Origin of the sequence: Streptococcus mitis NCTC 12261 (assembly GCF_000148585.2) — a bacterium.
GTDB lineage: Bacteria > Bacillota > Bacilli > Lactobacillales > Streptococcaceae > Streptococcus > Streptococcus mitis.
The window spans coordinates 1,098,744-1,155,193 of sequence record NZ_CP028414.1 but is presented as its reverse complement, the minus strand read 5'-3'; the positions used below and the strand labels follow the sequence as shown (position 1 = coordinate 1,155,193).

Sequence of the window (56,450 nt, the reverse complement as noted above, 5' to 3'; positions counted from 1 at the left end):
TGACGAAGATGTTCAGGTCGATTTTTCAGCCAAGGAAGCCCTTGAATACAAACTTCCAAGCTTACAACTCTTTGCCCCAGATAAACCAAAAGACCAGTCGAAAGAGAAGAAAATCGTTCGTGAAAACATCAAAATCCTAGAAGAAACTTTTGCTAGTTTTGGTATTAAGGTAACGGTTGAACGGGCTGAAATTGGGCCGTCAGTGACCAAGTATGAAGTCAAGCCAGCAGTCGGTGTACGGGTTAACCGCATTTCCAATCTAGCAGATGACCTCGCTCTAGCCTTGGCAGCCAAGGATGTCCGGATTGAGGCTCCAATACCTGGTAAATCCTTAGTCGGGATTGAGGTTCCTAACTCTGAGATTGCGACGGTATCCTTCCGCGAACTATGGGAACAATCTCAAACGAAAGCAGAAAATCTCTTAGAAATTCCTCTAGGAAAGGCAGTTAATGGCACCGCAAGAGCTTTTGACCTTTCCAAGATGCCCCACTTGCTAGTTGCAGGTTCAACGGGTTCAGGGAAGTCAGTAGCTGTTAACGGCATTATCGCTAGCATCCTCATGAAGGCGAGACCTGACCAAGTTAAATTTATGATGGTCGATCCCAAGATGGTTGAGTTGTCTGTTTACAATGATATTCCCCACCTCTTGATTCCAGTCGTGACCAATCCACGTAAGGCCAGCAAGGCTTTGCAAAAGGTCGTGGATGAAATGGAAAATCGTTATGAACTCTTTGCCAAGGTGGGAGTTCGGAATATTGCAGGTTTTAATGCCAAGGTAGAAGAGTTTAATGCTCAGTCTGAGTACAAGCAGGTTCCGCTACCACTCATTGTTGTAATTGTGGATGAGTTGGCTGACCTTATGATGGTAGCCAGCAAGGAAGTGGAAGATGCTATCATTCGTCTCGGACAGAAGGCGCGTGCTGCAGGTATCCACATGATTCTTGCAACCCAGCGTCCATCCGTTGACGTCATTTCTGGTCTGATCAAGGCCAATGTCCCATCTCGTGTCGCTTTCGCAGTTTCATCAGGAACAGACTCCCGTACTATTTTAGATGAAAATGGAGCTGAGAAACTGCTTGGACGTGGAGATATGCTCTTTAAACCAATTGATGAAAATCATCCAGTTCGTCTCCAAGGCTCCTTTATCTCGGATGATGATGTCGAACGTATCGTAAACTTCATTAAGGCTCAGGCTGATGCGGACTACGATGAGAGTTTTGATCCAGGTGAGGTTTCTGAAAATGACGGAGAATTTTCAGATGGTGAATCTGGTGGTGATCCGCTCTTTGAAGAAGCCAAGGCTTTGGTAATCGAAACCCAGAAAGCCAGCGCATCTATGATTCAGCGTCGTTTGTCAGTTGGATTTAACCGTGCGACCCGTCTCATGGAAGAGCTTGAGATGGCAGGTGTCATTGGTCCAGCTGAAGGTACCAAACCAAGAAAAGTTTTACAACAATAAAAAAATAGCTTCTTTCCAAGTTTGGAAGGAGGCTATTTTAGTGATTATTGATTAGTTTTATTTTCCGAAGTTGGGGTATTGGACTGTTTTTCATTTTCAGTAGCAGGTTTACTTGGAGTAGGAGTAGAAGAATCCTGAGTTGCTGCTTTCTGCTCTTCTTTTTTCTCTTCCTTGACGCTAGATTTTGGTGTTTCCTCTTGCTGTGTTTTTTCTTGAGAAGTGTTATTTTCCTTATTGGGACTAGTGTTTTCCTGAGGGGATTCCTTTTGAATTTCTTTGACAATTGTTGTCGTCTGGCTTGTCGTAGGTTCTTTTTTAGTATTTTTATTATTATCCAAGGCGTTCATGATAGTGATACTTGCAGTAATTAAGCCAAGGATACTACCGATAGTGGCAACAGTTTTTTGAAAGACCGTAAAGCCTTTTTTGATGTGTTCTGTTTTTGGTTTTGAAGTTCTACGATAATTAGACATATATTCTCTCCTTTAATTAAAATTTATTATACCGCATTTCTTTAAAAAAATCTTAAAAAAAGAGGAATTGCCCTTTCTTGTCGCAGACTCCGTTTCATGATACAATAGAAGGAGTGATTTTAGAAAGCGTGAGAAAACATGATTTACTTTGATAATTCGGCGACGACCAAGCCCTATCCTGAAGCCCTTGAAACTTATATGCAGGTCGCTTCAAAAATTTTAGGAAATCCATCTAGTCTCCATCGTTTGGGAGACCAGGCAACACGAATCTTAGATGCTTCTCGCCAACAGATTGCAGATTTAATCGGTAAGAAAAGCGATGAAATCTTCTTTACTTCTGGTGGGACAGAAGGAGATAACTGGGTCATCAAGGGTGTGACCTTTGAAAAGGCTCAGTTTGGAAAACACATCATTGTATCAGCCATTGAACATCCGGCAGTCAAAGAGTCAGCCCTCTGGTTGAAAAGTCAAGGATTTGAAGTAGATTTTGCTCCAGTTGATAACAAAGGATTTGTAAATGTTGAAGCGTTATCAGATTTGATAAGACCTGATACGACCCTCGTTTCCGTCATGGCTGTGAACAATGAAATCGGCTCGATTCAACCTATTCAAGCTATTTCAGAACTATTGGCAGACAAGCCAACTATTTCCTTCCACGTTGATGCGGTTCAGGCACTTGCCAAGATTCCGACTGAAAAGTATCTGACAGAACGAGTGGATTTTGCGACTTTCTCTGGTCACAAGTTCCACGGAGTTCGTGGTGTTGGTTTTGTCTATATCAAGTCTGGCAAGAAGATTACGCCTCTTTTGACTGGTGGTGGTCAGGAGCATGATTATCGTTCGACAACTGAAAATGTGGCAGGGATAGCAGCGACAGCCAAGGCTCTGCGTTTGTCCATGGAAAAGCTAGATGTCTTTACTAGCAAGACTGGGCAGATGAAGGCAGTGATTCGCCAAGCTCTTTTAGATTATCCAGATATATTTGTCTTTTCAGATGAGGAAGACTTTGCCCCTCATATCCTGACTTTTGGAATCAAGGGTGTTCGTGGTGAAGTCATCGTTCACGCCTTTGAAGACTATGATATTTTCATCTCAACGACCTCTGCTTGTTCGTCCAAGGCTGGGAAACCTGCTGGCACCTTGATTGCCATGGGAGTGGACAAGGATAAGGCCCAGTCAGCTGTGCGTCTTAGTCTAGACCTTGAAAATGATATGAGTCAGGTCGAGCAGTTTTTGACCAAGCTAAAATTAATTTACAATCAAACTAGAAAAGTAAGATAGGAGCATTTATGCAGTATTCAGAAATTATGATTCGCTACGGAGAGTTGTCAACCAAGGGTAAAAATCGTATGCGTTTCATCAATAAACTTCGCAATAATATATCAGACGTTTTGTCTATCTATCCCCAAGTTAAGGTAACGGCAGATCGTGACCGTGCCCACGCTTACCTAAATGGAGCAGATTACACAGCAGTAGCAGAATCACTCAAACAAGTTTTTGGGATTCAAAACTTTTCTCCTGTTTATAAGGTCGAAAAATCTGTAGAAGTTCTGAAGTCTGCTGTCCAAGAGATTATGCAGGACATCTACAAGGATGGCATGACCTTTAAAATTTCTGGCAAGCGTAGCGACCACAACTTTGAGTTGGATAGTCGTGAACTCAATCAAACACTTGGAGGAGCTGTTTTCGAAGCCATTCCAAATGTGCAAGCTCAAATGAAAAGTCCTGACATCAATCTTCAGGTGGAAATCCGTGAAGAAGCAGCCTATCTTTCTTATGAAACCATTCGTGGGGCTGGTGGTTTGCCAGTTGGAACTTCAGGTAAAGGGATGCTCATGTTGTCAGGAGGGATCGACTCACCTGTAGCAGGTTATCTTGCACTTAAGCGTGGGGTGGATATTGAGGCTGTTCATTTTGCCAGCCCACCTTACACGAGTCCTGGTGCTCTTAAAAAAGCCCAAGATTTGACCCGTAAATTAACCAAGTTTGGGGGAAATATCCAGTTTATTGAAGTACCTTTCACAGAGATTCAAGAGGAAATCAAGGCCAAAGCGCCAGAAGCTTACTTGATGACTCTAACGCGTCGTTTTATGATGCGGATTACAGATCGTATTCGTGAGGTACGAAATGGTTTAGTTATCATCAATGGGGAAAGCCTAGGTCAAGTAGCCAGCCAAACCTTGGAGAGCATGCAGGCTATCAATGCAGTTACCAACACTCCCATCATCCGTCCAGTTGTGACAATGGATAAGTTGGAAATCATTGACATTGCTCAGGAAATTGACACCTTTGAAATTTCTATCCAGCCTTTTGAAGACTGTTGTACCATTTTTGCGCCAGATCGTCCGAAAACAAATCCTAAGATTAAGAATGCGGAGCAGTATGAAGCTCGTATGGATGTTGAAGGTTTAGTTGAGCGAGCAGTGGCTGGAATCATGATTACTGAGATTACACCGCAGGCTGAAAAAGATGAAGTGGATGACTTGATTGACAATATGCTCTAATCAGAAAATCCAAAAGAATTTAGAAAATTAAATGAAAAAGTTAGTTTTTAATTCCAAAAACGGAAGCAAAACTAACTTTTTTTCTATTTTTATGGTATAATGAGATAAAATTTTGAATATAGAGAGTTTTCTGACAATGAATCAATCCTACTTTTATTTAAAAATGAAAGAACACAAACTCAAGGTTCCATATACAGGTAAGGAACGCCGTGTACGTGTTCTTCTGCCTAAAGATTATGAGAAAGACACGGATCGTTCCTATCCTGTTGTTTACTTTCATGACGGGCAAAATGTTTTTTATAGCAAGGAGTCTTTCATTGGACATTCATGGAAGATTATCCCAGCTATTAAGCGTAATCCTGATATCAGTCGCATGATTGTCGTCGCCATTGACAATGATGGTATGGGGCGGATGAATGAGTATGCGGCTTGGAAGTTCCAAGAATCTCCTATCCCAGGACAGCAATTTGGCGGTAAGGGCGTGGAGTATGCCGAGTTTGTTATGGAGGTGGTCAAGCCATTTATCGATGAGACCTACCGTACTAAAGCTGACTGCCAGCATACGGCTATGATTGGGTCTTCACTAGGAGGCAATATTACCCAGTTTATCGGTTTGGAATACCAAGACCAAATTGGTTGCTTGGGCGTCTTTTCATCTGCCAACTGGCTCCATCAAGAAGCCTTTAATCGCTACATCGAGCGCCAGAAACTATCGCCTGACCAGCGTATCTTTATCTATGTTGGAACTGAAGAAGCAGATGATACGGACAAGACCCTGATGGCTGGTAATATCAAACAAGCCTATATCGATTCGTCTCTTCGGTATTACCATGATTTGATAGCAGGTGGGGTACACTTAGATAATCTTGTCTTGAAAGTTCAATCTGGTGCCATCCATAGTGAAATCCCTTGGTCGGAGAATTTACCAGACTGTCTGAGATTTTTTGCAGAGAAATGGTAAGTTAGAAAAGGAGAAAGCCAATGCATATTGAAAACCTTAGCCACTGGAGTGGCAATCTTAACCGTGAAATGTACCTTAATCGTTATGGACATGCAGGGATTCCAGTTGTGGTCTTTGCTTCATCAGGTGGTAGTCACAATGAATACTATGATTTTGGCATGATTGATGCTTGTGCTTCTTTTATCGAGGAAGGCCGTGTTCAGTTCTTTACCCTATCCAGTGTAGATAGTGAGAGCTGGTTGGCCACTTGGAAAAATGGTCACGACCAAGCGGAAATGCACCGTGCCTATGAACGCTATGTGATTGAGGAGGCTATTCCTTTTATCAAGCATAAGACAGGTTGGTTTGATGGTATGATGACGACAGGTTGCTCGATGGGCGCCTACCATGCAGTCAACTTTTTTCTCCAACATCCAGATGTTTTTACAAAGGTGATTGCTCTTAGTGGTGTTTACGACGCACGTTTCTTTGTTGGCGATTACTACAATGACGATGCTATTTATCAAAACTCGCCAGTAGATTATATCTGGAATCAGAATGACGGCTGGTTTATTGACCGTTACCGTCAGGCAGAGATTGTGCTGTGTACGGGTCTTGGAGCCTGGGAACAAGACGGTCTACCATCTTTCTACAAGCTTAAAGAAGCCTTTGACCAGAAACAAATTCCAGCCTGGTTTGCTGAATGGGGACACGATGTCGCCCACGACTGGGAATGGTGGCGCAAACAAATGCCTTATTTCCTTGGAAATCTCTATTTATAAAAGGAGTTACCTATGAATTACCTTGTTATTTCTCCCTACTATCCGCAAAACTTTCAACAGTTTACCATTGAACTAGCTAATAAAGGCATCACAGTATTGGGAATTGGTCAAGAACCATACGAGCAATTGGATGAACCTTTACGCAATAGCCTGACTGAGTATTTCCGCGTAGATAATCTTGAAAATATAGATGAAGTCAAACGTGCAGTTGCTTTTCTCTTTTATAAACATGGGCCAATTGACCGTATCGAGTCTCATAATGAATACTGGCTTGAGCTGGATGCAACACTCAGAGAACAATTCAATGTCTTTGGTGCCAAACCAGAGGATCTCAAAAAGACGAAATTTAAGTCTGAAATGAAGAAACTCTTCAAAAAAGCAGGTGTCCCTGTGGTACCTGGAGCTGTTATCCAGACGGAAGCAGATGTTGATCAAGCAGTGAAAGAAATTGGTCTTCCAATGATTGCCAAACCTGATAATGGAGTGGGAGCAGCCGCAACCTTTAAGCTCGAGACAGAAGATGATATCAATCACTTTAAGCAAGAATGGGACCATTCGACCGTTTATTTCTTTGAAAAATTTGTTACTTCTAGTGAAATCTGTACCTTTGACGGGCTCGTAGACAAGGATGGTAAGATTGTCTTCTCAACGACTTTTGACTACGCCTATACACCGCTTGATCTCATGATTTACAAGATGGACAATTCCTACTATGTTCTTAAGGATATGGATCCCAAATTACGTAAATATGGTGAGGCCATTGTCAAGGAATTTGGTATGAAAGAACGGTTCTTCCATATTGAGTTCTTCCGTGAAGGGGACGACTACATTGCCATTGAGTACAATAACCGTCCTGCAGGTGGTTTTACCATTGATGTTTATAACTTTGCTCATTCCTTGGATCTCTACCGAGGCTATGCGGCGATTGTCGCAGGAGAAGAGTTCCCAGCGTCAGACTTTGAAGCTCAATATTGTTTAGCTACATCCCGTCGTGCAAATGCTCACTATGTTTATTCTGAGGAGGACTTGCTTGCCAAATACAGCCAGTATTTCAAGGTTAAAAAAATCATGCCAGCGGCCTTTGCGGAACTTCAAGGAGATTACCTTTATATGCTGACAACTCCGAGTCGACAAGAAATGGAGCAGATGATTGCAGATTTCGGACAACGTCAAGAATAAGAACTCTCGGATTAAGGAAATCCACCTCTTTAATCCTTTTGTTTCAATAAGAGAAATAAAACCGCTTTCCCATATATTCTTTTAGAAAACCTGTTGCTAAAAGATATAAAAATTGATAGAATAAGGATTGTCTAAAAAATTTTAAGGAGAATCTATCAAATGGATTTCACATGGGCAATTAAATATGCCACTGAATTTTTGGCCACTGCTATTTTGATCATTCTTGGAAATGGTGCAGTTGCCAACGTTGAACTTAAAGGTACGAAAGGTCACCAAAGTGGCTGGATCGTTATCGCTGTTGGTTATGGTATGGGGGTTATGATCCCAGCCTTGATGTTTGGTAACGTATCAGGTAACCACATTAACCCAGCCTTCACTCTTGGACTTGCGATCAGCGGTCTCTTCCCTTGGGCACAAGTTGCACCTTATATCATCGCACAAGTTTTGGGTGCTATCTTTGGTCAAGCCTTGGTTGTGGCAACACACCGCCCATACTACTTGAAAACTGAAAATCCAAACAACATCTTGGGTACTTTCTCAACCATTTCAAGTTTGGATAATGGTACAAAAGAATCACATTTTGCAGCAACTGTTAATGGTTTTGTAAATGAGTTTGTTGGTTCATTTGTTCTTTTCTTTGCAGCTCTTGGAATGACTAAAAACTTCTTTGGTGCTGAACTAGTATCAAAAGCACAAGCGGCTATTAATGCTCAAGTTGCACAAGCAACTACTCAAGGTCAAACCATTCCTCAAGAACAAGTAACAGCAGCACTTGACCAAGCTAAAGAACAAGTAGCACCATTTATGACATCTGGTCTTGGAATTGCTCACTTGGCACTAGGTTTCCTAGTTATGGCCTTGGTAACATCACTTGGTGGACCTACAGGACCTGCCTTGAACCCAGCCCGTGACTTGGGACCACGTCTCCTTCATGCTTTCCTTCCAAAATCAGTTCTTGGTGAGCACAAAGGTGATTCAAAATGGTGGTACTCTTGGGTACCAGTAGTAGCACCGATCGCAGCAGCAATTGCCGCAGTAGCTATCTTCAAATTCCTTTACCTATAAGAAATTGAAACCGAGGAAATCCTCGGTTTTTTAGATGAAATTTTACGAAAAAAAGGTAAATCTGAGCATAATTTCTTGTAAAAAATTCTAAAATCCTTTAAAATAAAAGAGTTGGAGGAGTTTATGAATGTAAATCAGATTGTACGGATTATTCCTACTTTAAAAGTTAATAATAGAAAATTAAATGAAACATTTTATATAGGAACCCTTGGCATGAAGGCCTTATTAGAAGAGTCAGCCTTTCTGTCACTAGGTGATCAAACAGGTTTAGAAAAGCTGGTTTTAGAAGAAGCTCCAAGTATGCGCACTCGTAAGGTAGAGGGAAGAAAAAAACTAGCTAGATTGATTGTCAAGGTAGAAAATCCCTTAGAAATCGAGGCCTTATTAGCTAAAACAGATTCGATTCATCAATTATATAAAGGTCAAAATGGCTACGCTTTTGAGATTTTTTCACCCGAAGATGATTTGGTTTTGATTCATGCGGAAGATGATAGAGAAAGTCTAGTAGAAGTAGAAGAAAAGCCTAGATTTCAAACAGATCTCGAATCAATTTCTTTAAGTAAATTTGAGATTTCTATGGAATTACATCTCCCAACTGATGTTGATAGTTTCTTGGAGCCATCTGAAGTTGGAGAATCCCTTGATTTTATTCCAGCTCAGGGGCAGGATCTGACTGTGGACAGTACGGTTACCTGGGACTTGTCTATGCTCAAGTTCTTGGTCAATGAATTAGATTTAGCCAGTCTGTGCCAGAGGTTTGAGTCTACAGAATATTTTATTCCTAAGTCTGAAAAATTCTTCCTTGGTAAAGATAGAAATAATGTTGAATTGTGGTTTGAAGAAGTATGAAGTGGACCAAGATTATTAAAAAAATAGAAGAACAAATCGAGGCAGGGATCTATCCCGGAGCCTCTTTTGCGTATTTTAAGGACAATCAATGGACGGAGGTCTATTTAGGCCAGAGTGACCCAGAGCATGGCTTGCAGACTGAGGCAGGACTAGTTTATGACCTAGCTAGTGTCAGCAAGGTTGTTGGCGTTGGCACCGTTTTTACTTTTTTGTGGGAAAACGGTCAATTAGATATTGACAGACCAGTAACCGATTTTTTACCTGAAAGTGATTATCCAGATATCACTATTCGCCAGCTCTTGACTCACGCAACAGCTCTTGATCCTTTTATTCCCAATAGAGATCTTTTAACAGCCTTAGAATTAAAGGAAGCTATGTTTCATCTCAGGAGACGAAATCAGCCAGCCTTTCTTTATTCGGATGTCCATTTTTTGCTGTTGGGTTTTATTTTGGAAAGAATCTTTAATCAAGACCTGGATGAGATTTTACAGGAGCAAGTCTGGAAACCTTGGGGAATGATGGAAACCCAGTTTGGTCCTGTTGAGCGTGCTGTTCCAACAGTCAGAGGTGTGGAGGCAGGAAAAGTTCATGATCCCAAGGCTCGTCTCTTGGGTAGACATGCTGGTAGTGCTGGTTTGTTTTCGACTGTAAAGGATTTACAAATCTTTTTAGAACACTATTTAGCAGATGATTTTGCAAGAAATTTGAGTCAAAACTTTTCACCTTTGGATGATAAGGAACGTTCTTTGGCATGGAATTTGGAAGGAGATTGGCTAGACCATACGGGCTATACAGGTACCTTTATCATGTGGAATCGCCAGAAGCAAGAAGCGGTCATTTTCCTATCGAATCGTACCTATGAAAAGGATGAACGAGCCCAGTGGATATTAGACCGCAATCAAGTGATGGACTTGATTCGTAAAGAAGAGTAAGGAGAGACATGTCAAATAGTTTAAAAGGGACTTTACTAACAGTTGTGGCTGGTATTGCTTGGGGCTTGTCAGGAACGAGTGGCCAATACCTGATGGCGCACGGAATTTCGGCTCTGGTTTTGACCAACTTGCGTCTTTTAATCGCTGGTGGGATTCTCATGTTCTTGGCTTATGTTACTGCAAAGGATAAAATGCTGGCCTTTTTAACGGATAAGAAGAGTTTGCTGTCTCTTCTTATTTTTGCTCTAATTGGTCTCTTCCTCAACCAATTTGCCTATCTAACTGCTATTCAGGAGACCAATGCAGGGACCGCGACGGTGCTTCAGTATGTTTGCCCTGTCGGGATTTTGATTTATAGCTGTATCAAGGATAAGGTAGCACCGACACTGGGAGAGATTGTTTCTATCATATTAGCCATCGGAGGGACCTTTCTGATCGCCACTCATGGGCAGTTGGACCAGTTATCCATGACACCTGCCGGTCTGTTCTGGGGTCTCTTTTCTTCTCTGACTTACGCACTTTATATCATTTTGCCCATAGCCTTGATTAAGAAGTGGGGGAGTAGTTTGGTCATTGGTGTGGGAATGGTCATAGCAGGTTTAGTCGCCCTTCCTTTTACAGGAGTTCTACAGACTGCTATCCCAACTAGTCTTGATTTTCTTCTTGCTTTTGCAGGCATTATCCTTATCGGGACTGTCTTTGCCTATACAGCGTTCTTAAAAGGAGCCAGTCTGATTGGACCGGTCAAGTCAAGTTTGTTGGCTTCAATTGAGCCAATCTCGGCGGTTTTCTTTGCCTTCCTAATTATGAATGAACAATTTTATCCTATTGATTTTCTTGGCATGGCAATGATATTGTTTGCTGTAACTCTGATTTCTTTGAAAGATTTACTCTTAGAGAAATAAAAAAGACTCTTTGTCCGTGACAGAGAGTTTTTGCATAGTAATCTAATTATTTTCAAGATAAAATTCAAAGCGTTCGCCTACATACTGACTTTTTACGTATTCAAAAGCAGTACCATCTTCTAGGTAGGAAACCTGAGTCAAACCAAGAATAGCATGTCCTTTTTCAACTTCCAAATAGTGGGCAATCTTTTCTTTAGCAAGGCGAGCATAAATAGTTTGTTGAGATTTGCCTATACGGTAGCCGTGTTTTTGCAAGGTTTGGAAGAAATGACTGGTGATTTCTTCTTTTTTAAAGTCCTTAATGAATTTTTCAGGAATAGAAGCAACTTCATAAACCAGAGGAACTTGGTCGGCATAGCGAACACGTTCCATTCGGATAATATTTTCGGTAGGAGAAATTCCTAGCTTGGCAACTTCCTGTTCATTGGGAATGGTTTTTCTGTAGGAAATGAGTTGGCTAGAGGGTACTTTACCTTGGGACTTAACAATTTCAGTAAAACTGGTTGTCCCTCTCATCTTTTCTTGTACACGTGTACTGGATACAAAGGTGCCACTTCCTACACGGCGCTCTAAAACTCCTTCTTCGACCAAGAGGGAAATAGCTTGTCGGAGGGTCATGCGACTGACCTCAAACTGCTCTGCTAAATCTCTTTCACTGGGAAGTCTCTCACCAATAGCCCAACGATGTTCGTCAATATCCTTTTTAATCTGATCATGGATTTTCATATAAGCGGGTAGCATATTTTTCACTTCATTTCTATCTTTTCTCTATTGTACCCCAATAAACTAGAAAAAGTCAAACTTCGCCTTGTTTAGTTGGTAATTCGCCCTTATTTGTGATAGAATATTGAAAAAAGATATTTCTTTTGAGAAAGGAAAAAGATGAGCAACATTTCAACTGATTTGCAAGATGTAGAAAAAATCATCGTATTGGACTATGGTAGCCAATACAACCAGCTGATTTCACGCCGTATCCGTGAGATTGGTGTTTTTTCAGAACTAAAAAGCCATAAAATTTCAGCTGCTGAAGTTCGTGAAATCAACCCTGTAGGAATCATCCTTTCAGGTGGTCCAAACTCTGTATACGAAGATGGTTCATTTGATATTGACCCAGAAATCTTCGAACTTGGAATTCCTATTTTGGGAATTTGTTATGGTATGCAGTTATTGACCCATAAACTTGGAGGAAAAGTTGTTCCTGCAGGTGATGCTGGAAATCGTGAATACGGTCAATCAACTCTTACTCACACATCATCAGCTCTTTTTGAATCAACACCAGACGAGCAGACTGTTTTGATGAGCCATGGTGATGCGGTTACTGAAATTCCTGCTGACTTTGTTCGTACAGGTACATCAGCTGACTGCCCATACGCAGCCATCGAAAACCCAGATAAACACATTTACGGTATCCAATTCCACCCTGAAGTTCGCCATTCTGTATACGGGAATGACATCCTTCGTAACTTTGCCCTTAACATCTGTAAGGCTAAAGGCGACTGGTCAATGGATAACTTCATTGATATGCAGATCCAAAAAATTCGTGAAACCGTCGGTGATAAACGTGTCCTTCTTGGTCTATCAGGTGGGGTTGACTCTTCAGTTGTTGGGGTTCTTCTCCAAAAGGCTATTGGCAATCAATTAATCTGTATCTTTGTAGACCACGGTCTTCTTCGTAAAGGAGAAGCGGACCAAGTTATGGACATGCTTGGTGGTAAGTTTGGTTTGAATATCGTCAAAGCAGACGCTGCTAAACGTTTCCTTGATAAACTTGCTGGCGTTTCTGACCCAGAACAAAAACGTAAAATCATCGGTAACGAATTTGTGTATGTCTTTGATGACGAAGCAAGTAAGCTCAAAGATGTGAAATTCCTTGCTCAAGGTACCTTATACACAGACGTTATCGAGTCTGGTACAGATACAGCTCAAACTATCAAGTCACACCACAACGTGGGTGGTCTTCCAGAAGACATGCAGTTTGAATTGATTGAACCACTCAACACTCTCTATAAAGATGAAGTTCGTGCCCTTGGTACAGAGCTTGGTATGCCAGACCATATCGTATGGCGCCAACCATTTCCAGGACCAGGACTTGCTATCCGTGTCATGGGTGAAATCACTGAAGAGAAACTAGAAACCGTTCGTGAATCAGACGCTATCCTTCGTGAGGAAATTGCTAAAGCAGGTCTTGACCGCGATATCTGGCAATACTTCACAGTGAACACAGGCGTTCGTTCAGTCGGTGTTATGGGTGACGGTCGTACATATGACTACACGATTGCAATCCGTGCTATCACCTCTATCGATGGTATGACAGCTGACTTTGCAAAGATTCCTTGGGATGTCCTTCAAAAGATTTCTGTACGTATCGTAAACGAAGTGGACCACGTTAACCGCATCGTCTATGATATTACAAGTAAACCACCTGCAACAGTTGAGTGGGAGTAAAGCTATAAATACTTTACTCTTATAGTAAATGAAAAATAAGGATTTCGAGAGAACAAAATCGTTCTCTCTTTTTTTATCTGAATATTTTAAGTAAAAGGTTAAGCTATTCTTTCATAAAACAAGACAGAATGGTTGCCTCCAAAGTCTCATCATAAGAGAACAGTTATATTCTCTGGATCTACTTTTGAGATGGTAAAAATAGATATACTGATATCCATTCCTTTTATCATATCCTTGATTTCTTAAGTTTTAAAGACAGTTTAATCAGGATTCCTTTTATATATCGATTAAGAAATAAATAATCTGTCTTGAATCCTACTATAGATGTATAAAGAGTCATTTTGTTTTTTGTTTCGTATCAGTATCAATCCGTTCTGATATTGTTTTTTGAATTGTAGAAAATTCTAGTATAGTAGTTAGGAAGTTTTTATAAATTTATTGTATTTAATTCTTGAGTTGAGACCTTTACTTTTTTAGCTAATTATGTAATAATATTAACAATACAAATAAATGAAAGTTGGTGTTTCTATTGCATAAAGCAGTAAAACAAGAAAAAGGTCATGGATATCTCCGTAAAACTAAGTTAGGTTTGTTAAGTGGTATTATCCTAACGACTGCTTTAGGGAGTTTATTTTTAAATGGGATTGTAAGCGCTGATGAACAGCCAAATTCAAGTACACCTCCTAATGCAGCACAGACTCCACCTAGCGAAACTGTGGTTCAAAGTGAGTATGAAACGAGTACAACACATACGGTAAAAGAAACCGAGTTAAAAGCTAAAGTTGAAGAAGTAAAAGCTTTAGGGGTTAAGGTTACAGAAACACCCACTGAAAATGTAGGTGTTGCAAATAGTTCTTCTGAGGTTACACATTTACGCACAACTGCCGAAGAGAAAGTAGATGCTCAAATTCGTGATTTAGAGTCTGCAAAAGCTGAACAAGAGCAAGTGAAAGCGGATAGAACGAAGATTGATGAGTTTAAAAATACTCTTATCAATGCTAATTATATTAAAGTAAAAGCTAGATTAGTTTCTCAGGTAAATAGTCGAGATATCGATGAAGATGTCTCGAAAGAAGCGTCAGTTAGCCCGATTACATCAAGTAGCGGTGAAATTCGGTATTTGAAAGCGAATGAATTGGAGTTAACTGATTCTCAAGGTTTGTATAATGCAGTATCGAAACCAACTACTGAGGAAGTTACAGAAACATTTATTAAGGTACCTGCTCGAATTGGAATTACAGATAAATATGCAACAAATCGTGTGAATATCGGGTATCCTGCTCGTATAGTGGAACTAACTCCAAACACTGTGTATAGTTACACCATCACACCTCGTTCAGATAGTGTTTTATCTAGTATTTACGGTATCGGTAGTATTGAGACAACTGCTAAATTTGAGTATACGCTACCTGAAGAAACCAAACTTTACGCTACATTTAGCAGTAAACCTGTTGAGACTCATGTAATTATTAAAAACTTAACTCGACGTGCTGAAAATCATACTGATTTCATTGGTTATACTCGAACTTATACTTATAAGGATAAGCAAGGAAATATTATTCCAATTAAAGATTTATATGCAAAATTCTTAGATGTCCAAGGTTTTAAGGGTAAAGGGGTTATAACGTCTTCTGATATTCCAAAATCTAAATTATCCGAGTTTGAAGTACGTTCAGCTGGTGCTGATTACACTTATAGACAAGAAACATCTTTACTTGGAGAAAATACAATTTCTCAAAAAGAGTACATTGCTAGTAAAGTAGTTCCTAATAAACGTAATCAGTTTACACCTCGCATTGTTTATGCATCAAATCTCCAAAGAGTTGAATTGACAGATACAGAAAAAGCAATCAACGGTGTGTCTCGCACTTTCCATACTGTTACTTATACAGAAGTTCAAAACAAAGGTTTAGTGACTCAGAAGTTTGTAAACGAACAAGGTGTTGAAATTGCACCTAGTGTTAAATCTGAACTTAAAGAAGTAGGTTCTGATGTATCTTTAACTCATCCGACCGATTTGGACTTTGAGAACAAGCGTTATACCTTTAAAGAACAAGACAAACAAGATATTACAGAGATTGTGAAAGGTGAAACTGTCATTACCTATGTGTATAAACAGAAGTATGAGAATAACTTACCACCTGTAGAAACAGAAACAAAAATTCCAATTACAACAACTTATGTAGAAGACAAAACAATCGACTATGGTACGGAAATTGTTGAATCGAACGGTAGCGAAGGTAAAATTGTAACTACAACACCTAAAATTGTGAATGAACTTGATGGTATTGTAACTGACGGTAAGCCGACTGAAAAAGAAACTCCTATGGTACCAAAAGTGGTTAAAGTAGGTACGAAACCAACAGTTGTAGAAACAACTACTCCATATACAACACGTTATGTAGAAGATAATACAAAAGATAAAGACTATCGAGAAGTAACAAGAACTGGTAAAGCTGGTAAAACAACTACTACAACAACTTATACCTTAAATCCTAATACAGGTGCAGTAACATCGAACGAACCAACCACGATTACTGAAGAAGCAGTAGAAGAAGTTATTATAGTAGGTACGAAACCAACAGTTGTAGAAACAACTACTCCATATACAATACGTTATGTAGAAGATAATACAAAAGATAAAGATTATCGTGAAGTAACAAGACCTGGTAAAGCTGGTAAAACAACTACTACGACAACTTATACCTTGGATCCTAATACAGGAGCAGTAACACCGAATGAACCAACCACGATTACTGAAGAAGCAGTAGAAGAAGTTATCACAGTAGGTACGAAACCAACAGTTGTAGAAACAACTACTCCATATACAACACGTTATGTAGAAGATAGTACAAAAGATAAAGATTATCGTGAAGTAACAAGACCTGGTAAATCTGGTAAGACAACTACTACGACAACTTATACCTTGGATCCTAATACAGGAGCAGTAACACCGAATGAACCAACCACGATTACTGAAGAAGCAGTAGAAGAAGTTATCACAGTAGGTACGAAACCAAAGGTTGAGGCACCAAAGGTTGAAACGCCAAAAGTTGAAACACCAAAGGTTGAAACGCCAAAGGTTGAAACACCAAAGGTTGAAATGCCAAAAGTTGAAACACCAAAAGTTGAAACACCAAAGGTTGAGTCACCAAAGGTTGAGTCACCAAAGGTTGAAACGCCAAAAGTTGAAACACCAAAAGTTGAAACACCAAAGGTTGAAACGCCAAAGGTTGAGACACCAAAGGTAGAAGTACCAAAATCAAAGACACCAACTGAACAATCGACAAAAGAAACTTCACAAATTCCGACTTCTGTAGCAAGTAAGAGAGAGGAATTGCCTAATACAGGTACAGAAGATCATGCTAATCTTGTAGTCTTAGGACTTCTAGGAGTTTTGAGTGGATTTGGATTTCTTGCACACAAGAAAAAAGAAGTGGAGAAATAGTTTTTCCTAACCTATATTAGAAAAGGGCTCACATCTGTGGGCTTTTTCTCTTTGACAATCTTTTTGCTTTAATAATCTAAAAGATTAGAATTGTCAAAACAATCTGTCTAGGCTTGATTTTATGGCTTATTTACTATAAAATGAGAAGGAAAAACGTCAAACTTTTATATTGCAAATAGGAGAAAACATGACAAAAACATTAAAACGTCCTGAGGTTTTATCACCTGCAGGGACTTTAGAGAAGCTAAAGGTAGCTGTTCAATATGGAGCAGATGCTGTCTTTATCGGTGGTCAGGCCTATGGTCTTCGTAGCCGTGCCGGAAACTTTACTTTCGAACAGATGGAAGAAGGTGTCCAGTTTGCTGCCAAGTACGGTGCCAAAGTCTATGTAGCTGCCAATATGGTTATGCACGAAGGAAATGAAGCTGGTGCTGGTGAGTGGTTCCGTAAACTGCGTGATATCGGGATTGCAGCAGTTATCGTATCTGACCCAGCCTTGATCATGATTGCAGCGACTGAAGCACCAGGTCTTGAAATCCACCTCTCTACTCAAGCAAGTGCAACTAACTATGAAACCCTTGAGTTCTGGAAAGAACTGGGCTTGACTCGTGTCGTTTTGGCGCGTGAGGTTTCGATGGAAGAATTAGCTGAAATCCGCAAACGTACAGATGTTGAGATTGAAGCCTTTGTCCACGGAGCCATGTGTATTTCTTACTCTGGTCGTTGTACTCTTTCAAACCACATGAGTATGCGTGATGCTAACCGTGGTGGTTGCTCTCAGTCTTGCCGTTGGAAGTATGATCTTTATGATATGCCATTTGGGAAAGAACGTAAGAGCTTGAAAGGGGAAATCCCAGAAGCATTTTCAATGTCAGCTGTTGACATGTCCATGATTGACCATATCCCAGATATGATTGAAAATGGTGTGGACAGTCTGAAGATTGAAGGTCGAATGAAGTCTATTCACTATGTTTCAACAGTAACCAACTGCTACAAGGCGGCTGTGGATGCATATCTTGAAAGTCCTGAAAAGTTTGAAGCTATCAAACAAGACTTGGTGGATGAGATGTGGAAGGTTGCCCAACGTGAATTAGCAACAGGTTTCTATTACGGTACACCATCTGAAAATGAGCAGTTGTTTGGTGCTCGTCGTAAAATTCCTGAGTACAAGTTTGTTGCTGAAGTGGTTTCTTATGATGATGCGACACAAACAGCAACTATTCGTCAACGGAACGTTATTAACGAAGGCGACCAAGTTGAGTTTTATGGCCCAGGTTTCCGTCATTTTGAAACGTATATCGAAGATTTACATGATGCCAAAGGCAATAAAATTGACCGCGCTCCAAATCCAATGGAACTCTTGACTATCAAGGTTCCACAACCTGTTCAAGCTGGAGATATGGTTCGAGCTCTCAAAGAAGGACTTATCAATCTTTATAAGGAAGATGGCACCAGCGTCACAGTTCGTGCTTAATAAGCATGCAGGAGACGAAAGCTTTCTAGTTGCTTTCCCTTTAATCCTACTTACTAAAGAGCATTAGGTTAAAGAAAATATATTAATTTCCATCCGAGATGTCATCTCGGATTTTTCATTATTTTTCAGAAAGACCTAGATAATGGAGGGATTTGTTACAAGTTTTTTCCAAAGTTTTCTATATAATAGACTTAAAAATAGTAAAATTGTAAATAATTTTCATTAAACGCTTTCAACGTAAGTAAAAAGTTGACAAATCCAATTTTTAGGACTAAACTAAGTAAGTAAATTTTAATTAAAAGGAGAATTCGTCATGAATTTAACATTTTTCGGTCTATGTCTTGCCTGTATGGGTGTATCTCTTGGTGAAGGTTTGTTGATGAACGGTTTGTTGAAATCAGTTGCTCGCCAACCAGATATCATCTCAGAACTACGTAGTTTGATGATCCTAGGGGTTGCCTTTATTGAAGGTACTTTCTTCGTTACTCTTGTCTTTTCATTTATCATCAAATAAAAGAAGTATAAATTGAAAAAGGGAGGATTTTAGATGGAAGAAAGTATTAATCCAACCATCAATATTGGTCCTGTTACCTTTAATTTAACCATAGTAGTTTTGACTTTGTTGACTGTAGCACTTATTTTTGGCTTTATTTATTGGGCAACTCGAAATATGACTTTGAGACCCACAGGAAAACAAAATGTATTAGAGTATTTATTTGATTTTGTTGTTGGATTTACAAAATCAAACCTTGGTCCAATGATAAAGGATTATTCTCTCTTTTATTTCTGTTTATTCCTATTTATGGCCATTGCAAATAATATTGGCTTAATGGCTAGAATTCAGACTACAGATGGTGTAAATCTTTGGACCTCACCAACAGCAAATTTGTCATTTGACTTGGTCTTGTCTTTTACAATTATCTTAATGACCCACGTAGAAGGAATTCGTCGTCGTGGAATCAAAAAGTATTTAAAAGCATTTGTAACACCAGGTTTTATGACACCAATGAATCTCTTAGAAGAAGTTACCAATCTCCTTTCACTTGCATTGCGGGTATTTGGTAATATCTTTGCAGGGGAAGTGATGGCAAGTATGTTAGTCCTACTTTCTCATCAGGCCTTCTATTGGTATCCTATTGCTTTTGGAACAAATCTAATCTGGACTGCATTTTCTGTTTTTATTTCTTGTGTACAAGCATATGTATTTACATTGTTATCTTCAATGTACCTAGGAAATAAAATTAATGATGAAGAATAGAAAGGAGTAGTTTATGAATGTAACAGTAGGTGAATTACTTGGTGATTTTATACTAATCGCTGGTTCCTTTATTCTCTTGCTAGTCTTGGTTAAGAAATACGCTTGGTCAAATTTGACTAGCATTTTCGAACAAAGAGCAGAAAAAATTGCAGCAGATATTGACGGAGCTGAACAAGCACGTCAAAAAGCAGAAGTATTGGCTCAGAAACGCGAAGATGAATTGGCTGGTAGCCGTAAAGAAGCTAAGACAATCATTGAGAATGCGAAAGAAACAGCTGAGAAAAGCAAAGCTAGTATTTTAGCAGATGCTAAGCTAGAAGCAGGACGCTTGAAAGAAAAAGCGAACCAAGAAATTGCTCAAAATAAAGCTGAAGCTTTACAAAGCGTTAAGGGTGAGGTAGCAGATTTGACAATCAGCTTGGCTGGTAAAATCATCTCACAAAACCTTGACGGTCATGCCCATAAAGAACTCATTGATCAGTATATCGATCAGCTAGGAGAAGCTTAATGGACAAGAAAACAGTAAAGGTAATTGAAAAATACAGCATGCCTTTTGTCCAATTGGTTTTAGAAAAAGGAGAAGAAGACCGTATCTTTTCAGACTTAGCTCAAATCAAGCAAGTTGCTGAAGAAACAGGCTTACCTTCTTTTTTAAAAAAAGTGGCAGTAGACGAGTCTGACAAGGAAAAAACGATTGCGTTCTTCCAAGATTCAGTGTCGACTTTATTGCAAAACTTTATCCAGGTTCTTATCTACAATCATAGAGCAAATCTTTTTTATGATATTCTTGTAGATTGCTTGAACCGACTTGAAAAAGAAACAAATCGATTTGAAGTGACGATTAGGTCAGCTCATCCTTTAACTGATGAACAGAAGAGTCGCTTGCTCCCTTTGATTGAGAAAAAAATGTCTCTTAAAGTAAGGAGTGTAAAAGAACAAATCGATGAAAGTCTTATTGGTGGTTTTGTCATTTTTGCCAATCACAAGACAATTGATGTGAGTATTAAACAACAACTTAAAGTTGTTAAAGAAAATTTGAAATAGAAAGTGGTGTTCTTTTGGCAATTAACGCACAAGAAATCAGCGCTTTAATTAAGCAACAAATTGAAAATTTCAAACCCAATTTTGATGTGACTGAAACAGGTGTTGTAACCTATATCGGGGACGGTATCGCGCGTGCTCACGGTCTTGAAAATGCCATGAGTGGAGAGTTGTTGATTTTTGAAAACGGCTCTTATGGGATGGCTCAAAACTTGGAGTCAACAGACGTTGGTATTATCATCCTAGGTGACTTTACAGATATCCGTGAAGGCGATACAATCCGCCGTACAGGTAAAATCATGGAAGTCCCAGTAGGTGAAAGTCTGATTGGTCGTGTTGTGGACCCACTTGGTCGTCCAGTTGACGGTCTTGGAGAAATCCACACTGACAAAACTCGTCCAGTAGAAGCGCCAGCTCCTGGTGTTATGCAACGTAAGTCTGTATCAGAACCCTTGCAAACTGGTTTGAAAGCTATCGACGCCCTTGTACCGATTGGTCGTGGTCAACGTGAGTTGATTATCGGTGACCGTCAGACAGGGAAAACAACTATTGCGATTGATACAATCTTGAACCAAAAAGGTCAAGATATGATCTGTATCTACGTAGCGATTGGACAAAAAGAGTCAACAGTTCGTACGCAAGTAGAAACACTACGTCAGTACGGTGCCTTGGACTACACAATCGTTGTGACAGCCTCTGCTTCACAACCATCTCCATTGCTTTTCCTAGCTCCTTATGCTGGGGTTGCCATGGCAGAAGAATTTATGTACCAAGGGAAGCATGTTTTGATCGTTTATGATGATCTTTCAAAACAAGCGGTAGCTTATCGTGAACTGTCTCTCTTGCTTCGTCGTCCTCCAGGTCGTGAAGCATTCCCAGGGGATGTTTTCTACCTTCACAGCCGTTTGCTTGAGCGCTCAGCTAAAGTTTCTGATGAACTTGGTGGTGGATCTATTACAGCCCTACCGTTTATCGAGACACAAGCAGGAGATATCTCTGCCTATATTGCAACCAACGTGATTTCAATCACTGATGGACAAATCTTCCTTGGTGATGGTCTCTTCAATGCGGGTATTCGTCCAGCCATCGATGCAGGTTCATCTGTATCTCGTGTAGGTGGTTCTGCACAAATCAAAGCCATGAAAAAGGTTGCTGGTACACTTCGTATCGACCTTGCTTCATACCGTGAGTTGGAAGCCTTCACTAAGTTTGGTTCTGACTTGGATGCGGCAACACAGGCTAAGTTGAACCGTGGACGTCGTACAGTTGAAGTCTTGAAACAACCTGTTCACAAACCATTACCTGTTGAGAAACAAGTAACCATTCTCTATGCTTTGACACATGGTTTCTTGGATACTGTTCCAGTAGATGATATTGTTCGTTTCGAGGAAGAGTTCCATGCCTTCTTTGACGCTCAACATCCAGAGATTTTAGAAACCATTCGTGATACAAAAGACTTGCCAGAAGAAGCAGTCTTGGATGCTGCGATTACAGAGTTTCTCAATCAAACCAGCTTCCAATAAGAATAGAGGTGTCAGATGGCAGTATCTCTAAATGATATTAAAACAAAAATCGCCTCAACAAAAAATACGAGTCAAATCACTAATGCCATGCAGATGGTATCAGCTGCTAAGCTAGGTCGTTCTGAAGAAGCTGCTCGCAATTTCCAAGTTTATGCTCAGAAAGTTCGTAAACTTTTGACGGATATTCTTCATGGGAATGGAGCTGGTAGTTCAACCAATCCGATGTTGATTAGCCGTCCAGTTAAGAAGACAGGCTATATCGTCATTACATCAGACCGAGGTTTGGTTGGAGGTTATAATTCTTCTATTTTGAAAGCCGTTATGGAGCTGAAAGAAGAATACCATCCAGATGGTAAAGGTTTTGAAATGATCTGTATCGGTGGAATGGGAGCTGATTTCTTTAAAGCTCGTGGTATTCAACCACTTTATGAACTACGTGGCTTGGCAGATCAACCAAGCTTTGATGAAGTTCGTAAGATTATTTCAAAAACTGTTGAAATGTACCAAAATGAACTTTTTGATGAACTCTATGTCTGCTATAACCATCATGTCAATACGCTAACTAGTCAAATGCGTGTGGAACAAATGCTTCCGATTGTTGACTTGGATCCAAATGAAGCAGATGACAGTTACAGCTTGACCTTTGAATTGGAAACTAGCCGAGAAGAAATTTTGGAGCAGTTGTTGCCTCAGTTTGCAGAAAGTATGATTTACGGTGCTATTATCGACGCTAAGACAGCTGAAAATGCTGCGGGTATGACAGCCATGCAAACAGCGACAGATAATGCTAAGAAAGTCATTAATGATTTGACAATCCAGTATAACCGTGCCAGACAGGCGGCGATTACACAAGAAATTACAGAAATCGTAGCAGGAGCTAGTGCCTTAGAATAGCCACTAGTCTAGCTCGTATGAAAATGAACTTAGGACCTAGGTAAGCTAGGAACCGACAGTATCTTATATAGAATAGGAGAAGGAGATGAGTTCAGGTAAAATTGCTCAGGTTATCGGTCCCGTTGTAGACGTCTTGTTTGCAGCAGGGGAAAAACTTCCTGAGATTAACAATGCACTTGTCGTCTACAAAAATGACGAAAGAAAAACAAAAATCGTCCTTGAAGTAGCCTTGGAGTTGGGAGATGGTATGGTCCGTACTATCGCCATGGAATCAACAGATGGTTTGACTCGTGGAATGGAAGTATTGGACACAGGTCGTCCAATCTCTGTACCAGTAGGTAAAGAAACTTTGGGACGTGTCTTCAATGTTTTGGGAGATACCATTGACTTGGAAGCTCCTTTTACAGAAGATGCAGAGCGTCAGCCAATTCATAAAAAAGCTCCAACTTTTGATGAATTGTCTACCTCTTCTGAAATCCTTGAAACAGGGATTAAGGTTATCGACCTTCTTGCCCCTTACCTTAAAGGTGGTAAGGTTGGACTTTTCGGTGGTGCCGGAGTTGGTAAAACCGTCTTAATCCAAGAATTGATTCACAACATTGCCCAAGAACACGGTGGTATTTCAGTATTTACCGGTGTTGGGGAACGTACTCGTGAGGGTAATGACCTTTACTGGGAAATGAAAGAATCAGGTGTTATCGAGAAAACAGCCATGGTATTTGGTCAGATGAATGAGCCGCCAGGAGCACGTATGCGTGTTGCCCTAACTGGTTTGACAATCGCCGAATACTTCCGTGATGTGGAAGGCCAAGACGTGCTTCTCTTTATCGATAATATCTTCCGTTTCACTCAGGCTGGTTCAGAAGTATCTGCCCTTTTGGGTCGTATGCCATCAGCCGTTGGTTACCAACCAACACTTGCTACGGAAATGGGTCAATTGCAAGAGCGTATTACATCAACTAAAAAGGGTTCTGTAACCTCTATCCAGGCTATCTATGTGCCAGCGGATGACTATACTGACCCAGCGCCAGCAACAGCCTTCGCTCACTTGGACTCAACAACTAACTTGGAACGTAAGTTGGTACAATTGGGTATTTACCCAGCCGTTGACCCACTTGCTTCAAGCTCACGTGCCTTGGCACCTGAAATCGTTGGAGAAGAGCACTATGCAGTTGCTGCTGAAGTAAAACGCGTTCTTCAACGTTACCATGAATTGCAAGATATCATTGCTATCCTTGGTATGGATGAGCTTTCTGATGAAGAAAAGACCTTGGTTGCTCGTGCCCGTCGTATCCAGTTCTTCTTGTCACAAAACTTCAACGTTGCGGAACAATTTACTGGTCAGCCAGGTTCTTATGTTCCAGTTGCTGAAACTGTTCGTGGCTTTAAGGAAATCCTTGATGGTAAACACGACCACTTGCCAGAAGATGCCTTCCGTGGTGTAGGTTCTATCGAAGATGTGATTGCAAAAGCTGAAAAAATGGGATTTTAAGAGGTGATCTATGGCTCAGTTAACTGTCCAGATCGTGACACCAGATGGTCTCGTCTATGATCACCATGCCAGCTTTGTATCAGTTCGAACTCTGGATGGTGAGATGGGAATCTTGCCACGACATGAAAATATGATTGCAGTTTTAGCAGTAGATGAGGTTAAGGTTAAACGTGTAGATGATGAAAATCACGTGAACTGGATTGCAGTAAACGGAGGTGTTATCGAAGTTGCCAATGGCGTTATCACAATTGTTGCTGACTCTGCAGAACGTGCTCGTGATATCGACGTTAGTCGTGCAGAACGTGCCAAACTTCGAGCAGAGCGTGAAATTGAAGAAGCACAAGACAAACACTTGATTGACCAAGAACGTCGTGCGAAGATTGCACTGCAGCGTGCCATTAACCGTATTAATGTCGGAAATAGACTATAAGAAAAAAATGAACTTGAGTTACCAAGTTCATTTTTTATGTTTTCTTAAGGGGCAAAACTGATGCAGACTGCTTCTGGGACATGGAAGTCGTTGGAAAGTTCTGCTAGACGACCAGTTTCAGGATTGCGTTTAAAGACGGTTGCATTGTCAGAGTCTTGATGGATAGCAATGACAAATTCTTGATCTGGTGTCAAATCAAAATCACGTGGAGTCTGACCATGAGTCGGAACGATTTCTAACAACTCTAAGCTACCGTCTGCAAGAATTGTATATACTGCTATAGAATCATGACCACGGTTAGAAGCGTAGAGGTATTTACCATCTTTAGAGAGACGAATAGCAGCAGTTCCATTAAAACCTTCGTAACCTTCTGGTAGAGTTGAAATAACTTGCATGCGTTCAAATTCGCCAACACCATCGTAGATTAAAACTTCGATAGTGCTATTGAGTTCACAAATCAGATAAGCAATTTTATAGTGGTTATGGAAAATAATATGGCGTGAGCCTGCTCCTGGCTGGCTATGATAGGTATAGAGTTTAGATAATTTTCCTTCTTGATCAAGGTCATAGGTGATGACTTGGTCAGTACCCAAATCACAGGTCACTAGATAGTGGTCAGGTGTTAAATCTGTAAAGTGAACGTGGGGAGAAGCTTGATTCTCATGCGGACCTTGGCCACTGTGTTGATCCACATCGCTAAGTAGAAGGCGACCATCTTCCTGACGTTTATAAACAAGGACCTGTCCCTTGTGGTAGTTTGCCGCGTAAACCAAATCACGCTTTTCATCAACGGCAACATAACAGTGGGGAGCTCCTTCTTCCACGACATGATTTAATAAGGTTCCATCAGTTTGATAGGCTGCAATTCCCCCCTTATCATCTTGACTACCAACAGTGTATAAATGTTGGTGCTGGTCAAAGGCAAGGTAGGTTGGACTTGGTTCAGCTGCAAAAAGTTCTAGATTTGAAAGCTGCCCAGTTTCTGTATCAAAGTCTGCCTTGTAAATCCCTTGGGAAGTTCGACGTGTGTAAGTTCCAAAATAAACAGTTTCTTTCATGACTATACCTCTTTATAAAGATAATACTATTATATCACAAAATAGATTCACAATATGATATGCGGTACAATTCAATGGTATGTAAGCACTTTAAAAAAGAGTTATTTTGCTCTAAAAATGGTATAATGAAAGAATGACAGAAAGGAATTATTTATGGAACAAAAAGAGAAACATTTTAGCCTATCTTGGTTTTTCAAGTGGTTTTTGGACAACAAGGCCATTACGGTATTTTTGGTAACCTTATTATTGGGACTCAATCTTTTTATTTTAAGTAAGATTAGTTTTCTATTTTCACCTGTTTTGGACTTTTTAGCAGTTGTGATGTTGCCAGTCATTTTATCTGGCCTGCTATATTATTTATTGAATCCCATTGTTGATTGGATGGAAAAACACAAAGTCAATCGTGTCATAGCCATCAGTATTGTCTTTGTCATTATTGCACTCTTTATCATTTGGGGCTTGGCAGTAGCTATTCCAAATCTACAACGTCAAGTTTTAACATTTGCAAGAAATGTACCAATCTACCTTGAAGATGCAGATAGAGTTATTGATGATTTGGTAACCAAGCGTTTACCAGATGATTTCAGACCTCAGTTAGAACAAGTTTTGACAAACTTTTCAAGTCAGGCTACAGTTTGGGCAAGTAAAGTTTCTTCTCAGGCAGTCAACTGGGTAAGTGCCTTTATTAGCGGTGCTTCTCAAGTGATTGTTGCCTTGATTATCGTTCCGTTCATGCTCTTTTATCTCTTACGTGATGGAAAAGGCCTACGTCACTATTTGACCCAATTCATGCCAACGAAATTGAAAGAACCTGTTGGGCAGGTTTTATCAGATGTGAATCAACAGTTGTCCAACTATGTTCGAGGACAAGTAACAGTGGCTATTATTGTTGCGGTAATGTTTATGATTTTCTTCAAGATTATTGGTCTACGTTATGCAGTTACTTTGGGGGTTACTGCTGGTATTTTAAATCTGGTTCCTTATTTGGGTAGCTTCTTAGCCATGCTTCCTGCCCTAGTATTGGGCTTGATTGCTGGGCCAGTCATGCTTTTAAAAGTAGTGATTGTCTTTATCGTAGAACAAACTATTGAAGGCCGTTTTGTCTCTCCATTGATTTTGGGAAGTCAATTAAACATCCATCCCATTAATGTTCTCTTTGTTTTATTAACTTCAGGATCCATGTTTGGTATCTGGGGAGTTTTACTCGGTATTCCGGTTTATGCTTCTGCTAAAGTTGTCATTTCAGCCATTTTCGAATGGTATAAGGTAGTCAGTGGCCTATATGAACTAGAAGGAGAGGAAGTAAAGAGTGAACAATAGTCAACAGATGTTACAGGCTTTGGAAGAGCAAGATTTAGTTAAGGCAGAACATTATTTCGTCAAAGCTTTAGAAAATGATCCAAGTGACCTTCTGTATGAGTTAGCCACCTATCTAGAAGGGATTGGTTTTTATCCTCAGGCCAAGGAAATTTACCTGAAAATCGTAGAAGATTTTCCAGAGGTTAATCTTAATCTAGCAACTATTGCTAGCGAGGATGGTCAAATCGAGGAAGCATTTGCCTACCTTGAGGAATTCCAAGCTGACAGTGACTGGTATGTTTCGGCTTTGGCACTTAAGGCAGACCTTTACCAGTTGGAAGGTTTGACAGATGTGGCGCGTGAGAAATTGCTGGAGGCTTTGAGTTATTCAGAGGATCCTCTCTTGATATTGGGATTAGCAGAGTTGGATAGTGAGTTGGAAAATTATCAAGAGGCCATTCAAGGCTATGCTCAGTTAGATAATCGTACTATTTATGAGCAAACAGGCATTTCTACCTATCAACGGATTGGCTTTGCCTATGCACAGTTAGGGAAATTTGAAACGGCTACAGAGTTTTTAGAAAAAGCCCTAGAGTTAGAATACGATGACCTAACAGCTTTTGAGTTGGCTAGTCTTTACTTTGATCGAGAAGAATACCAAAAAGCTGTCCTCTACTTTAAGCAGCTTGATACCATTTCTCCTGACTTTGAAGGCTATGAGTATGGTTATAGTCAGGCCTTGCATAAGGAACATCAGGTTCAAGAAGCCCTGCGTATCGCTAAGCAAGGCTTGGAGAAAAATCCCTTTGAAACTCGTCTCTTGCTAGCTGCTTCACAATTCTCTTATGAACTGCATGATGCCAGTGGTGCAGAAAACTACCTCCTTACTGCAAAAGAAGATGCTGAGGATACGGAAGAAATCTTACTTCGTCTAGCCACAATTTATCTAGAACAGGAACGTTATGAGGACATTCTAGACTTGCAAAATGATGAGCCAGAGAATCTTTTGACCAAGTGGATGATTGCTCGTTCTTATCAAGAAATGGACGATTTAGATACCGCCTACGAGCATTATCAAGAGTTGGCAGGAGATTTAAAGGACAATCCAGAGTTTCTGGAACACTATATCTATCTCTTGCGTGAATTGGGCTACTTTGAGGAAGCCAAAGTCAATGCTCAAACTTACTTAAAACTAGTTCCAGATGATGTACAAATGCAAGAACTATTTGAGAGATTGTAAGAATATTTTTTTAAAAACTGTATCTAATCATTTTTGATAGATATAGTTTTTTCTTTTTTAAAGAGAATTTTTTTACAAAAATGGTTGGTTGTTTTGTTTATTTATGCTATAATAGTATCTATTATTTTTAGGAGGTGCAGTATGTCTTATTTGTTTGAGATATTACCGAGTTTATTGAGCGGTGCAAGCATGACTTTGCAGGTTTTTGCACTGGTCTTGATTTTTTCTATTCCCTTGGGCGTTTTGATTGCCTTTGCCTTGCAAGTCCATTGGAAGCCCCTCCATCATCTGATTAATATTTATATCTGGATTATGCGAGGAACACCCTTGCTCTTGCAATTGATTTTTATTTATTATGTGCTTCCAAGTATTGGGATTCGTTTGGACCGTCTTCCTGCAGCTATCATTGCCTTTGTTCTGAATTATGCGGCTTACTTTGCTGAAATCTTTCGTGGAGGGATTGATACCATTCCTAACGGTCAATATGAGGCTGCTAAGGTCTTGAAGTTCAGTCCTTTTGCCACAGTTCGCTATATTATTTTGCCTCAGGTGACAAAGATTGTTCTTCCTAGCGTATTTAACGAAGTCATGAGTTTGGTCAAAGATACTTCTCTGGTCTATGCTCTAGGAATTTCAGACCTTATCTTGGCTAGTCGTACAGCTGCAAACCGTGATGCTAGCCTGGTTCCTATGTTCTTGGCAGGAGCCATTTACTTGATTTTGATTGGTATTGTGACCATTCTTGCCAAAAAAGTTGAGAAGAAGTACAGTTACTATAGATAGGAGGCTGCCATGTTAGAATTACGAAATATCAATAAAGGCTTTGGTGAAAAGCAAATTTTGTCTAATTTCAGTCTAAAGATTCCTGAAAAGCAAATCCTAGCTATCGTTGGACCTTCTGGTGGAGGTAAGACAACCCTCTTACGTATGCTTGCAGGTCTTGAAACCATTGATTCAGGGCAAATCTTTTATAATGGAGAACCTTTAGAATTGGACGAACTTGAGAAGCGCAATCTACTAGGATTTGTATTCCAAGATTTTCAACTTTTCCCTCATTTATCCGTTCTAGATAATTTGACCTTATCTCCTGTGAAAACCATGGGAATGAAGCGGGATGAGGCAGAGAAGAAGGCGCGAGGTCTTTTGGAACAATTAGGACTGGCAGGACATGCAGATGCTTATCCATTCTCACTATCAGGTGGGCAAAAGCAGCGGGTAGCTTTGGCGCGTGCTATGATGATTGACCCAGAAATCATAGGTTACGATGAACCAACTTCTGCCCTAGATCCTGAATTACGCTTGGAAGTGGAAAAACTGATCTTGCAAAATAGGGAACTTGGCATGACCCAGATTGTGGTTACCCATGATTTGCAGTTTGCTGAAAATATCGCAGATCAGATTCTCAAGGTTGAACCCAAGTAGGAGGTGCCAATGACTAATAAGAAAATTGCTTTAGTATTGGTTTCGCTCCTGACCCTCTTTTTAACGGCTTGTACTCAGAAAGCTAGTGATCCAAAGAAGGATAACTGGGATAAGTATCAAGAGCAGGGGACCATTACTATTGGTTTTGACAATACCTTTGTACCCATGGGTTTTGAAGAAAAGAATGGCCAATATACAGGCTTTGATATTGATTTAGCACAAGCAGTTTCTGAAAAATTAGGTGTCAAGGTGCAATTTCAGCCAATTGACTGGGATATGAAGGAGACGGAACTGCAAAATGGAACCATAGATGCCATTTGGAATGGCTATGCTGCCACTGATGAACGCCGAGAGAAGGTTGCCTTTAGCATTCCTTATATGGAAAATCAGCAAGTTCTGGTTGCAAAGAAAAGCCAGCAGATTCGTTCAGTAGAGGATATGAAGGATAAAACCTTGGGAGCCCAAGCCGGTTCCTCTGGTTATTTAGACTTTGAAGCCCAGCCAGATTTATTGAAAAATCGTGTCAAAGATCAGAAGGCTAATCAGTACCAGAGTTTTAATGAGGCCTTGATTGATTTGAAAAATGACCGGATTGATGCCTTGTTGATTGACCGAGTGTATGCTAATTACTATCTCCAGTCTGAAGGTATATTAAGTGACTACAATGTCTTTTCAGCAGGATTTGAAAGTGAATCCTTTGCAGTCGGAGTTAGACCAGCAGACAAGAGATTACTACAAGCTTTAAACCAAGCCTTTGTTCAACTGTACAAAGAAGGGAAGTTCCAAGAAATTAGCCAAAAATGGTTTGGAGAAGATGTAGCAACCAAAGAAGTGAAAAGTAGAGATTGAGTTTTCCTCAATCTCTTTTTGCATCGAAAAATCCCCTGACAAGAGCCAGAGGATAAGTGATTATTTCATTGTTGGGAAGAGCAATACGTCACGGATAGTTGTTGTATCAGTAAGGAGCATGCAGAGACGGTCGATACCGATTCCCAAACCACCTGTTGGTGGCATACCGTATTCAAGAGCTTCGATGTAGTCATAGTCGATGCCGGTTGCTTCATCGTCACCAAGTTCTTTAGCTTTAGCTTGGGCTTCAAAACGGCTAAGTTGGTCGATTGGGTCGTTCAACTCAGTAAAGGCATTACCGTACTCCTTAGTCATGATGAAGAGCTCGAAACGGTCAGTAAAGCGTTCGTCTTCAGGATTTTTCTTAGCGAGCGGAGATACAGCTACTGGATGTCCATAGACAAAGGTTGGCTGGATCAAGGTTTCTTCAACAAACTCTTCAAAGAAGGCATTGATAATGTGGCCAACTTCAGTGTAGTGTTTTTCAACAGGAACTTTCTTCTCAGCAGCGATAGCTTTAGCTTCTTCCAAAGTCATGTCTGGCCAGAAATCGACACCAGTAATTTCTTTGATAGCATCCACCATGTGAACACGTTTAAATGGTTCGTTAATCTTGATTTCAGTACCTTGGTAGTTAACCGGACCATCACCCTTAACAGCTTTAGCAGCATGTTGGATAATGCCTTCAGTCAAGTCCATGATGTCTTGGAAGTCTGCATAAGCTTGGTAAACTTCGATAGAAGTGAACTCAGGGTTATGTGTAGCATCCATTCCTTCATTACGGAAGATACGGCCAATTTCATAGACACGTTCCATACCACCGACGATAAGGCGTTTCAAGTGAAGCTCAGTTGCGATACGAAGCACCATATCAATGTTTTGGGCATTGTGGTGAGTGATAAATGGACGGGCAGCAGCTCCACCAGCTTCGTTGTGAAGAACAGGTGTTTCCACTTCAAGGAATCCTTTTTGGTCAAGGTAACGACGGATTTCAGAGATGATTTTTGAACGAGTGACAAAACGCTCAAAGCTTTCACGGTTAGAAATCAAGTCAAGGTAACGTTTACGGTAAATCGTTTCAACGTCTGTCAAACCATGGAATTTCTCTGGAAGAGGACGAAGAGCCTTAGACAAGTGTGTGATGTGAGTTGCCTTGATAGAGAGTTCTCCCATATCTGTACGCATCACTTCACCCTCGACACCAAGGAAGTCACCAAGGTCTGCTTTTTTGAAGATCTCGTAGTTTTCTTCACCGACAGCATCCTTACGAACGTAGATTTGAATCTGGCCTTCACGGTCTTGAAGGTGGGCAAATCCTACTTTACCTTTACCACGTTTAGTTACTAAGCGTCCTGCGATAGTAGCTGTTTCGTTTTTATCATGTAATTCTTCCTTATCGAGGTCAGCATATTTATCTTTTAATTCTTGTGAATTTGCAGTGCGTTCAAAACGTTTTCCGAAAGGATCAATTCCTTGTTCACGGAGCGCAGCCATTTTTTCACGGCGAACGATCTGCTGGTCATTTAGTTCTTCCATATGTTCTGTTGACATGGGATCCTCCTAGTTTTACTCAAAATTGAATACGATGAGTCATTTTTTGCGATACTCCCATTTTATCATAAATAAGCAAGAAATTCACGGATAATCTTTCAAAACTAAAAAGAACTTGACGCTAAAATCAAGTTCTGTTATTGATAGGAAGTATCATTCCAAGTATCGAGTGTAAATGTTTCAAAATCATGAGTTTCTAAAATTGTCAGGCTGGCATTTGCTAGACCGCCATCTTTACGAAGAAGAGGTTCTTTATAACCTAAAAGAGTACGGAGACTGGCAGTAAGATTGGCACCGTGGCCGACAATTAGAATACACTCAGCTGGACTATCTTTTAATGATTTGATAAATTGGATGGTCCGTTGCGTGGTGCTATAGAGGGATTCGGCTCCAAACATTTGAGTGTCAAATTGAGCAAGATTAGATCGAAAAGCTTTGATTTGTTGAGGGTAAATAGATTCCAAGGTTGCAATTTTCAAACCTTCCAACTTCCCCAGCTGCCATTCACAGAGATTAGAAACACTTTCTAAAGGACAGGGGGTCTGGAGTTGACTTTGGATAATTTCAGCAGATTTGACCGCTCGAGGTAAATCACTTGAATAAATCTGTTCGAAAGGAATATCCTTGAGATACTGGCCTAGTTGTTTTAGGGATTCAATGGATTCAGGAAGAAGGGGAGAATCTCCACTAGCACCTTGAAAGCGTCCTTCCTGGTTCCAGAGGGTACGACCGTGGCGGACAAAGTAGAGTTTCATTCTTGGCTACCCTCCAAGATATCTGCAAAGTCAGCTTTTACAAAGCTAGCCAAGTCTTGCGGAGCGACGATAATGCTGTGACCAACTTCGCCTGCAGAGACAATCATTTGATCCAAGTCTAGAGCGATCTTATCGATAAAAATGGGATAATTGTGTTTCTGACGAATTCCGACGGGATTATTGGCTCCATGAATATAACCTGTTGTTTTTTCCAAGTCCTTTTGTGGAATCATGCTCACTTTTTTATTGCCAGAAATTTTGGCTAGTTTCTTTTCCGACAAGTGTTGAGTGATAGGGACAATTCCGATAATTGGTCCTGTTTTATCTCCCAAAAGAGCCAAGGTTTTGAAAATCTGATCTCGTTCATAACCTTGAGGAAGCTCTCCTTCCAGGGCATTGATTTGAATACCCTGATGTGGGATACCTGCCTTAGACAGGATTTGTTCCACCAATGTTTTTTTGATTTTAACTTTTTTTGCCATTATTTATACTTATCCTCCAATTGGCTCATCCAAATACCAAGCCAAATTCCCAACGCAAAGAAGAAGGCGATGATGACATACCCAACAAGAGAAATACCAGTGTATTGGATACTTTCAGTGTTTCCTGCATTTGGAATTAAGATCAAAAGGGTACTTGATAGGACGATGCCGATGATGAAATGATAGACGCGTGAGTGGTAGTTGTTTAAGGCATAATCCATCAATTTTGAAAAAATGATGAGAGTTGCACCTGCCCCGATTCCAATCGGGAAGAAGGTTCCCAAGAGGTCAAAGGTTTTAAAACCTGTCAGCATAGGAGCATAGAGGCCCAAAATCAAAAGTAGGTTTGATGGGCTGAGGCCAGGAACTAATACGCCAAGAGCCAGTAGTGCACCAGCTAGGACGAAATTAAGAAAGCTGGCACTTAAGGTTCCAACGACAAAATTTAAGGCATAGAGTCCTAATCCAGAGATGATAAAGGTTGTCCAGAACCAAGCTAAATCAATCTTGTCTCGGTCAGATTCTCGAGTTGATTCCTTGAGGAGGCTAGGAACTGTACCAATGATGGCGCCCGCAAAGCTCCATAAGACAAAGACCTGATAATTTTCAAGCAGGTATTCAATCGGGTAGGAAAATAAGCCGATTCCCAGAAGCATACCGATGGCAACTGGAATAAAGTACAAAACATTTTCTTTAAAGTCCTTAAAGGGATGGGCCAGAAATCCAATCATCCGTTCATAAATTCCTAAGATTGCTGCTAGAACCCCTCCGGAAATTCCTGGTAGGATAAATCCAAGAGCAATCACAATCCCTTTAATAAGGCGTGCTAACCATGAGAGCATATGTTTCCTCCAACTATTTCTATTTCAAAAAATCCTTATTATATTGTATCACAATCAAACACAAAAAGAAAAAGCAAATGCTAAACAAATGCTTTTATGGTTTTAAAAAGAGTTTTCTAAAGGTTTCTTCTTTGTTTTTTAAGGAAGAGATGACGTTGATATCCAAATCATGGTCAAAACCAGCAATTTTTCCTTTAGAAGTGTACTGGTGGATGTCGTAATCTAAATCAGTTTTTGGGGTTGTCTCGTAAAAACCTGAGTCAGAACCATAGGAAGGAATCCACACAGACGTAAATTTGTCTGTATCAATACTATGTTCTTCCATAAAATAGACCCCAACGTAGATTCCGATGTTTTTAGCACCCAGTGATTCTAGCTTTGCTCGAAAGGCTTCAACACCCTCGTTCATATTGGACATGGTTTTTTCTTCCACGTCTAGCCAATAGTAACTTGGACTGTAAGGCGAAGAGGCGTTATAGAATACCTCAGCAGCTTTTTCCATTTCCTGGACATTTTTTCCAGCTACATAGGCATAGACACCAACTGGGACATTTCGTTTTTGAAACTCTGTGATATGGGTTTTAAAGGCCTTATCAACACCATTAACATAGGAAGCATCGTTCTCTTTGGACGTTTGAGCACCACTATGGACACGAACAATAGCTCCAGAAATGTTTTGCGACAGAGTATCGTAATTAATTTCCTCAGGACGTTGCCAACCAGAAACATCAATTACCGGTTTATCTATATTATGTAGCGCTTGTGATTCTACTTGCGCGATATTTGACTTTGTTTTTACAGGATGGTCCTCAAAACGAGGGCGATTCAGGATTAAAATGAAAATCATAATCCCAAAAAAACCAAATAAAATAAGCGGATTAATTTTCTTTCTCATATCTCATAATTTTACCTTAAAAATGAAAAAAAATCAAAAAAAATACTCAAAAAATGGGTTAAGGAAAGGACTTTGGAGCATTTTTTCATTCAAGGGCGCGGAATGATTTGAAATATGGTATAATAAAAGGGAATTTCTAGAGAAAAGAGAAGATTATGTCAAATTATGCCATTATTTTAGCAGCGGGTAAAGGAACTCGCATGAAATCTGATTTGCCAAAAGTGTTGCACAAGGTTGCAGGTATTTCCATGTTGGAACATGTTTTCCGAAGTGTGGGAGCTATCCAACCTGAAAAGACAGTAACAGTTGTTGGACACAAGGCAGAATTGGTTGAGCAGGTCTTGGCTGGACAGACAGAATTTGTGACTCAATCTGAACAGCTGGGAACTGGTCATGCGGTTATGATGACAGAGCCTATCTTAGAAGGTTTGTCAGGTCACACCTTGGTCATTGCAGGAGATACTCCTTTAATCACTGGTGAAAGCTTGAAAAACTTGATTGATTTCCACATCAATCATAAAAATGTGGCGACTATCTTGACTGCTGAAACAGATAATCCTTTTGGCTATGGACGAATTGTACGTAATGACAATGCTGAGGTTCTTCGCATTGTGGAGCAGAAGGATGCTACAGATTTTGAAAAACAAATCAAGGAAATCAACACAGGAACTTACGTTTTTGACAACGAGCGTTTGTTTGAGGCTTTGAAAAATATCAATACCAACAATGCTCAAGGTGAATACTATATTACAGATGTCATTGGCATTTTCCGTGAAGCTGGTGAAAAAGTTGGTGCTTATACTTTGAAAGATTTTGATGAAAGTCTTGGAGTAAATGACCGTGTGGCTCTTGCGACAGCTGAAGCAGTGATGCGTCGTCGCATCAATCGTCAACACATGGTCAATGGCGTTAGCTTTGTCAATCCAGAAGCAACTTATATTGATATCGATGTTGAAATTGCTCCTGAAGTTCAAATCGAAGCCAATGTTACCTTAAAAGGGCAAACGAAAATTGGTGCTGAGACTGTTTTGACAAATGGAACTTATGTGGTGGATAGCACTATCGGAGCAGGAGCTGTCATTACCAACTCTATGATTGAGGAAAGCAGTGTTGCTGACGGCGTAACAGTCGGCCCTTATGCCCACATTCGTCCAGGTTCAAGTCTGGGTGCCCAAGTTCATATTGGAAACTTTGTTGAGGTGAAAGGTTCTTCTATCGGCGAGAATACTAAGGCTGGTCATTTGACTTATATCGGAAACTGTGAAGTGGGTAGCAAGGTTAATTTTGGTGCAGGAACTATTACAGTCAACTATGACGGCAAAAACAAATACAAAACAGTCATTGGTAACAATGTCTTTGTTGGTTCAAATTCAACCATTATTGCGCCAGTAGAACTTGGTGACAATTCCCTCGTTGGTGCGGGTTCAACTATTACCAAAGACGTTCCAGCGGATGCTATTGCTATTGGTCGTGGACGTCAGGTCAATAAAGACGAATATGCAACTCGCCTTCCTCATCATCCTAAGAATCAGTAGGAGCCTATCATGGAATTTGAAGAAAAAACGCTTAGTCGAAAAGAAATCTATCAAGGACCAATTTTTAAACTGGTTCAAGACCAGGTTGAATTACCAGAAGGTAAGGGAACTGCCCAACGTGATTTGATTTTCCACAATGGAGCTGTCTGCGTTTTAGCCGTAACCGATGAGCAAAAACTCATCTTGGTCAAGCAGTACCGTAAAGCTATCGAGGCAGTCTCTTACGAAATTCCAGCCGGAAAGTTGGAAGTAGGAGAAAATACAGACCCTGTTGCAGCAGCCCTTCGTGAATTAGAGGAAGAAACAGCCTATACAGGGAAATTAGAACTTTTGTATGACTTTTATTCAGCCATTGGCTTTTGTAATGAAAAGTTAAAACTATACCTAGCGAGCGACTTGACAAAGGTGAAAAATCCGCGTCCGCAGGATGAAGACGAAACCTTGGAAGTTCTTGAAGTGAGCTTAGAAGAAGCCAAGGAATTGATCCAATCAGGTCATATTTGTGATGCCAAGACAATTATGGCTGTTCAGTATTGGGAATTGCACAAAAAATAGAGGAGGTCAGTATGGGTAAACCTTTATTAACGGATGAAATGATTGAAAGAGCTAATAGAGGCGAAAAAATTTCAGGTCCCCCTTTGCTAGATGATGAGGAGACAAAAATTTTACCAACTTCTTCTTCCCGTTTTGGTTATGCCAATCCTAAGGATCATGGTTTTAGCCAGGAAACCTTGAAGATTCAGGTCGAACCGTCTATTCATAAAAGCCGTCGCATTGAAAATACCAAGAGAAATGTCTTCAATTCTAAACTGAATAAAATCTTATTTGCAGTCATCTTTCTCTTAATTTTGCTTGTCTTAGCAATGAAACTTTTGTAATAGAAAAGGAATTGAAATGAAAATAGGAATTATTGCGGCTATGCCAGAAGAACTGGCGTATCTGGTCCAGCATTTAGACAATGCCCAAGAGCAAGTTGTTTTAGGGAATACCTATCACACAGGAACCATTGCCTCTCATGAAGTCGTTCTTGTAGAAAGTGGAATTGGTAAGGTCATGTCTGCTATGAGTGTGGCGATTTTGGCTGATCATTTTCAAGTGGATGCTCTTATTAATACGGGATCAGCTGGTGCAGTAGCAGAGGGTATTGCTGTTGGGGATGTTGTGATTGCTGATAAATTAGTCTATCATGATGTGAATGTCACAGCTTTTGGCTATGCTTATGGACAAATGGCACAACAACCGCTTTATTTCGAATCAGATAAAACTTTTATTGCTAAAATTCAAGAGAGTTTATCTCAATTGGACCAGAACTGGCATCTTGGTTTGATTGCTACAGGAGATAGTTTTGTTGCAGGAAATGACAAGATAGAAGCGATTAAGTCTCATTTCCCAGATGTTTTAGCCGTGGAGATGGAGGGGGCAGCTATTGCTCAGGCAGCGCATGCTCTTAATCTTCCAGTTTTAGTCATCCGAGCTATGAGTGATAATGCCAACCATGAAGCAAACATCTCTTTTGATGAGTTTATTATCGAAGCTGGACGTCGCTCTGCCCAAGTCTTGTTAGCCTTTTTGAAGGCTTTAGATTAAGCGGAAATTTGACAGTTTTTCTAGCTTATGATAAGATTTAAGTAAAGAAAAGCTAGAAAACGTTTCAGAGGATATTATGAGTATTGAAATGACCGTCAGTGAGATTGCAGAGGTCTTAGGATTATCTCGCCAAGCAATCAATAACCGTGTCAAAGAATTACCAGAAGAAGACACAGATAAAAATGATAAAGGGGTAACAGTCGTTACCAGAAGTGGCTTGATTAAGCTAGAAGAAATCTATAAAAAAACGATTTTTGAAGATGAGCCTGTCAGTGAAGATGTCAAGCAACGTGAACTGATGGAGATTCTGGTTGATGAGAAGAATGCAGAAATTCTTCGTCTTTATGAACAATTAAAAGCCAAGGATCGTCAGTTATCAGAAAAAGACGAGCAGATGCGCATCAAAGACCGTCAGATTGCTGAGAAAGACAAACAACTCGATCAGCAGCAACAATTGACCCTTCAAGCCATGAAGGATCAAGAAAATCTTAAGCTAGAGCTGGACCAAGCAAAAGAAGAAGTCCAATCAACTAAGAAAGGCTTTTTTGCTCGTTTATTTGGAGGATAATCAAGGAGCTGTTTAGGTTAAATGCTAACCTGATGGCTTCTTTTGTTTCTAAATAGTATAGTTGCTCAAGTAATACTCAATGAAAATCAAAGAGCAAACTAGGAAACTAGCCGCAGGCTGCTCAAAGCACTGCTTTGAGGTTGTAGATAAGACTGACGAAGTCAGTTACATATATCTACGGCAAGGCGACGTTGACGTGGTTTGAATTAGTATAAAATAACAGTATAGGAGAGGTATAGAATGGAACGATTAGAAGATTACATTGCTTTCGATTTAGAATTTAATCAGCATGAAGGGCAAACACACTTGATTCAAGTATCGGCAGTGCGTTTTAGAGATGGTCAGGAAATCGCTGCCTATGATTCATATGTCCATACTAGTGTGCCTCTAAAGAGTTTTATCAATGGTTTGACAGGGATTACAGCTGAGACATTAAAAGATGCCCCTCCAGTGGAGAAAGTTATAAAAGATTTCCAAGAGTTTGTGGGTTCTTTACCCATGGTTGGCTACAATGCTGCTAAAAGTGATTTGCCTATTCTAGCAGAGCATGGTTTAGACTACAGCCTGCAGTATAAGGTGGACTTGTATGATGAAGCCTTTGAACGTCGTAGTTCAGATTTACACGGTATTGCCAATCTCAAATTGCAAACTGTTGCCTCATTTCTTGGATTTCAAGGTCAGTCTCATAATAGCTTAGAGGATGCTCGTATGACAGCGCGTGTTTACGAGTCCTTTCTAGAGTCGGATCAAGCTAGAGAATTGTTAGGGGCAGAAAGTAGCCTATCGAACAATCCTTTTGGAGGCTTAGACTTGTCTCAATTATTTGATTAGGAGTGTCTATGAAACCTGAAAAACCTAAAAATCTAGGTTTTAAGCAGATATACTTTAATCTAGATAAAATACTCTTTCTCTTTTTCTTGACTTTCATGATGATTGAGTTTGTCTGGTTACCGTCAAATTCTTGGATTGCTGGACTTTTGCTCCGTCAGACAGGTTATCTCTTTCTATCTTACAACAATATTTTTGCCATTATAAAAGGTTCTCCCTTTGTTAGTCTTGCTTTATTTATTCTGGTAATCGTTAATTTACTGATCGCCTATTACCAGATAGGACTTCTCTTTATCGGAGCCCGGCACCTACTCTATCATGAAAAGAGAACTTTGCTGGAGTACAGTCGTAAGGTCTTTCGACAAAGTTTCTTGTTTATGAAGCAAGCGACACTTTCCAAGATAGCCTTTATCTTCTTTTATATCATGATGCTCTTTCCATTGATTCGAAAGATTTTAAAGATTTATTACCTCAATAAAATCGTCATTCCGGACTTTATCGTTGATTATGTGGAAGACAAGTATTGGCTAGTAGGTATAGTGGTTACTATTCTTGCTTTACTTCTATTTTACATTTCAGTGCGCTTGATGTTTGCCCTACCTCAGCTTTTATTTGAGAAGAAAACAGTCAAAGAAGCAGTCAGATACAGTCTAGAGAAGACAAGAAAGCACTCTTGGTTTTATATTTGGAACTTGCTTTGGATTGTCGTCAAAACCTACATATTTTTCATTCTTTTATTGATCCCAATCTTGACAAGTCAGGCACTGATGGATGGTTTGACCCATAAGGAATCTCTTGTGATGGGAATTATTAACTTTGTCTTGATTAAGAATTTCCACTATATGGCCTTGACTTACTTTCTCATTAAGTTTGTTTCCTTCTTAACAGGAGAAGAATTAGAAATCACACCAAGGAGAAAGAAAGACCACTGGATGAGATGGGGAGTGATGGGATGTGCTGCTATCTTTTTCGCTCTTGAGGGTTATGTTTATTTAGAAGCTCCAGTCGCCAATAAACCTTTGATTATCTCTCACAGGGGAGTATCTAATAAGAATGGTGTGCAAAATACCGTCCAATCACTAGAAAAAACCGCTCAGTTATCTCCAGACTTCGTTGAGACGGATGTTCAGGAAACAAAAGATGGCCAGTTTGTCATGATGCATGATGCCAATATCAAGAATTTGACAGGAGTTAATGCCAAACCTCAGGATTTAACCTTGGAGGAATTGACCAAACTCGATATTTCAGAAAATGGTTATCATAGCAAGGTGTCTAGTTTTGATGACTATCTCAATAAAGCCAATGAATTACATCAAAAACTCCTTATTGAAATTAAAACTAGTCGAAAAGATAGCCCAGATATGATGAAACGCTTTATGGAAAAATATGGAACTGTTCTTAAGCAGAATGGTCACCAAATGCAATCCTTGGACTACCATGTGATTGACCAGGTTTTAGCCTACGATACTCAAATTCCAGTCTTTTTAATCCTACCTTATAATAGTATTTTTCCAAGAACCAAGGCCACAGGTTATACTATGGAGTATTCAACCTTGGATGAAAATTTTGTCAACAAGCTTTGGAATACCGATCAAAAATTGTACGTGTGGACCATCAATAGTTCAGAGTCCTTTGATAAATCTGTTCATTTGGGTGCAGACGGCATGATAACGGATGACTTGGAAATGATTCAAGATCAGGTTACCATTGCCCAAGAAGACCCAGAGTATACGGATTTACTGTTCAAACAGGCCATGGAATTCTTTAATTTTTAGTAAGCAAAAAGAGGAACAGTTGTTCCTCCCATGATAGGCAAGTATTCTCTTGAATGCTTGTTTTTCTTATGCTTAGAATGGCAATTTTCCAGCGAAAGCACCTAATTTTTTCTTGGTAGTTTCATCGATTTGTTCAAGAGCAGAGTTGATGGCTTGAACAGTCATATCAGAAAGAGTTTCAAGATCTTCAGGGTCAACGACAGCTGGATTGAAGTCAATGCTGACAACTTTTTTGTCACCAGTTAAGGTCGCTTGAACAAGTTCTTGAGCAGATTTGCCAACAAATTGCATAGCAGCAAGTTCTGCTTGACTTTGTTCCATCTGTTTTTGAAGTTTTTGTGCTTGGCGCATCATGTTTTGCATGTTCATCATGGTGATTTTCAGTTTCCTTTTATCTTATTTTCCTTTTTATTTTATCAATTTTGGGGTTAAAAGTCTAATCTTTTTCTGAGAGAATCTAAGAATTGTGCTTGGCAGTGGAAAATAAAAGTAGACTTCCTGCGAAACAAAATATGATACAATAAAACTATTAATTATGAAGTAAGTAAACAATTACTGATGCACGATTTAAGCGCCTTGTTGGTGTTCAGCGCACTACTTTTGAAGAGATGTTAGCTGTATTAAAAACAGTTTATCAACTTAAACACGCAAAAGGTGGACGAATCCCTAAGATAAGCCTAGAAGACCTCCTCATGGCTACTCTCCAATACATGCGAGAATACCGCACTTATGAACAAATTACGGCTGATTTTGGCATTCACGAAAGCAACTTAATCCGTCGGAGTCAATGGGTTGAAGCAACTCTTATTCAAAGTGGCTTTACGATTTCAAAAACTCATCTTAGTGCTGAGGATACGGTGATTGTGGATGCAACAGAGGTAAAAATCAATCGTCCTAAAAAATCAACTAGCCAATTATTCTTTTAAAAAGAAATGTCATGCTATGAAGGCTCAGGCGATTGTCACAAGCCAAGGGAGAATTGTTTCTTTGGATATTGCAGTGAACTATTGTCATGATATGAAGTTGTTCAAAATGAGTCGCAGAAATATCGGACAAGCTGGTAAAATCTTGGCAGACAGTGGTTATCAAGGGATCATGAAGATGTATTCACAAGCGCAAATTCCGAGGAAATCAAGCAAACTTAATCCACTAACTCTTGAAGATAAATCCTATAATCATGTGCTATCTAAAGAGAGAATCAAGGTTGAGAATATTTTGGCTAAAGTAAAAACGTTTAAAATGTTTTCAACAACCTATCGAAATCGACGTAAACGATTTGGATTACGAATGAATTTGATTGCTGGAATTATCAACTGTGAACTAGAATTCTAGTTTCGCAGGAAGTCTAATAAAAAAACTTTGTACTCTAGAAACCATCTCGTGGCTAGCTAGAGTGCAAAGTTTTTTTAACTATCATGCTTTCCTTAAGAATCATTTCAAAATATGATATAATAAGAATAAATTGGGAATAGGAAATTATTTTCATTATATTTTCAAAGCTCCATTAATAAAATAGGCAAAGACAAGATTAGAAAGTGAATATTCCGATGTCTTCTTACAAAAAGGTCTCTCTTTCTGAGATCAATCAATCTATTGAAACTCCGAATAACAATCATTTTTGGCAAAATCTAAAAGCATTTTTAGGGCCTGGAGCTCTTGTAGCAGTTGGTTATATGGATCCCGGAAACTGGATTACCAGTGTGGTTGGAGGTGCTTCCTATAAGTATAGTCTCTTATTTGTTATTTTGATTTCATCCATCATCGCCATGCAGCTACAACAGATGGCTGGAAAGCTAGGTATCGTGACGAGGATGGATTTAGCGCAGGCAACAGCTCATCATGCCCCCAAGTGGCTCCGCTATAGTCTATGGGTGATTTTAGAATTAGCTTTAATGGCGACAGACTTGGCTGAGGTTATAGGTTCAGCAATTGCCTTAAATCTTTTGTTTAAAATACCGATTATGGTCGCGATACTTCTAACCGTTTTAGATGTATTTCTTTTGCTTTTGTTGATGAAATTTGGGTTCAAGAAGATTGAATCTATTGTTACAACCCTTATCTTAACCATATTAGGTATCTTTTCTTATCTGGTTGCTTTATCTAATCCAAGTATGCAGGGGATTTTTGGTGGCTATTTACCGACTTCGACTTTATTTGAAAGTTCCTTGCCAGGACATGATAGTCAACTGACTTTGGCTTTAAGGATTGTGGGAGCAACAGTCATGCCCCATAATCTCTATCTCCATTCATCCCTATCTCAAACAAGAAAAATCAACCATAAGGATAAGAAAGATATACGAAAAGCTGTCCGTTTTATGACCTGGGACTCAAATCTTCAGTTGTCTCTAGCGTTTGTTGTCAATTCCTTGCTTCTTACTTTTAGGCGCCTCCCTCTTTTTTGGCCATGCATCTGAAATTTCAGCTTTCTCTCAAATGTACAATGCTTTACAGGATTCGACAATAGCAAGAGCGATAGCCAGCTCAACTCTGTCAACTTTGTTTGCTTTAGCTCTCTTAGCAAGTGGCCAAAATTCTACTATTACAGGTACTTTGACTGGACAGATCGTTATGGAAGGTTTCTTGCATATGAAATTACCACAGTGGGTTATTCGTGTCGGAACACGGATTTTTGCCTTGCTCCCTGTGATGATAGTTGCTGTCTTGTTTGGGCATCAAGAAAAGACCTTAGATCAGTTATTGGTCTATTCACAGGTCTTTCTTTCAATCGCTCTTCCATTCTCAATTTTTCCCTTAATTTATCTGACTTCTAAGAAGTCAGTGATGGGAGAATTTACCAATGCTAAGTGGAACACAATTCTAGGCTACGTAGTTTCAATCATCTTGACCATTCTCAATATCAAGCTTCTTTTCGATATTTTTTAACCCCGTTTGAAATCAATTATAGTGTCAGCGTGATGGTTGACAAATAGAAAGTAGTAGTGATTGGTTCATAAAAAGAAGATAAAAAGAACAGTCGAAACTGTTCTTTTTATCATTATTTGAGACCGTATTTTTTGTTGAAACGATCCACGCGTCCATCTGCTTGAGTGAACTTTTGACGTCCAGTGTAGAATGGGTGTGAGTCTGATGAAATTTCCACACGGATCAATGGGTAAGTTTCGCCTTCGAACTCAACTGTTTCGTTAGAGCGTTTTGTTGAACCGCTAAGGAATTGGTAACCAGTAGTTGTGTCCATGAAGACAACTGGGCGATATTCTGGATGGATATCTTTTTTCATTTTGCAATATTTCCTTTCTGCCATGGTCTCTTTGCGAGCCATAGATTGTTACCATACTAGTCTATCAGATTCTGAAAAGTTTGGCAAGTATTTTATCAGTTTTTAAGCAAGTTTTTTAACTTTTGATAGATGATTTCGTTTTCTTCTAGACTGTAGGAATTAGCACCACTTGCTAGAGGGTGGCCTCCACCATCATGTTCCTTGGCAATTTCATTGATAGGATGGATTTTACTGCGTAAGCGAACACGGTAGTGACCATCAGCCTGTTCTACAAAAATCCCCCAGAGACTGACGCTGTCAATCCGACCAGGAGCTCCTACAATAGCGGCAGTTTCAGCATCGGTAACATTGAATCGTTTTAAGATTTCCTGACTCAGGATAACGCGAGCAGCACCATTTTCATCCACTTCCAGATGGTCGTAGATGTAGCCTTGAAGTTTTGCAATTTTGTAACTCATAGTGTCCATTTTGCGAGTGAGAGCGGCAAAGTCAAAGTTATGTTCTCTCAAATAAGCAGCAAGGCGGAGAGTCCGTTCAGTGGTAGAAGGGTAGAGGAAGCGACCTGTATCACCAATAATTCCTGCAAAGAGCAATTCAGCAGCTCGATCTGACAAGGCCAGTTGGGTTGTTTGGGCAAATAGGGTAATCATCTCGCTAGCGCTACTTGAACTAGTATCCACCCAAGATAGGTCACCGTATACATCATCATTTGGATGGTGGTCAATCTTAATGAGAAAATCACCTTGACTATAGCGCTTATCATCGATACGAGCAGTATTAGCTGTATCACAGACGATGACAAGGGCTCCTTGATAGGCACTATCTTCAACAAGATCCATCTCAGCCATCCAAGTAAGAGTTGGTTCATCAAAACCAACGGCTTTGATGGTTTTTTCTGGGAAATGATGTTTGAGAAGAGCTTTCAATCCCACCTGACTTCCCAAGGCATCAGGGTCTGGTTTCATATGACGATGAATGATAATCGTGTCGTATTCTTTAATTTTTTCTAAAATTTGATGGCAAATGTCCATAAATAACCTCAATTCTTTCTCATTTCATTGTAGCACAAGAATTTTTATTTTTAAAATGAAAAAGATGTGATATAATGGAGAAAGATAAATTGAGGAGGACGATATGGCATTAGCAAAAATTGTATTTGCCAGTATGACCGGTAATACCGAAGAAATTGCAGATATTGTAGCAGACAAATTACGTGACTTGGGCTTGGATGTTGATGTTGATGAATGTACAACTGTTGACGCTTCAGACTTCTTGGAAGCAGACATCGCTATCGTTGCGACCTATACTTATGGTGATGGAGAATTGCCAGATGAGATGATGGACTTCTACGAAGACCTAGCAGATCTCAACTTGAATGGTAAAATCTACGGAGTTGTTGGTTCAGGTGACACCTTCTACGACGAATTCTGTAAGGCTGTCGATGACTTTGATCGCGTTTTTGTAGCGACAGGAGCAGAAAAAGGTTCAGAGTGTGTTAAAGTAGATCTCTCTGCTGAGGAAGAAGACATTGAACGCTTGGAACAATTCGCAGAAGAATTGGCTGCAAAAGTAGGATAAGTATAAAAGTGCGCTGATGCAATCAATCAGTGCATTTTTCTTATTGTGAGTTGGGATTTTACTAGCCTATTTGGTGGCTTTTTGATACAATAATTCAAATAAAGGAGGAGATTGTATGGATTTAGATATTATTCGTAAAGAAATTGATCAAATTGACGATCAAATTGTCAAACTGTTAGAAGAACGAATGCATTTGGTTGAGGATGTAGTTGCCTATAAGAAAGCTTCAGGTAAACCGATTTTAGATACTAAGAGAGAAGCGGTTATTTTTGAAAAGGTTAGAAGTCGCGTAGGAGATAAGCGCTATCAGGAGACTATTGTAGCGACTTTTTCGGACATACTCAAACGTTCGCGTGATTATCAGGATCAAAACATCAAATGAAAAAAGAACAATTTTATCCGCTAGGGATTTTTCTAGCTGCCATGTTGGGCGGACTTGTCCGCTATCTAGTTTCTACTTGGTTACCAGCCAGTCCAGATTTTCCTTGGGGCACCCTTCTTGTTAACTATCTAGGTGTTTTCTGCCTGGTGTATCTTGTTAAGGGCTACTTAGTCTATAAGGGAACCAGTAAAGGTGTTATTTTAGCTCTGGGTACAGGTTTTTGTGGTGGTTTGACAACCTTTTCTAGTCTAATGCTTGATGCTGTGAAACTGCTTGATACAGGGCGTTATCTTAGTTTAGTCCTGTATTTGCTTTTGAGCATCGGTGGAGGCCTGCTCTTGGCTTACTATTTGGGGAGGAAGAAATGGTAATGGTCTATCTTGCAATTGCTTGTGGTTTCGGAGCTTTAGTGCGCTATTTCTTTTCCCGCTATAATCAAGATTCTAAATTGCCACTCGGAACGCTAATAGCCAATCTTTTGGGTTGTTTTTTAATTGGATTATTCTACAATCATGTGGAGTCTAAGGAAGTCTATGCTATTTTAGCGACGGGTTTTTGTGGAGGTTTAACAACCTTCTCTACCTTGAATGACGAACTCCAAAGACTGTTAAGTGATAAGAAGGTATTTTATAGCTACCTAGCCTTAACCTACCTAGGTGGTTTGGTTGCGATTTTTTTAGGAATTCTGCTATAAATTTCTTTACTTTTTTGTGGAAATTTGGTAAACTGTATCTTGTGTGTAATGGACGCACAAAAATACAGTTTATCCGCTGAGGAAGGTTCCTCAAGATTGACAAAGATAGGAGAATAAAATGAATCCATTAATCCAAAGCTTGACTGAAGGTCAACTTCGTACAGATATCCCATCATTCCGTCCTGGTGACACTGTTCGTGTACATGCGAAAGTTGTCGAAGGTAACCGTGAACGTATCCAGATTTTTGAAGGTGTTGTTATCGCACGTAAAGGTGCTGGCATTTCTGAAAACTACACAGTTCGTAAAATCTCTAACGGTGTAGGTGTTGAGCGTATCTTCCCAATCCACACTCCACGTGTTGAAAAAATCGAAGTTGTTCGTTACGGTAAAGTACGTCGTGCGAAATTATACTACTTGCGTGCTCTTCAAGGTAAGGCAGCTCGTATCAAAGAAATCCGTCGTTAATTCGACTAAAAAACTCTGCTTTTTCAGCAGAGTTTTTATCTAGCTCCCTTAGTTCAATGGATATAACAACTCCCTCCTAAGGAGTAGTTGCTGGTTCGATTCCGGCAGGGGGCAGTACTTCAATCGAAAAAGCACTGAATGCTCAGTGTTTTTTTATTGTCCTAAAATGGAAACCATTTCAGATGAAAACAGAGGTGTGGTATAATAGGAGAAAATATATGTACTAATTTGGTTGGGATTTCTCTCCTTATTATGAGATCGGATTAAGTATTAGGATCTAGATTTCTGGTAAGGAAAAAAATATTTAAAAAAACACAAGGAGTTATTAAAATAGGATTTGGGTGAAAAGTATGAGGAAGAAATCAATTTTTAAAGCAAGTTTTGAAGAGAGTTTGAATTTATTAGATGATGCTCCACTTCAGTATTCAAAGAAAGAGTATTACGAACATTTAGGAAAGGGATTAAATAATGGAATCCCAAGTATTGGTTTCAGGATTAAGAATATTCTTTTTAGTATTTTCTTTGTTTTTGGTGGAAACTTTCTTTTAGCAGTTTTTGCTAATTCTTTGAACAATGCGGATCCTATGGATCTTACATTACCCATTTATAAACCGCAACTATTGACACCTGAAATTTTCTTGCTTGGTTCGTTTATTTGGCTTGGGTTGATTATAGTTGGAAAAATTTTTCGAGAGCCATTTATACGTCCATATAGACATCGATTTCATATTTTAACATATTTAATTTGGTTAGGTATAGAGTTTAATTTATTAGGAATAACAGTAGCTTTACCGACTCTCACATTAGTAGGTATCGCTGGTATCTATTTTCTCTTATTTATTCTTGCTTTGTTATTTATTCGTACTGAGAGAAGAATTTTAAAAAATCGTTTCTTTGGTGAGGTAAGTGAGAATACTCTAGTTGATAGAGTGGTGCGTTTTATTGCCTTGTATGGTTCCGGAGTATTAGGGATTGCTGTAATTTTAAAGATAATTTTATCCAATACTGGAATAGTTGTTTCGCCTCATTTAACTTTATTAGGATTATTGTTGGTATGGATAGGCTCGGATATCGCTCTTTTGGCAATGATTGTATTTATGGAGTTTCCTTTCTTTTTAGAAGGTTACTACAAATGGAAATACCCTGAAGAATACCGCGAGTGGGAAGGGAAAACTGTAGAAGAGTGGTATGTAAAAAAATATTTTAAAAAACACAAGGAGTTATTAAAATAGGATTTGGGTGAAAAGTATGAGGAAGAAATCAATTTTTAAAGCAAGTTTTGAAGAGAGTTTAAATTTATTAGATGATGGTTTTTTACAGTATCAGAAAAAAGATTATTATAATAAACTTGGGAAAGTCTTTAAGAAAGGGAGACCCTCTTTTTGGTTTGGTATTAAAACTTTTATTCTTAGTCTGTTGTTTCCGATAGGTGTAAATTTCATGCTATTCGTTTTGGCGATGTCCTTACATGATTCTGATCCTAAAGATTTAAGATTAGCGATTTCTCAGTATCCTTTGCTAACAGTCGAGCTTTATTTAATTTGCTTGTTAATTTGGTTGTTATTGGTATTAATGGGTAAATTCTTTAAACGGACGTTTATTCTTCCTTATCGTTATCGCTTTCATATTGTAACCGTTATGATATGGTTTATGTTTGAATTTAATTTGCTGGCCATAACAATTACGTTACCTATATTAACAACATGGGGGATCTTGGTATTTTTTGGACTTCTAGCATTCTTGGCTTATGTAATGTTAAGAACGGAGCTTAGAAGTTTGAAAAATCTAATGTATGGGGAAGTTAAGTCACCTACCTTACTCGATAAAATTGCTAAAGGCCTTGCTATTTATGGAGCAGGTGTATTGGGCTTAGCCGTGATTATTAATTATATATTAAAAGGCTTTTCTATTAATTTTTCATCTTCCATAACTGGTTTTGGTCTCTTTATATGTTGGGTTCTGTTAAATATTGCTTTAATCGCTATGATTGTATTTATGGAATTTCCTTTCTTTTTAGAAGGCTACTACAAATGGAAATACCCCGAAGAATACCGCGAGTGGGAAGGGAAAACTGTAGAAGAGTGGTATGGAAAGAGATACTTGAAAAAGCACTCAGAATTAGTAGAAAAGAAGATTGAGGATTAAACTTATGACAAAAAAGTCGCTATTTAAAGCAAGTTTTGAAGAGAGTTTAAATTTATTAGATGATGGTTTTTTACAGTATCAATTGAAGGAACAAGATAAAAAAATGTCCAAACCTCCAAGGAATGTATTTGACTATTTTAAAAACGCTGTTTTATATGGTATATTGACACTTATTTTCCCAATTGGCATCAATTTCTTGTTATTGGCTTTTTCAACAATGCTTTATACTAGTGACCCAAAAGATTTAGTCTTTCCAATTTCTAATCATAATTTTTTAACGGCTCATGTTTATGTAATCGGGTTATTTATATGGCTTCTCTTAGTTCTAATTGGTAAATTTTTCAAACCATTTTTTATTCTTCCATATAGGACTCATTTTCATGTCATAACGTTTTTGATTTGGTTTGTTATAGAGTTCGATCTCGCTGCTATTGGTTTAGCATTACCATTTCTAACAATTTTAGGGCTTTTTGCTATTGGTTGTATTCTTTTAGCCTTAATTTATTGGATGTTAAGGATAGAACTTAAAGATTTAAAAAATCTAATGTATGGAGAAGTTAAGTTACCTACCTTACTCGATAAAATTGCTAAAGACCTTGCTATTTATGGAGCAGGTCTATTGGGATTAGCTGTGATTGTTAATTATATTTTCAAAGCCTTCTCTATTAATTTTTCACATTCCGTAACTCTTTTAGGTCTCTTCATATGTTGGATTTTGTTAAACATTGGTTTAATTGCAATGCTTATTTTTATGGAGTTTCCTTATTTCCTTTATGCTTACTATAAATGGAAATATCCCGAAGAATACTGCGAGTGGGAGGGAAAATCTTTAGAAGAGTGGTATGGAATGAAATATTTAAAAAAACACAAGGAGTTATTAAAATAGGATTTGGGTGAAAATCATGAAGAAAAGATCTATTTTTAGCGCAAGTTTTGAAGAAAGTCTTAATCTAGAAGATGATGTTTTTTTACAGTATCAGAAAGGAAATGTTTTCTCTAAATTAGAAACATATTATAGGGAAGGAAAGTCTAAACTAGTTCTTCATATTCAGAATATTGTTTTCACTCTTATCGGTCCTGTCATTATAAACTTTATGATTCTTGTTTTCTCGCTGTCCTTGCACAACTCTGATCCTAAAGATTTAAGATTGCCTATCTATCAACATCCATTACTAACAGCTGAGGTATATCTAGTCTGTTTCTTAATTTGGGTATTTATCATATTGATTGGTAAAGTTTTTAGAAAAGCTTTTATACTTCCTTATCGTAATCATTTTCATGTCATCACATTTCTAATTTGGCTTAGTCTTGAATTTAATCTGTTAGCGATTGATATGTCATTACCAACTTTATCTATTTGGATGGTTGCTGCTATTTTTGTTTTTATTACTATATTAGCCTATTTTATGTTTAGCCTTGAAATTGAAAATCTTAAAAAACTGATGTATGGTAATGGAAGTGGCTCTTCTCTTCGCAACAAAATTGCCAATAAGATAGCGATTTATGGAATGAGTTTTTTGGGAATTGGAGTAATTATAAACTTTATTATAAAAAGTTTTTCCATAAAATTTTCAACTTCATTGGAAGGATTAGGTCTTTTGATAACATGGATTATCCTAAATATTGCTGTGATTGCTATGCTAATTTACATCGAATTTCCTAGTTATTTACAAGCATTCTACAAATGGAAATATCCTGAAGAGTATCGTGAGTGGGAAGGTAAGACTGTAGAGGAATGGTATGGGAAAAAATATTTAAAAAAACACAAGGAGCTAATAGCTATTAAAAATGAAGTCGATTTATACTAGTCAAAAAGATATATTGGAAATCTGTCAAGATGGTGACAAGTATTTCTTGCGTTATCCAACTTTTAATATTACCTGCCCAGAAGTGATTAGAGAAATCCCCAAAGAAGCTGCCGATAGCTATATGTCGGGAGAACATACTGGTAAAGAGTTAATGAATTATGCGCAATATGGTTTTTGGAAATCAAAAAAGCAATATACACAAGAAGAGTCAGACAAAATTTTTATACGAAATAATCCTGATCTAATTTTTAATGATTTATCTGATAACCAAAAAATATTTTCTCCTGAAGAATTTAATCAAATCGTTACACAAGTTATCGTTTCAAAACTGAAACCTAGCGAACTAGACTCTATTGGTGTTGTAGATAGTCATTTAGAGTTACTCCTTGTGGATCCAATTGGCTGGGAGGAAGAAATAGAAGCAGTCCATCTTGAAATTCTGCAAGAAAAAATCAACAACTACATCTACTTCCTCGAAAGCAAGCAATATGTAGAGCGATATGGCGATAACTTTGACAAAAAAGTCATTCATATCACTTTCCAATATTTTCCATCGGATAATGGACTAGCCTTTCTTGCTGCGGTTCAGAAGGTATTGCAACCGACGGATATGAGCTTGAAGGTAGAATTACCAGAGTTATAAAGTCTCCATTTGATATAACAGCTGTTCATTTTGTTTTTGTACTATCAAGATTTAAGTGACTGTGCAACAGCCATTCAATTTATTGATTTACTCTTATTGTGATATATTTATACTAAAAACCGCTCAGCTGAGCGGTTTTTATCTATTCTTTCCTTTTACAGTACCCATGTACGGATGGCATGGGCAACGCCAGATTCGTCATTTGTTTTGGTGATGTATTTGGCGATTTTTTTGATTTCTGGATTTCCGTTTTCCATGACTACAGGGTTGCCAACGACTTCCAGCATGGCACGGTCGTTTTCTTCGTCACCGATAGCCATGGTTTCATCTTTGGTCAATCCGAGTTTTTCAGCTAGGTGAGTGATGGCTGAACCTTTGTCCACATTCTTTTTAAGGAGTTCGAGGTAGAAAGGAGCAGATTTGTTGATAGAGTAGCGCTCGTAAAATTCGGCTGGTATCTTTTCGATAGCAGTATCGAGGATTTCTGGTTCATCGATGAACATACACTTGACGATTTCTTTATCGGCCATTTCTTCAGGGGTGCGGTAGAAGATAGGCATGCTGACGAGGGTTGATTCGTGCACAGTGTATTTTCCGATATTGCGATTGGCTGTGTAGATGCCGTCCTTGGTAATGGCGTGCATGTGGACACCGAGCTTACGACTGAGAAATTCCATATCAAGATAATCCTCATAAGTCAAGGATTCGCTGATAATCTCATGCCCTGTAGCAGTTTCTTGGACAAGGGCACCATTGAAGGTCACCACATAGTCACCCTCGTCTCTCAACTGCAAGTCGTCCAGAAGTTTGGCAACACCTGCGATAGGGCGGCCAGTTGCAATGACGACTTTGACACCAGCTTCTTTGGCATCTTGGATGGCAGAAAAGACTTCAGGAGTGATTTCCTTTTGGCTATTGACTAGGGTTCCGTCGATATCGACAGCGATTAGTTTAATACTCATAAATTTCCTCTTCTAGTTTTTATTTGGGGTAAAATGATCGTTTTCAATCAAGTGTAAAAATTGCTGGGTAATGCTAGCAAAGATACTGTTTTGGTCCAACATTTCTTTCGGGAAATAAAAACGATTATCTCCGTGGCGACTGCCAGCAAGGGATTGGACGATAGGAGACAGGCTAGAGAGTTCGGCCAGTTCTCCATTTTTTTGTAAAATTTCAATCTGTGTACGTGGATTTTCAGATTCGGGACGATAGATATCATAAGGGAGGTCGAAGTTCTTATGAATGGCAGTATAGTAGTCAGGATCAAAGCCGATGTCCTCAACCAATTTTCTCATGCTGGCGAGCTGGTTTTGATCTTCTTGTGAAAAGGTAATGGATTTAAAGACCTTGCGGTTGACAAAGCGTTGCGACAGGTCTGCAAGAATCTTATCAGGACTGGTCATCCAGAGCTGGAAGTAGGTATTCATCACACCATCATCCAGAGCCAGATAATCAGACAAGGTCACATTTTTTTCAAAGAATGGCAGGAGATGTGGAGAAGTTCGGGCAAAGAAGTCCTTGTCTTCTGGATAAAGTTCCTTAGCCCGCTTGAGAAGATTCTGTAGGAGAACTTCCATAGCCCGAGTTGCAGGGTGGAAATAAACCTGCATATACATTTGGTAACGACTGAGGACATAGTCCTCGATGGCATGCATGCCATTGCGCTGAAAGGCGATGCCATTTTCGATAGGACGAATGACTCGGAGAATGCGAGTCAGGTCAAATTCCCCATAAGATGCCCCAGTAAAATAGGAGTCGCGCAAGAGATAGTCCATGCGGTCTGCATCTATTTGACTGGAAATGAGTTGCACGACCTGCTTGTTAGAATAGGTATGGTTAATGACACTGGCTACCTTTTCTGGGAAATCAGGTGCCACTTGTAGCAGGACTTGGTGAATCTCCGTTTCAGGACTTTGGATAATCTCCTGAGTAATGGCTTCATGGTCTGTATCAAAGAGATGTTCAAAAGTATGGGAGTAGGCACCATGCCCAAGGTCGTGTAAAAGAGCAGCGGTCATGGTCAAGAGGGACTCGGCAGGATTCCATTCCTCAGGATATTTTTCTTCAAAAATCTCTGTGATACGTCGTGCAATTTCATAGACTCCTAGACAGTGGGAGAAGCGGCTGTGTTCTCCACCGTGGAAGGTATAACTGGAAGTCCCCAGTTGTTTAATCCGGCGTAAACGCTGAAATTCTTTTGTATTGATCAAGTCATAGATGATTTGATTATTAACATGGATGTAGTTGTGAATTGGGTCACGGAATACTTTTTCGTTCATATGACCATTATAGCAAAAAGCTAGAGTTTTTGGTAAAATAGTAGGACAAGAGACAAGAAAGAGGACTTGATGTGAAGATTCGGATGCGAAATACGATTCAGTTTGATGAGCAGTTGGAAGTGATTGACCAACTTTATGACGTGGAAGTGCATGAAAAAGGAGATTATAGCTACCTGCTTTTCTATAATGAGGAAAAGGAAAAAGTGGTTATTAAATTTCATGGTCAAGAACTGGTGATGAGTCGATTTTCCAATCCCAAGACCATTATGCGCTTTCTAAAGGATAGCGATAGTTTAGCCTATATTCCTACACCTATGGGCATGCAGGAGTTTATCATCCAAACGAACCATTATCAAGTTGATGGGCAAAAGATTGAGCTAGCTTATCAACTACAAAATCAAGAGGGACATCCTTTTGCCAGCTATCAATTGGAAATTACTTGGGGATAGTCTCTTGTCTTTTTCAAATTTTGCTAGCTATCTTCTCGGATTAGCCTGCTAATGTGGTAGATTAGGCTAATTTTTGGTATAATAAAAGTTATGGAAATTGAAAAAACCAATCGTATGAATGCGCTCTTTGAATTTTATGCGGCGCTTTTGACAGATAAGCAAATGAATTATATCGAGCTCTACTACGCTGATGATTACAGCCTTGCTGAGATTGCTGAAGAGTTCGGCGTCAGTCGTCAGGCTGTCTATGATAATATCAAGCGGACAGAAAAGATTCTGGAAGATTATGAGATGAAATTGCACATGTACTCGGACTACATTGTCCGCAGTCAAATTTTTGACCAGATTTTGGAGCGCTATCCCAAGGATGACTTTCTGCAGGAGCAGATAGAAATTTTAACAAGTATTGATAATAGAGAATAAGAGGAAGAAAAATGGCATTTGAAAGTTTAACAGAACGTTTGCAGAACGTCTTTAAAAATCTACGTAAAAAAGGAAAAATCTCTGAATCTGATGTCCAAGAGGCAACCAAAGAAATTCGCTTGGCCTTGCTTGAGGCCGACGTTGCCTTGCCTGTTGTAAAGGACTTTATCAAGAAAGTTCGTGAGCGTGCAGTCGGGCATGAGGTCATTGATACCCTTAATCCTGCGCAACAGATTATTAAAATTGTAGATGAGGAACTGACAGCCGTTTTAGGTTCTGATACGGCAGAAATTATCAAGTCACCTAAGATTCCTACAATCATCATGATGGTTGGTTTGCAGGGGGCTGGTAAAACAACCTTTGCTGGTAAATTGGCCAACAAACTCAAGAAGGAAGAAAATGCTCGTCCTTTGATGATTGCGGCGGATATTTACCGTCCTGCGGCTATCGACCAGTTGAAAACTCTGGGTCAACAAATTGATGTGCCTGTCTTTGCACTTGGAACAGAAGTACCAGCTGTTGATATTGTTCGTCAAGGTTTGGAACAAGCTCAAGCCAATCATAAC

At 39.3% G+C, this 56,450-nt stretch carries 59 protein-coding genes, 1 tRNA gene and 2 pseudogenes (2 of these 62 cut by a window edge); 49 read left to right on the top strand and 13 right to left on the bottom strand.

Annotated elements, in window-relative coordinates; all coding sequences use genetic code 11:
- A protein-coding gene (locus SM12261_RS05985) for a DNA translocase FtsK (protein ID WP_004238719.1) crosses the window boundary here: on the top strand, positions 1-1,459 show its 3' portion. Its footprint begins 845 nt before the window's first position; the window shows 1,459 of its 2,304 coding nt (coding positions 846-2,304); the start codon falls outside the window, past its left edge; its stop codon occupies positions 1,457-1,459.
- Between the two features lie 44 nt (positions 1,460-1,503).
- On the opposite strand, the gene SM12261_RS05980 is transcribed toward SM12261_RS05985, so the two are convergent.
- On the bottom strand, positions 1,504-1,932 hold the full coding sequence (locus SM12261_RS05980) for a DUF6556 family protein (RefSeq protein ID WP_000073950.1): 429 nt from the start codon (positions 1,930-1,932) through the stop codon (positions 1,504-1,506).
- Between the two features lie 138 nt (positions 1,933-2,070).
- Between SM12261_RS05980 and SM12261_RS05975 the strand changes: the two genes are divergently transcribed.
- The 9 genes from SM12261_RS05975 to SM12261_RS05935 all read left to right on the top strand — a co-directional run bounded on the left by SM12261_RS05975 (position 2,071) and on the right by SM12261_RS05935 (position 11,088).
- The gene (locus SM12261_RS05975; protein WP_000638920.1) at positions 2,071-3,213 is read left to right on the top strand and encodes a cysteine desulfurase family protein; all 1,143 of its coding nucleotides are present in this window, start codon (positions 2,071-2,073) and stop codon (positions 3,211-3,213) included.
- An 8-nt stretch (positions 3,214-3,221) separates the two neighbouring features.
- Positions 3,222-4,436, top strand: coding sequence for a tRNA uracil 4-sulfurtransferase ThiI (gene thiI / locus SM12261_RS05970; protein WP_001200059.1), 1,215 nt, complete (start codon positions 3,222-3,224; stop codon positions 4,434-4,436).
- A 136-nt stretch (positions 4,437-4,572) separates the two neighbouring features.
- A complete protein-coding gene (locus SM12261_RS05965; RefSeq protein ID WP_001076716.1) occupies positions 4,573-5,397 on the top strand; it encodes an alpha/beta hydrolase in 825 nt (274 codons plus the stop codon).
- A gap of 20 nt (positions 5,398-5,417) precedes the next feature.
- On the top strand, positions 5,418-6,158 hold the full coding sequence (locus tag SM12261_RS05960) for an esterase family protein (protein ID WP_000546817.1): 741 nt from the start codon (positions 5,418-5,420) through the stop codon (positions 6,156-6,158).
- A gap of 12 nt (positions 6,159-6,170) precedes the next feature.
- Complete coding sequence (locus SM12261_RS05955) at positions 6,171-7,337, top strand: ATP-grasp domain-containing protein (RefSeq protein ID WP_001108616.1); 1,167 nt, start codon at positions 6,171-6,173, stop codon at positions 7,335-7,337.
- Between the two features lie 159 nt (positions 7,338-7,496).
- Positions 7,497-8,402, top strand: a complete 906-nt coding sequence (gene gla, locus SM12261_RS05950; protein ID WP_000348094.1) for an aquaglyceroporin Gla — start codon at positions 7,497-7,499, stop codon at positions 8,400-8,402.
- A 123-nt stretch (positions 8,403-8,525) separates the two neighbouring features.
- Entirely contained in the window at positions 8,526-9,251 is a 726-nt protein-coding gene (locus SM12261_RS05945) for a CppA N-terminal domain-containing protein (RefSeq protein WP_001102236.1), read from the top strand.
- Entirely contained in the window at positions 9,248-10,183 is a 936-nt protein-coding gene (locus SM12261_RS05940) for a serine hydrolase domain-containing protein (RefSeq protein WP_000872229.1), read from the top strand. Before SM12261_RS05945 ends, SM12261_RS05940 begins: the two co-directional genes overlap by 4 nt.
- A gap of 8 nt (positions 10,184-10,191) precedes the next feature.
- Positions 10,192-11,088, top strand: a complete 897-nt coding sequence (locus SM12261_RS05935; protein ID WP_000071660.1) for a DMT family transporter — start codon at positions 10,192-10,194, stop codon at positions 11,086-11,088.
- Between the two features lie 42 nt (positions 11,089-11,130).
- On the opposite strand, the gene SM12261_RS05930 is transcribed toward SM12261_RS05935, so the two are convergent.
- Positions 11,131-11,829 (bottom strand): GntR family transcriptional regulator, encoded by a 699-nt coding sequence (locus SM12261_RS05930; RefSeq protein WP_000936192.1) that lies wholly within the window; start codon positions 11,827-11,829, stop codon positions 11,131-11,133.
- A 141-nt stretch (positions 11,830-11,970) separates the two neighbouring features.
- Between SM12261_RS05930 and guaA the strand changes: the two genes are divergently transcribed.
- The 11 genes from guaA to SM12261_RS05870 all read left to right on the top strand — a co-directional run bounded on the left by guaA (position 11,971) and on the right by SM12261_RS05870 (position 25,093).
- Positions 11,971-13,533, top strand: a complete 1,563-nt coding sequence (gene guaA, locus SM12261_RS05925; RefSeq protein ID WP_000065716.1) for a glutamine-hydrolyzing GMP synthase — start codon at positions 11,971-11,973, stop codon at positions 13,531-13,533.
- A gap of 529 nt (positions 13,534-14,062) precedes the next feature.
- The gene (locus SM12261_RS05920) at positions 14,063-16,981 is read left to right on the top strand and encodes a G5 domain-containing protein (RefSeq protein WP_265093379.1); all 2,919 of its coding nucleotides are present in this window, start codon (positions 14,063-14,065) and stop codon (positions 16,979-16,981) included.
- Positions 16,982-17,168: 187 nt separating this feature from the next.
- The gene (locus SM12261_RS05910) at positions 17,169-18,455 is read left to right on the top strand and encodes a peptidase U32 family protein (protein WP_000169061.1); all 1,287 of its coding nucleotides are present in this window, start codon (positions 17,169-17,171) and stop codon (positions 18,453-18,455) included.
- 313 nt (positions 18,456-18,768) lie between these two features.
- A complete protein-coding gene (locus SM12261_RS05905; RefSeq protein ID WP_001054558.1) occupies positions 18,769-18,969 on the top strand; it encodes a F0F1 ATP synthase subunit C in 201 nt (66 codons plus the stop codon).
- A 33-nt stretch (positions 18,970-19,002) separates the two neighbouring features.
- A complete protein-coding gene (gene atpB, locus SM12261_RS05900; protein ID WP_000392870.1) occupies positions 19,003-19,713 on the top strand; it encodes a F0F1 ATP synthase subunit A in 711 nt (236 codons plus the stop codon).
- A gap of 13 nt (positions 19,714-19,726) precedes the next feature.
- Positions 19,727-20,221, top strand: a complete 495-nt coding sequence (gene atpF, locus SM12261_RS05895) for a F0F1 ATP synthase subunit B (RefSeq protein WP_001103468.1) — start codon at positions 19,727-19,729, stop codon at positions 20,219-20,221.
- A complete protein-coding gene (locus tag SM12261_RS05890) occupies positions 20,221-20,757 on the top strand; it encodes a F0F1 ATP synthase subunit delta (protein WP_000359028.1) in 537 nt (178 codons plus the stop codon). The genes atpF and SM12261_RS05890 overlap by 1 nt, the downstream gene beginning before the upstream one ends.
- A gap of 14 nt (positions 20,758-20,771) precedes the next feature.
- Positions 20,772-22,277 (top strand): F0F1 ATP synthase subunit alpha, encoded by a 1,506-nt coding sequence (gene atpA, locus SM12261_RS05885; protein ID WP_000996629.1) that lies wholly within the window; start codon positions 20,772-20,774, stop codon positions 22,275-22,277.
- 15 nt (positions 22,278-22,292) lie between these two features.
- Complete coding sequence (locus tag SM12261_RS05880) at positions 22,293-23,171, top strand: F0F1 ATP synthase subunit gamma (RefSeq protein WP_000301224.1); 879 nt, start codon at positions 22,293-22,295, stop codon at positions 23,169-23,171.
- 85 nt (positions 23,172-23,256) lie between these two features.
- Positions 23,257-24,663, top strand: a complete 1,407-nt coding sequence (gene atpD / locus SM12261_RS05875) for a F0F1 ATP synthase subunit beta (protein ID WP_000094357.1) — start codon at positions 23,257-23,259, stop codon at positions 24,661-24,663.
- A gap of 10 nt (positions 24,664-24,673) precedes the next feature.
- On the top strand, positions 24,674-25,093 hold the full coding sequence (locus SM12261_RS05870) for a F0F1 ATP synthase subunit epsilon (protein WP_000068037.1): 420 nt from the start codon (positions 24,674-24,676) through the stop codon (positions 25,091-25,093).
- A 44-nt stretch (positions 25,094-25,137) separates the two neighbouring features.
- Here the strand turns inward: SM12261_RS05870 and SM12261_RS05865 are convergent, their stop codons facing one another.
- Positions 25,138-26,151, bottom strand: a complete 1,014-nt coding sequence (locus SM12261_RS05865; protein WP_078228421.1) for a lactonase family protein — start codon at positions 26,149-26,151, stop codon at positions 25,138-25,140.
- 153 nt (positions 26,152-26,304) lie between these two features.
- On the opposite strand from SM12261_RS05865, the gene SM12261_RS05860 reads away from it, so the two are divergent.
- The 5 genes from SM12261_RS05860 to SM12261_RS05840 all read left to right on the top strand — a co-directional run bounded on the left by SM12261_RS05860 (position 26,305) and on the right by SM12261_RS05840 (position 30,961).
- Positions 26,305-27,471: an AI-2E family transporter gene (locus SM12261_RS05860; protein WP_000435447.1), complete on the top strand. Its 1,167-nt coding sequence runs from the start codon at positions 26,305-26,307 to the stop codon at positions 27,469-27,471.
- On the top strand, positions 27,461-28,690 hold the full coding sequence (locus SM12261_RS05855) for a tetratricopeptide repeat protein (RefSeq protein ID WP_004238710.1): 1,230 nt from the start codon (positions 27,461-27,463) through the stop codon (positions 28,688-28,690). Before SM12261_RS05860 ends, SM12261_RS05855 begins: the two co-directional genes overlap by 11 nt.
- A 141-nt stretch (positions 28,691-28,831) precedes the next feature.
- Positions 28,832-29,473: an amino acid ABC transporter permease gene (locus SM12261_RS05850; RefSeq protein WP_000120839.1), complete on the top strand. Its 642-nt coding sequence runs from the start codon at positions 28,832-28,834 to the stop codon at positions 29,471-29,473.
- A 9-nt stretch (positions 29,474-29,482) separates the two neighbouring features.
- Positions 29,483-30,112, top strand: coding sequence for an amino acid ABC transporter ATP-binding protein (locus SM12261_RS05845; protein WP_000891750.1), 630 nt, complete (start codon positions 29,483-29,485; stop codon positions 30,110-30,112).
- A 9-nt stretch (positions 30,113-30,121) separates the two neighbouring features.
- The gene (locus tag SM12261_RS05840) at positions 30,122-30,961 is read left to right on the top strand and encodes an amino acid ABC transporter substrate-binding protein (RefSeq protein ID WP_000182482.1); all 840 of its coding nucleotides are present in this window, start codon (positions 30,122-30,124) and stop codon (positions 30,959-30,961) included.
- A gap of 60 nt (positions 30,962-31,021) precedes the next feature.
- Here the strand turns inward: SM12261_RS05840 and lysS are convergent, their stop codons facing one another.
- The 5 genes from lysS to SM12261_RS05815 all read right to left on the bottom strand — a co-directional run bounded on the left by lysS (position 31,022) and on the right by SM12261_RS05815 (position 35,486).
- On the bottom strand, positions 31,022-32,512 hold the full coding sequence (gene lysS / locus SM12261_RS05835) for a lysine--tRNA ligase (RefSeq protein WP_000102445.1): 1,491 nt from the start codon (positions 32,510-32,512) through the stop codon (positions 31,022-31,024).
- Positions 32,513-32,649: 137 nt separating this feature from the next.
- Positions 32,650-33,267 (bottom strand): histidine phosphatase family protein, encoded by a 618-nt coding sequence (locus tag SM12261_RS05830; protein ID WP_000780809.1) that lies wholly within the window; start codon positions 33,265-33,267, stop codon positions 32,650-32,652.
- The gene (locus tag SM12261_RS05825) at positions 33,264-33,749 is read right to left on the bottom strand and encodes an aminoacyl-tRNA deacylase (RefSeq protein ID WP_078228420.1); all 486 of its coding nucleotides are present in this window, start codon (positions 33,747-33,749) and stop codon (positions 33,264-33,266) included. Before SM12261_RS05825 ends, SM12261_RS05830 begins: the two co-directional genes overlap by 4 nt.
- On the bottom strand, positions 33,749-34,591 hold the full coding sequence (locus tag SM12261_RS05820) for a DUF368 domain-containing protein (RefSeq protein WP_000954107.1): 843 nt from the start codon (positions 34,589-34,591) through the stop codon (positions 33,749-33,751). Before SM12261_RS05820 ends, SM12261_RS05825 begins: the two co-directional genes overlap by 1 nt.
- Before the next feature lie 94 nt (positions 34,592-34,685).
- Complete coding sequence (locus SM12261_RS05815; RefSeq protein ID WP_001227594.1) at positions 34,686-35,486, bottom strand: glycoside hydrolase family 25 protein; 801 nt, start codon at positions 35,484-35,486, stop codon at positions 34,686-34,688.
- A 155-nt stretch (positions 35,487-35,641) separates the two neighbouring features.
- Between SM12261_RS05815 and glmU the strand changes: the two genes are divergently transcribed.
- The 7 genes from glmU (at position 35,642) to SM12261_RS05780 (ending at position 41,779) form a co-directional block, all read left to right on the top strand.
- A complete protein-coding gene (glmU, locus tag SM12261_RS05810) occupies positions 35,642-37,021 on the top strand; it encodes a bifunctional UDP-N-acetylglucosamine diphosphorylase/glucosamine-1-phosphate N-acetyltransferase GlmU (RefSeq protein WP_000073765.1) in 1,380 nt (459 codons plus the stop codon).
- Positions 37,022-37,030: 9 nt separating this feature from the next.
- Positions 37,031-37,576, top strand: coding sequence for an NUDIX hydrolase (locus tag SM12261_RS05805; protein WP_000393817.1), 546 nt, complete (start codon positions 37,031-37,033; stop codon positions 37,574-37,576).
- A gap of 11 nt (positions 37,577-37,587) precedes the next feature.
- The gene (macP, locus tag SM12261_RS05800) at positions 37,588-37,899 is read left to right on the top strand and encodes a cell wall synthase accessory phosphoprotein MacP (protein WP_000517861.1); all 312 of its coding nucleotides are present in this window, start codon (positions 37,588-37,590) and stop codon (positions 37,897-37,899) included.
- A 16-nt stretch (positions 37,900-37,915) separates the two neighbouring features.
- Positions 37,916-38,608, top strand: a complete 693-nt coding sequence (locus SM12261_RS05795; RefSeq protein WP_000689782.1) for a 5'-methylthioadenosine/adenosylhomocysteine nucleosidase — start codon at positions 37,916-37,918, stop codon at positions 38,606-38,608.
- Positions 38,609-38,684: 76 nt separating this feature from the next.
- Complete coding sequence (gene rocS / locus SM12261_RS05790) at positions 38,685-39,176, top strand: chromosome segregation protein RocS (RefSeq protein WP_000021242.1); 492 nt, start codon at positions 38,685-38,687, stop codon at positions 39,174-39,176.
- A gap of 240 nt (positions 39,177-39,416) precedes the next feature.
- Entirely contained in the window at positions 39,417-40,007 is a 591-nt protein-coding gene (locus SM12261_RS05785; RefSeq protein ID WP_078228418.1) for a 3'-5' exonuclease, read from the top strand.
- Positions 40,008-40,015: 8 nt separating this feature from the next.
- The gene (locus SM12261_RS05780) at positions 40,016-41,779 is read left to right on the top strand and encodes a glycerophosphoryl diester phosphodiesterase membrane domain-containing protein (protein ID WP_023946939.1); all 1,764 of its coding nucleotides are present in this window, start codon (positions 40,016-40,018) and stop codon (positions 41,777-41,779) included.
- Positions 41,780-41,851: 72 nt separating this feature from the next.
- Here SM12261_RS05780 and SM12261_RS05775 read toward each other — a convergent pair whose 3' ends face one another.
- Positions 41,852-42,151, bottom strand: a complete 300-nt coding sequence (locus SM12261_RS05775) for a YbaB/EbfC family nucleoid-associated protein (RefSeq protein ID WP_023946937.1) — start codon at positions 42,149-42,151, stop codon at positions 41,852-41,854.
- 156 nt (positions 42,152-42,307) lie between these two features.
- Here SM12261_RS05775 and SM12261_RS05770 point away from each other — a divergent pair.
- Together SM12261_RS05770 and SM12261_RS05765 are read left to right on the top strand one after the other, a co-directional pair.
- A pseudogene (locus tag SM12261_RS05770) lies at positions 42,308-43,111 on the top strand (IS5 family transposase).
- Between the two features lie 215 nt (positions 43,112-43,326).
- Positions 43,327-44,662 (top strand): annotated as a pseudogene (locus tag SM12261_RS05765) (Nramp family divalent metal transporter).
- A gap of 112 nt (positions 44,663-44,774) precedes the next feature.
- Here the strand turns inward: SM12261_RS05765 and SM12261_RS05760 are convergent.
- A complete protein-coding gene (locus tag SM12261_RS05760) occupies positions 44,775-45,017 on the bottom strand; it encodes a type B 50S ribosomal protein L31 (RefSeq protein WP_000710764.1) in 243 nt (80 codons plus the stop codon).
- 95 nt (positions 45,018-45,112) lie between these two features.
- Positions 45,113-46,048 carry a DHH family phosphoesterase gene (locus tag SM12261_RS05755; RefSeq protein ID WP_078228416.1) on the bottom strand — a complete coding sequence of 312 codons (936 nt, stop codon included), beginning with the start codon at positions 46,046-46,048 and terminating at the stop codon, positions 45,113-45,115.
- Positions 46,049-46,151: 103 nt separating this feature from the next.
- Between SM12261_RS05755 and SM12261_RS05750 the strand changes: the two genes are divergently transcribed.
- The 11 genes from SM12261_RS05750 (at position 46,152) to SM12261_RS05700 (ending at position 52,733) form a co-directional block, all read left to right on the top strand.
- Positions 46,152-46,595 (top strand): flavodoxin, encoded by a 444-nt coding sequence (locus SM12261_RS05750; RefSeq protein WP_001162125.1) that lies wholly within the window; start codon positions 46,152-46,154, stop codon positions 46,593-46,595.
- A gap of 115 nt (positions 46,596-46,710) precedes the next feature.
- Positions 46,711-46,977, top strand: coding sequence for a chorismate mutase (locus SM12261_RS05745; RefSeq protein ID WP_000362429.1), 267 nt, complete (start codon positions 46,711-46,713; stop codon positions 46,975-46,977).
- The gene (gene crcB / locus SM12261_RS05740; RefSeq protein WP_000712104.1) at positions 46,974-47,348 is read left to right on the top strand and encodes a fluoride efflux transporter CrcB; all 375 of its coding nucleotides are present in this window, start codon (positions 46,974-46,976) and stop codon (positions 47,346-47,348) included. Before SM12261_RS05745 ends, crcB (SM12261_RS05740) begins: the two co-directional genes overlap by 4 nt.
- Positions 47,342-47,671, top strand: a complete 330-nt coding sequence (crcB, locus tag SM12261_RS05735) for a fluoride efflux transporter CrcB (RefSeq protein ID WP_004241771.1) — start codon at positions 47,342-47,344, stop codon at positions 47,669-47,671. Before crcB (SM12261_RS05740) ends, crcB (SM12261_RS05735) begins: the two co-directional genes overlap by 7 nt.
- A 118-nt stretch (positions 47,672-47,789) precedes the next feature.
- A complete protein-coding gene (rplS, locus tag SM12261_RS05730; protein ID WP_001068669.1) occupies positions 47,790-48,137 on the top strand; it encodes a 50S ribosomal protein L19 in 348 nt (115 codons plus the stop codon).
- 42 nt (positions 48,138-48,179) lie between these two features.
- A tRNA-Arg gene (locus SM12261_RS05725) sits at positions 48,180-48,251 on the top strand.
- Positions 48,252-48,487: 236 nt separating this feature from the next.
- The gene (locus SM12261_RS05720) at positions 48,488-49,369 is read left to right on the top strand and encodes a hypothetical protein (protein WP_001227896.1); all 882 of its coding nucleotides are present in this window, start codon (positions 48,488-48,490) and stop codon (positions 49,367-49,369) included.
- A gap of 16 nt (positions 49,370-49,385) precedes the next feature.
- Positions 49,386-50,282 carry a hypothetical protein gene (locus SM12261_RS05715; RefSeq protein ID WP_001227897.1) on the top strand — a complete coding sequence of 299 codons (897 nt, stop codon included), beginning with the start codon at positions 49,386-49,388 and terminating at the stop codon, positions 50,280-50,282.
- A 4-nt stretch (positions 50,283-50,286) separates the two neighbouring features.
- Positions 50,287-51,168, top strand: coding sequence for a hypothetical protein (locus tag SM12261_RS05710; RefSeq protein ID WP_000163164.1), 882 nt, complete (start codon positions 50,287-50,289; stop codon positions 51,166-51,168).
- A 16-nt stretch (positions 51,169-51,184) separates the two neighbouring features.
- Complete coding sequence (locus SM12261_RS05705) at positions 51,185-52,090, top strand: hypothetical protein (protein ID WP_000747384.1); 906 nt, start codon at positions 51,185-51,187, stop codon at positions 52,088-52,090.
- The gene (locus SM12261_RS05700) at positions 52,071-52,733 is read left to right on the top strand and encodes a DUF6572 domain-containing protein (protein ID WP_000836693.1); all 663 of its coding nucleotides are present in this window, start codon (positions 52,071-52,073) and stop codon (positions 52,731-52,733) included. Before SM12261_RS05705 ends, SM12261_RS05700 begins: the two co-directional genes overlap by 20 nt.
- 155 nt (positions 52,734-52,888) lie before the next feature.
- Here SM12261_RS05700 and yidA read toward each other — a convergent pair whose 3' ends face one another.
- Both yidA and SM12261_RS05690 read right to left on the bottom strand, forming a co-directional pair.
- The gene (gene yidA, locus SM12261_RS05695) at positions 52,889-53,695 is read right to left on the bottom strand and encodes a sugar-phosphatase (protein WP_000023504.1); all 807 of its coding nucleotides are present in this window, start codon (positions 53,693-53,695) and stop codon (positions 52,889-52,891) included.
- Between the two features lie 12 nt (positions 53,696-53,707).
- Entirely contained in the window at positions 53,708-55,012 is a 1,305-nt protein-coding gene (locus SM12261_RS05690) for an HD domain-containing protein (protein WP_001003466.1), read from the bottom strand.
- 71 nt (positions 55,013-55,083) lie between these two features.
- Between SM12261_RS05690 and SM12261_RS05685 the strand changes: the two genes are divergently transcribed.
- The 3 genes from SM12261_RS05685 to ffh all read left to right on the top strand — a co-directional run.
- On the top strand, positions 55,084-55,461 hold the full coding sequence (locus SM12261_RS05685; RefSeq protein ID WP_004239508.1) for a YwiB family protein: 378 nt from the start codon (positions 55,084-55,086) through the stop codon (positions 55,459-55,461).
- A gap of 90 nt (positions 55,462-55,551) precedes the next feature.
- Complete coding sequence (locus tag SM12261_RS05680) at positions 55,552-55,884, top strand: putative DNA-binding protein (RefSeq protein WP_000402066.1); 333 nt, start codon at positions 55,552-55,554, stop codon at positions 55,882-55,884.
- An 11-nt stretch (positions 55,885-55,895) separates the two neighbouring features.
- A protein-coding gene (ffh, locus tag SM12261_RS05675; RefSeq protein WP_000863620.1) for a signal recognition particle protein crosses the window boundary here: on the top strand, positions 55,896-56,450 show its 5' portion. The gene runs 1,017 nt beyond the window's last position; 555 of the gene's 1,572 nt are visible here — the first part of the coding sequence; it begins with the start codon at positions 55,896-55,898; its stop codon lies off the right edge, out of view.

What these genes read in the sequence shown, in the direction of transcription:
- SM12261_RS05980 (WP_000073950.1), bottom strand. Translation starts at nt 1,932, where the DNA reads ATGTCTAATTATCGTAGAACTTCAAAACCAAAAACAGAACACATCAAA.
- SM12261_RS05975 (WP_000638920.1), top strand. Translation starts at nt 2,071, where the DNA reads ATGATTTACTTTGATAATTCGGCGACGACCAAGCCCTATCCTGAAGCC.
- thiI (WP_001200059.1), top strand. Translation starts at nt 3,222, where the DNA reads ATGCAGTATTCAGAAATTATGATTCGCTACGGAGAGTTGTCAACCAAG.
- SM12261_RS05965 (WP_001076716.1), top strand. Translation starts at nt 4,573, where the DNA reads ATGAATCAATCCTACTTTTATTTAAAAATGAAAGAACACAAACTCAAG.
- SM12261_RS05960 (WP_000546817.1), top strand. Translation starts at nt 5,418, where the DNA reads ATGCATATTGAAAACCTTAGCCACTGGAGTGGCAATCTTAACCGTGAA.
- SM12261_RS05955 (WP_001108616.1), top strand. Translation starts at nt 6,171, where the DNA reads ATGAATTACCTTGTTATTTCTCCCTACTATCCGCAAAACTTTCAACAG.
- gla (WP_000348094.1), top strand. Translation starts at nt 7,497, where the DNA reads ATGGATTTCACATGGGCAATTAAATATGCCACTGAATTTTTGGCCACT.
- SM12261_RS05945 (WP_001102236.1), top strand. Translation starts at nt 8,526, where the DNA reads ATGAATGTAAATCAGATTGTACGGATTATTCCTACTTTAAAAGTTAAT.
- SM12261_RS05940 (WP_000872229.1), top strand. Translation starts at nt 9,248, where the DNA reads ATGAAGTGGACCAAGATTATTAAAAAAATAGAAGAACAAATCGAGGCA.
- SM12261_RS05935 (WP_000071660.1), top strand. Translation starts at nt 10,192, where the DNA reads ATGTCAAATAGTTTAAAAGGGACTTTACTAACAGTTGTGGCTGGTATT.
- SM12261_RS05930 (WP_000936192.1), bottom strand. Translation starts at nt 11,829, where the DNA reads ATGCTACCCGCTTATATGAAAATCCATGATCAGATTAAAAAGGATATT.
- guaA (WP_000065716.1), top strand. Translation starts at nt 11,971, where the DNA reads ATGAGCAACATTTCAACTGATTTGCAAGATGTAGAAAAAATCATCGTA.
- SM12261_RS05910 (WP_000169061.1), top strand. Translation starts at nt 17,169, where the DNA reads ATGACAAAAACATTAAAACGTCCTGAGGTTTTATCACCTGCAGGGACT.
- SM12261_RS05905 (WP_001054558.1), top strand. Translation starts at nt 18,769, where the DNA reads ATGAATTTAACATTTTTCGGTCTATGTCTTGCCTGTATGGGTGTATCT.
- atpB (WP_000392870.1), top strand. Translation starts at nt 19,003, where the DNA reads ATGGAAGAAAGTATTAATCCAACCATCAATATTGGTCCTGTTACCTTT.
- atpF (WP_001103468.1), top strand. Translation starts at nt 19,727, where the DNA reads ATGAATGTAACAGTAGGTGAATTACTTGGTGATTTTATACTAATCGCT.
- SM12261_RS05890 (WP_000359028.1), top strand. Translation starts at nt 20,221, where the DNA reads ATGGACAAGAAAACAGTAAAGGTAATTGAAAAATACAGCATGCCTTTT.
- SM12261_RS05880 (WP_000301224.1), top strand. Translation starts at nt 22,293, where the DNA reads ATGGCAGTATCTCTAAATGATATTAAAACAAAAATCGCCTCAACAAAA.
- atpD (WP_000094357.1), top strand. Translation starts at nt 23,257, where the DNA reads ATGAGTTCAGGTAAAATTGCTCAGGTTATCGGTCCCGTTGTAGACGTC.
- SM12261_RS05870 (WP_000068037.1), top strand. Translation starts at nt 24,674, where the DNA reads ATGGCTCAGTTAACTGTCCAGATCGTGACACCAGATGGTCTCGTCTAT.
- SM12261_RS05865 (WP_078228421.1), bottom strand. Translation starts at nt 26,151, where the DNA reads ATGAAAGAAACTGTTTATTTTGGAACTTACACACGTCGAACTTCCCAA.
- SM12261_RS05860 (WP_000435447.1), top strand. Translation starts at nt 26,305, where the DNA reads ATGGAACAAAAAGAGAAACATTTTAGCCTATCTTGGTTTTTCAAGTGG.
- SM12261_RS05850 (WP_000120839.1), top strand. Translation starts at nt 28,832, where the DNA reads ATGTCTTATTTGTTTGAGATATTACCGAGTTTATTGAGCGGTGCAAGC.
- SM12261_RS05845 (WP_000891750.1), top strand. Translation starts at nt 29,483, where the DNA reads ATGTTAGAATTACGAAATATCAATAAAGGCTTTGGTGAAAAGCAAATT.
- SM12261_RS05840 (WP_000182482.1), top strand. Translation starts at nt 30,122, where the DNA reads ATGACTAATAAGAAAATTGCTTTAGTATTGGTTTCGCTCCTGACCCTC.
- lysS (WP_000102445.1), bottom strand. Translation starts at nt 32,512, where the DNA reads ATGTCAACAGAACATATGGAAGAACTAAATGACCAGCAGATCGTTCGC.
- SM12261_RS05830 (WP_000780809.1), bottom strand. Translation starts at nt 33,267, where the DNA reads ATGAAACTCTACTTTGTCCGCCACGGTCGTACCCTCTGGAACCAGGAA.
- SM12261_RS05825 (WP_078228420.1), bottom strand. Translation starts at nt 33,749, where the DNA reads ATGGCAAAAAAAGTTAAAATCAAAAAAACATTGGTGGAACAAATCCTG.
- SM12261_RS05820 (WP_000954107.1), bottom strand. Translation starts at nt 34,591, where the DNA reads ATGCTCTCATGGTTAGCACGCCTTATTAAAGGGATTGTGATTGCTCTT.
- SM12261_RS05815 (WP_001227594.1), bottom strand. Translation starts at nt 35,486, where the DNA reads ATGAGAAAGAAAATTAATCCGCTTATTTTATTTGGTTTTTTTGGGATT.
- glmU (WP_000073765.1), top strand. Translation starts at nt 35,642, where the DNA reads ATGTCAAATTATGCCATTATTTTAGCAGCGGGTAAAGGAACTCGCATG.
- SM12261_RS05805 (WP_000393817.1), top strand. Translation starts at nt 37,031, where the DNA reads ATGGAATTTGAAGAAAAAACGCTTAGTCGAAAAGAAATCTATCAAGGA.
- macP (WP_000517861.1), top strand. Translation starts at nt 37,588, where the DNA reads ATGGGTAAACCTTTATTAACGGATGAAATGATTGAAAGAGCTAATAGA.
- SM12261_RS05795 (WP_000689782.1), top strand. Translation starts at nt 37,916, where the DNA reads ATGAAAATAGGAATTATTGCGGCTATGCCAGAAGAACTGGCGTATCTG.
- rocS (WP_000021242.1), top strand. Translation starts at nt 38,685, where the DNA reads ATGAGTATTGAAATGACCGTCAGTGAGATTGCAGAGGTCTTAGGATTA.
- SM12261_RS05785 (WP_078228418.1), top strand. Translation starts at nt 39,417, where the DNA reads ATGGAACGATTAGAAGATTACATTGCTTTCGATTTAGAATTTAATCAG.
- SM12261_RS05780 (WP_023946939.1), top strand. Translation starts at nt 40,016, where the DNA reads ATGAAACCTGAAAAACCTAAAAATCTAGGTTTTAAGCAGATATACTTT.
- SM12261_RS05775 (WP_023946937.1), bottom strand. Translation starts at nt 42,151, where the DNA reads ATGATGAACATGCAAAACATGATGCGCCAAGCACAAAAACTTCAAAAA.
- SM12261_RS05760 (WP_000710764.1), bottom strand. Translation starts at nt 45,017, where the DNA reads ATGAAAAAAGATATCCATCCAGAATATCGCCCAGTTGTCTTCATGGAC.
- SM12261_RS05755 (WP_078228416.1), bottom strand. Translation starts at nt 46,048, where the DNA reads ATGGACATTTGCCATCAAATTTTAGAAAAAATTAAAGAATACGACACG.
- SM12261_RS05750 (WP_001162125.1), top strand. Translation starts at nt 46,152, where the DNA reads ATGGCATTAGCAAAAATTGTATTTGCCAGTATGACCGGTAATACCGAA.
- SM12261_RS05745 (WP_000362429.1), top strand. Translation starts at nt 46,711, where the DNA reads ATGGATTTAGATATTATTCGTAAAGAAATTGATCAAATTGACGATCAA.
- crcB (WP_000712104.1), top strand. Translation starts at nt 46,974, where the DNA reads ATGAAAAAAGAACAATTTTATCCGCTAGGGATTTTTCTAGCTGCCATG.
- crcB (WP_004241771.1), top strand. Translation starts at nt 47,342, where the DNA reads ATGGTAATGGTCTATCTTGCAATTGCTTGTGGTTTCGGAGCTTTAGTG.
- rplS (WP_001068669.1), top strand. Translation starts at nt 47,790, where the DNA reads ATGAATCCATTAATCCAAAGCTTGACTGAAGGTCAACTTCGTACAGAT.
- SM12261_RS05720 (WP_001227896.1), top strand. Translation starts at nt 48,488, where the DNA reads ATGAGGAAGAAATCAATTTTTAAAGCAAGTTTTGAAGAGAGTTTGAAT.
- SM12261_RS05715 (WP_001227897.1), top strand. Translation starts at nt 49,386, where the DNA reads ATGAGGAAGAAATCAATTTTTAAAGCAAGTTTTGAAGAGAGTTTAAAT.
- SM12261_RS05710 (WP_000163164.1), top strand. Translation starts at nt 50,287, where the DNA reads ATGACAAAAAAGTCGCTATTTAAAGCAAGTTTTGAAGAGAGTTTAAAT.
- SM12261_RS05705 (WP_000747384.1), top strand. Translation starts at nt 51,185, where the DNA reads ATGAAGAAAAGATCTATTTTTAGCGCAAGTTTTGAAGAAAGTCTTAAT.
- SM12261_RS05700 (WP_000836693.1), top strand. Translation starts at nt 52,071, where the DNA reads ATGAAGTCGATTTATACTAGTCAAAAAGATATATTGGAAATCTGTCAA.
- yidA (WP_000023504.1), bottom strand. Translation starts at nt 53,695, where the DNA reads ATGAGTATTAAACTAATCGCTGTCGATATCGACGGAACCCTAGTCAAT.
- SM12261_RS05690 (WP_001003466.1), bottom strand. Translation starts at nt 55,012, where the DNA reads ATGAACGAAAAAGTATTCCGTGACCCAATTCACAACTACATCCATGTT.
- SM12261_RS05680 (WP_000402066.1), top strand. Translation starts at nt 55,552, where the DNA reads ATGGAAATTGAAAAAACCAATCGTATGAATGCGCTCTTTGAATTTTAT.